General features: G+C 60.9%; 56 protein-coding genes and 2 pseudogenes (1 of these 58 only partly in view). 30 read left to right on the top strand and 28 right to left on the bottom strand.

Annotated elements, in window-relative coordinates:
- On the top strand, nt 1–808 hold the 3' portion of the coding sequence (locus L1K66_RS00290) for a HupE/UreJ family protein (protein WP_252258955.1). It extends 173 nt beyond the left edge of the window; only the last 808 of its 981 coding nucleotides appear in the window; its start codon lies beyond the left edge, outside the window; its stop codon occupies nt 806–808.
- Here L1K66_RS00290 and L1K66_RS00285 read toward each other — a convergent pair.
- Genes L1K66_RS00285 through L1K66_RS00270 form a run of 4 tightly spaced genes read right to left on the bottom strand, consistent with a single transcriptional unit; the run spans nt 805 to nt 5,136 of the window.
- Nucleotides 805–2,235 (bottom strand): efflux transporter outer membrane subunit, encoded by a 1,431-nt coding sequence (locus tag L1K66_RS00285; protein WP_252258954.1) that lies wholly within the window; start codon nt 2,233–2,235, stop codon nt 805–807. The two genes, L1K66_RS00290 and L1K66_RS00285, sit on opposite strands and share 4 nt — an antisense overlap.
- Before the next feature lie 5 nt (nt 2,236–2,240).
- Nucleotides 2,241–3,230, bottom strand: coding sequence for an efflux RND transporter periplasmic adaptor subunit (locus tag L1K66_RS00280; RefSeq protein WP_252258953.1), 990 nt, complete (start codon nt 3,228–3,230; stop codon nt 2,241–2,243).
- Nucleotides 3,231–3,256: 26 nt separating this feature from the next.
- Complete coding sequence (locus L1K66_RS00275; RefSeq protein WP_252258952.1) at nt 3,257–3,988, bottom strand: ABC transporter ATP-binding protein; 732 nt, start codon at nt 3,986–3,988, stop codon at nt 3,257–3,259.
- 11 nt (nt 3,989–3,999) lie between these two features.
- The gene (locus tag L1K66_RS00270) at nt 4,000–5,136 is read right to left on the bottom strand and encodes an ABC transporter permease (protein ID WP_252258951.1); all 1,137 of its coding nucleotides are present in this window, start codon (nt 5,134–5,136) and stop codon (nt 4,000–4,002) included.
- 130 nt (nt 5,137–5,266) lie between these two features.
- Between L1K66_RS00270 and L1K66_RS00265 the strand changes: the two genes are divergently transcribed.
- Entirely contained in the window at nt 5,267–5,902 is a 636-nt protein-coding gene (locus tag L1K66_RS00265) for a TetR/AcrR family transcriptional regulator (RefSeq protein ID WP_252258950.1), read from the top strand.
- A gap of 122 nt (nt 5,903–6,024) precedes the next feature.
- On the top strand, nt 6,025–7,986 hold the full coding sequence (ftsH, locus tag L1K66_RS00260; RefSeq protein WP_252258949.1) for an ATP-dependent zinc metalloprotease FtsH: 1,962 nt from the start codon (nt 6,025–6,027) through the stop codon (nt 7,984–7,986).
- Nucleotides 7,987–8,052: 66 nt separating this feature from the next.
- Here ftsH and L1K66_RS00255 read toward each other — a convergent pair whose 3' ends face one another.
- The 3 genes from L1K66_RS00255 to rpoZ form a co-directional block, all read right to left on the bottom strand.
- Complete coding sequence (locus L1K66_RS00255; protein WP_252258948.1) at nt 8,053–9,135, bottom strand: DUF3667 domain-containing protein; 1,083 nt, start codon at nt 9,133–9,135, stop codon at nt 8,053–8,055.
- Nucleotides 9,136–9,211: 76 nt separating this feature from the next.
- Entirely contained in the window at nt 9,212–9,946 is a 735-nt protein-coding gene (locus L1K66_RS00250) for a ParA family protein (protein ID WP_252258946.1), read from the bottom strand.
- A 245-nt stretch (nt 9,947–10,191) separates the two neighbouring features.
- On the bottom strand, nt 10,192–10,536 hold the full coding sequence (rpoZ, locus tag L1K66_RS00245) for a DNA-directed RNA polymerase subunit omega (RefSeq protein WP_252258945.1): 345 nt from the start codon (nt 10,534–10,536) through the stop codon (nt 10,192–10,194).
- A 110-nt stretch (nt 10,537–10,646) separates the two neighbouring features.
- Between rpoZ and L1K66_RS00240 the strand changes: the two genes are divergently transcribed.
- Both L1K66_RS00240 and L1K66_RS00235 read left to right on the top strand, forming a co-directional pair.
- Nucleotides 10,647–11,153 carry a phospholipase D-like domain-containing protein gene (locus L1K66_RS00240; protein ID WP_252258943.1) on the top strand — a complete coding sequence of 169 codons (507 nt, stop codon included), beginning with the start codon at nt 10,647–10,649 and terminating at the stop codon, nt 11,151–11,153.
- 150 nt (nt 11,154–11,303) lie between these two features.
- Entirely contained in the window at nt 11,304–11,873 is a 570-nt protein-coding gene (locus L1K66_RS00235; RefSeq protein ID WP_256471473.1) for a phospholipase D-like domain-containing protein, read from the top strand.
- Nucleotides 11,874–11,891: 18 nt separating this feature from the next.
- Here L1K66_RS00235 and L1K66_RS00230 read toward each other — a convergent pair whose 3' ends face one another.
- Nucleotides 11,892–13,406 (bottom strand): replicative DNA helicase, encoded by a 1,515-nt coding sequence (locus L1K66_RS00230; protein ID WP_252258941.1) that lies wholly within the window; start codon nt 13,404–13,406, stop codon nt 11,892–11,894.
- A 136-nt stretch (nt 13,407–13,542) separates the two neighbouring features.
- Here L1K66_RS00230 and L1K66_RS00225 point away from each other — a divergent pair, with 136 nt between their 5' ends.
- From L1K66_RS00225 to L1K66_RS00215, 3 genes are read left to right on the top strand one after another with little or no spacing between them, the layout of a single operon-like run.
- Nucleotides 13,543–14,061 (top strand): UPF0262 family protein, encoded by a 519-nt coding sequence (locus L1K66_RS00225; protein WP_252258939.1) that lies wholly within the window; start codon nt 13,543–13,545, stop codon nt 14,059–14,061.
- A gap of 43 nt (nt 14,062–14,104) precedes the next feature.
- On the top strand, nt 14,105–14,788 hold the full coding sequence (locus L1K66_RS00220; protein WP_252258938.1) for a glycoside hydrolase family 25 protein: 684 nt from the start codon (nt 14,105–14,107) through the stop codon (nt 14,786–14,788).
- Nucleotides 14,767–15,216: a cytidine deaminase gene (locus tag L1K66_RS00215; RefSeq protein WP_407931961.1), complete on the top strand. Its 450-nt coding sequence runs from the start codon at nt 14,767–14,769 to the stop codon at nt 15,214–15,216. The genes L1K66_RS00220 and L1K66_RS00215 overlap by 22 nt, the downstream gene beginning before the upstream one ends.
- Here L1K66_RS00215 and L1K66_RS00210 read toward each other — a convergent pair.
- The 3 genes from L1K66_RS00210 to L1K66_RS00200 form a co-directional block, all read right to left on the bottom strand.
- Nucleotides 15,213–15,908, bottom strand: coding sequence for a DUF4197 domain-containing protein (locus L1K66_RS00210; RefSeq protein WP_252258936.1), 696 nt, complete (start codon nt 15,906–15,908; stop codon nt 15,213–15,215). The genes L1K66_RS00215 and L1K66_RS00210 overlap by 4 nt on opposite strands.
- A 64-nt stretch (nt 15,909–15,972) precedes the next feature.
- Entirely contained in the window at nt 15,973–17,106 is a 1,134-nt protein-coding gene (locus tag L1K66_RS00205) for a M14 family metallopeptidase (RefSeq protein WP_252258935.1), read from the bottom strand.
- A 3-nt stretch (nt 17,107–17,109) separates the two neighbouring features.
- The gene (locus tag L1K66_RS00200) at nt 17,110–17,742 is read right to left on the bottom strand and encodes a hypothetical protein (protein WP_252258933.1); all 633 of its coding nucleotides are present in this window, start codon (nt 17,740–17,742) and stop codon (nt 17,110–17,112) included.
- Nucleotides 17,743–17,854: 112 nt separating this feature from the next.
- On the opposite strand from L1K66_RS00200, the gene galE reads away from it, so the two are divergent.
- From galE to L1K66_RS00185, 3 genes are all read left to right on the top strand, one after another.
- Nucleotides 17,855–18,868: a UDP-glucose 4-epimerase GalE gene (galE, locus tag L1K66_RS00195; protein ID WP_252258931.1), complete on the top strand. Its 1,014-nt coding sequence runs from the start codon at nt 17,855–17,857 to the stop codon at nt 18,866–18,868.
- Between the two features lie 88 nt (nt 18,869–18,956).
- Nucleotides 18,957–19,082, top strand: coding sequence for a type B 50S ribosomal protein L36 (gene ykgO / locus L1K66_RS00190; protein ID WP_007165381.1), 126 nt, complete (start codon nt 18,957–18,959; stop codon nt 19,080–19,082).
- Nucleotides 19,083–19,188: 106 nt separating this feature from the next.
- Nucleotides 19,189–19,797 carry an HAD family hydrolase gene (locus L1K66_RS00185; protein ID WP_252258929.1) on the top strand — a complete coding sequence of 203 codons (609 nt, stop codon included), beginning with the start codon at nt 19,189–19,191 and terminating at the stop codon, nt 19,795–19,797.
- Nucleotides 19,798–19,924: 127 nt separating this feature from the next.
- On the opposite strand, the gene L1K66_RS00180 is transcribed toward L1K66_RS00185, so the two are convergent.
- Nucleotides 19,925–20,266, bottom strand: a complete 342-nt coding sequence (locus L1K66_RS00180) for a CC_3452 family protein (protein WP_252258927.1) — start codon at nt 20,264–20,266, stop codon at nt 19,925–19,927.
- A 210-nt stretch (nt 20,267–20,476) separates the two neighbouring features.
- On the opposite strand from L1K66_RS00180, the gene L1K66_RS00175 reads away from it, so the two are divergent.
- Both L1K66_RS00175 and recQ read left to right on the top strand, forming a co-directional pair.
- Nucleotides 20,477–21,031, top strand: a complete 555-nt coding sequence (locus L1K66_RS00175; RefSeq protein ID WP_252258926.1) for a winged helix-turn-helix transcriptional regulator — start codon at nt 20,477–20,479, stop codon at nt 21,029–21,031.
- Between the two features lie 50 nt (nt 21,032–21,081).
- The gene (gene recQ / locus L1K66_RS00170) at nt 21,082–22,863 is read left to right on the top strand and encodes a DNA helicase RecQ (protein ID WP_252258924.1); all 1,782 of its coding nucleotides are present in this window, start codon (nt 21,082–21,084) and stop codon (nt 22,861–22,863) included.
- A 2-nt stretch (nt 22,864–22,865) separates the two neighbouring features.
- Here the strand turns inward: recQ and L1K66_RS00165 are convergent, their stop codons facing one another.
- Together L1K66_RS00165 and L1K66_RS00160 are read right to left on the bottom strand one after the other, a co-directional pair.
- On the bottom strand, nt 22,866–23,579 hold the full coding sequence (locus L1K66_RS00165) for a Crp/Fnr family transcriptional regulator (RefSeq protein WP_252258922.1): 714 nt from the start codon (nt 23,577–23,579) through the stop codon (nt 22,866–22,868).
- A gap of 46 nt (nt 23,580–23,625) precedes the next feature.
- Nucleotides 23,626–24,489 (bottom strand): annotated as a pseudogene (locus L1K66_RS00160) (YifB family Mg chelatase-like AAA ATPase); the annotation flags it as partial.
- A 66-nt stretch (nt 24,490–24,555) separates the two neighbouring features.
- Between L1K66_RS00160 and L1K66_RS00155 the strand changes: the two are divergent.
- The 6 genes from L1K66_RS00155 (at nt 24,556) to L1K66_RS00130 (ending at nt 32,149) form a co-directional block, all read left to right on the top strand.
- Nucleotides 24,556–26,172, top strand: coding sequence for a recombinase family protein (locus L1K66_RS00155; RefSeq protein ID WP_252258921.1), 1,617 nt, complete (start codon nt 24,556–24,558; stop codon nt 26,170–26,172).
- 290 nt (nt 26,173–26,462) lie between these two features.
- Nucleotides 26,463–27,254 (top strand): hypothetical protein, encoded by a 792-nt coding sequence (locus tag L1K66_RS00150; RefSeq protein WP_252258919.1) that lies wholly within the window; start codon nt 26,463–26,465, stop codon nt 27,252–27,254.
- A 1,873-nt stretch (nt 27,255–29,127) separates the two neighbouring features.
- Nucleotides 29,128–29,802, top strand: coding sequence for a recombinase family protein (locus tag L1K66_RS00145; protein ID WP_252258917.1), 675 nt, complete (start codon nt 29,128–29,130; stop codon nt 29,800–29,802).
- Nucleotides 29,803–29,874: 72 nt separating this feature from the next.
- Entirely contained in the window at nt 29,875–30,276 is a 402-nt protein-coding gene (locus tag L1K66_RS00140) for a hypothetical protein (protein ID WP_252258915.1), read from the top strand.
- Nucleotides 30,277–30,285: 9 nt separating this feature from the next.
- A complete protein-coding gene (locus tag L1K66_RS00135; RefSeq protein ID WP_252258914.1) occupies nt 30,286–30,822 on the top strand; it encodes a hypothetical protein in 537 nt (178 codons plus the stop codon).
- A gap of 176 nt (nt 30,823–30,998) precedes the next feature.
- A protein-coding gene (locus tag L1K66_RS00130; RefSeq protein WP_252258086.1) for an IS3 family transposase occupies nt 30,999–32,149 on the top strand; the annotation gives its coding sequence in 2 pieces (ribosomal slippage) (nt 30,999–31,251 and nt 31,251–32,149; 1,152 coding nt in all).
- Here the strand turns inward: L1K66_RS00130 and L1K66_RS00125 are convergent.
- Nucleotides 32,111–32,983 (bottom strand): HNH endonuclease, encoded by an 873-nt coding sequence (locus L1K66_RS00125; RefSeq protein ID WP_252258913.1) that lies wholly within the window; start codon nt 32,981–32,983, stop codon nt 32,111–32,113. The two genes, L1K66_RS00130 and L1K66_RS00125, sit on opposite strands and share 39 nt — an antisense overlap.
- A gap of 116 nt (nt 32,984–33,099) precedes the next feature.
- A pseudogene (locus L1K66_RS00120) lies at nt 33,100–33,747 on the bottom strand (magnesium chelatase domain-containing protein); the annotation flags it as partial.
- Between the two features lie 157 nt (nt 33,748–33,904).
- On the opposite strand from L1K66_RS00120, the gene L1K66_RS00115 reads away from it, so the two are divergent.
- The 6 genes from L1K66_RS00115 (at nt 33,905) to yihA (ending at nt 38,454) form a co-directional block, all read left to right on the top strand.
- Complete coding sequence (locus L1K66_RS00115) at nt 33,905–34,930, top strand: alpha/beta hydrolase (protein WP_252258912.1); 1,026 nt, start codon at nt 33,905–33,907, stop codon at nt 34,928–34,930.
- Between the two features lie 111 nt (nt 34,931–35,041).
- Complete coding sequence (gene rpmH / locus L1K66_RS00110; protein WP_034955521.1) at nt 35,042–35,176, top strand: 50S ribosomal protein L34; 135 nt, start codon at nt 35,042–35,044, stop codon at nt 35,174–35,176.
- A 125-nt stretch (nt 35,177–35,301) separates the two neighbouring features.
- A complete protein-coding gene (gene rnpA, locus L1K66_RS00105) occupies nt 35,302–35,691 on the top strand; it encodes a ribonuclease P protein component (protein ID WP_252258911.1) in 390 nt (129 codons plus the stop codon).
- On the top strand, nt 35,688–35,897 hold the full coding sequence (yidD, locus tag L1K66_RS00100; RefSeq protein WP_084155814.1) for a membrane protein insertion efficiency factor YidD: 210 nt from the start codon (nt 35,688–35,690) through the stop codon (nt 35,895–35,897). The genes rnpA and yidD overlap by 4 nt, the downstream gene beginning before the upstream one ends.
- Nucleotides 35,898–35,977: 80 nt before the next feature.
- Nucleotides 35,978–37,771: a membrane protein insertase YidC gene (yidC, locus tag L1K66_RS00095; RefSeq protein ID WP_252258910.1), complete on the top strand. Its 1,794-nt coding sequence runs from the start codon at nt 35,978–35,980 to the stop codon at nt 37,769–37,771.
- The gene (yihA, locus tag L1K66_RS00090; RefSeq protein WP_252258909.1) at nt 37,768–38,454 is read left to right on the top strand and encodes a ribosome biogenesis GTP-binding protein YihA/YsxC; all 687 of its coding nucleotides are present in this window, start codon (nt 37,768–37,770) and stop codon (nt 38,452–38,454) included. The genes yidC and yihA overlap by 4 nt, the downstream gene beginning before the upstream one ends.
- Nucleotides 38,455–38,461: 7 nt before the next feature.
- Here the strand turns inward: yihA and L1K66_RS00085 are convergent, their stop codons facing one another.
- The 3 genes from L1K66_RS00085 to L1K66_RS00075 are packed head-to-tail and all read right to left on the bottom strand — an operon-like array spanning nt 38,462 to nt 41,369.
- On the bottom strand, nt 38,462–39,463 hold the full coding sequence (locus L1K66_RS00085; protein ID WP_252258908.1) for a M14 family metallopeptidase: 1,002 nt from the start codon (nt 39,461–39,463) through the stop codon (nt 38,462–38,464).
- Nucleotides 39,464–39,477: 14 nt separating this feature from the next.
- Entirely contained in the window at nt 39,478–40,899 is a 1,422-nt protein-coding gene (locus tag L1K66_RS00080) for a hypothetical protein (protein WP_252258907.1), read from the bottom strand.
- A gap of 53 nt (nt 40,900–40,952) precedes the next feature.
- The gene (locus tag L1K66_RS00075; RefSeq protein WP_252258905.1) at nt 40,953–41,369 is read right to left on the bottom strand and encodes a VOC family protein; all 417 of its coding nucleotides are present in this window, start codon (nt 41,367–41,369) and stop codon (nt 40,953–40,955) included.
- Between the two features lie 123 nt (nt 41,370–41,492).
- Here L1K66_RS00075 and L1K66_RS00070 point away from each other — a divergent pair, with 123 nt between their 5' ends.
- The gene (locus L1K66_RS00070; protein WP_252258903.1) at nt 41,493–42,152 is read left to right on the top strand and encodes a glutathione S-transferase family protein; all 660 of its coding nucleotides are present in this window, start codon (nt 41,493–41,495) and stop codon (nt 42,150–42,152) included.
- Complete coding sequence (locus tag L1K66_RS00065) at nt 42,149–43,024, top strand: S1/P1 nuclease (RefSeq protein ID WP_252258902.1); 876 nt, start codon at nt 42,149–42,151, stop codon at nt 43,022–43,024. The genes L1K66_RS00070 and L1K66_RS00065 overlap by 4 nt, the downstream gene beginning before the upstream one ends.
- Here the strand turns inward: L1K66_RS00065 and L1K66_RS00060 are convergent.
- Both L1K66_RS00060 and L1K66_RS00055 read right to left on the bottom strand, forming a co-directional pair.
- Nucleotides 43,021–43,629 carry a LysE family translocator gene (locus L1K66_RS00060; RefSeq protein WP_252258901.1) on the bottom strand — a complete coding sequence of 203 codons (609 nt, stop codon included), beginning with the start codon at nt 43,627–43,629 and terminating at the stop codon, nt 43,021–43,023. The genes L1K66_RS00065 and L1K66_RS00060 overlap by 4 nt on opposite strands.
- Nucleotides 43,630–43,638: 9 nt before the next feature.
- Nucleotides 43,639–44,106: a cupin domain-containing protein gene (locus L1K66_RS00055; RefSeq protein WP_252258899.1), complete on the bottom strand. Its 468-nt coding sequence runs from the start codon at nt 44,104–44,106 to the stop codon at nt 43,639–43,641.
- A 29-nt stretch (nt 44,107–44,135) separates the two neighbouring features.
- Here L1K66_RS00055 and dapE point away from each other — a divergent pair, with 29 nt between their 5' ends.
- Entirely contained in the window at nt 44,136–45,293 is a 1,158-nt protein-coding gene (dapE, locus tag L1K66_RS00050; RefSeq protein ID WP_252258897.1) for a succinyl-diaminopimelate desuccinylase, read from the top strand.
- A gap of 5 nt (nt 45,294–45,298) precedes the next feature.
- Nucleotides 45,299–46,555 carry a dicarboxylate/amino acid:cation symporter gene (locus tag L1K66_RS00045; RefSeq protein ID WP_252258895.1) on the top strand — a complete coding sequence of 419 codons (1,257 nt, stop codon included), beginning with the start codon at nt 45,299–45,301 and terminating at the stop codon, nt 46,553–46,555.
- Nucleotides 46,556–46,655: 100 nt separating this feature from the next.
- On the opposite strand, the gene nth is transcribed toward L1K66_RS00045, so the two are convergent.
- From nth to L1K66_RS00025, 4 genes are read right to left on the bottom strand one after another with little or no spacing between them, the layout of a single operon-like run.
- Nucleotides 46,656–47,306 carry an endonuclease III gene (gene nth, locus L1K66_RS00040; protein ID WP_252258894.1) on the bottom strand — a complete coding sequence of 217 codons (651 nt, stop codon included), beginning with the start codon at nt 47,304–47,306 and terminating at the stop codon, nt 46,656–46,658.
- Nucleotides 47,307–47,316: 10 nt separating this feature from the next.
- Nucleotides 47,317–48,489, bottom strand: a complete 1,173-nt coding sequence (locus L1K66_RS00035; protein WP_252258893.1) for a M48 family metallopeptidase — start codon at nt 48,487–48,489, stop codon at nt 47,317–47,319.
- A 34-nt stretch (nt 48,490–48,523) separates the two neighbouring features.
- Nucleotides 48,524–49,252 (bottom strand): 4-hydroxy-tetrahydrodipicolinate reductase, encoded by a 729-nt coding sequence (dapB, locus tag L1K66_RS00030; protein WP_252258892.1) that lies wholly within the window; start codon nt 49,250–49,252, stop codon nt 48,524–48,526.
- The gene (locus tag L1K66_RS00025; protein ID WP_252258891.1) at nt 49,173–51,164 is read right to left on the bottom strand and encodes an acyltransferase family protein; all 1,992 of its coding nucleotides are present in this window, start codon (nt 51,162–51,164) and stop codon (nt 49,173–49,175) included. The genes dapB and L1K66_RS00025 overlap by 80 nt, the downstream gene beginning before the upstream one ends.
- Nucleotides 51,165–51,207: 43 nt before the next feature.
- Between L1K66_RS00025 and L1K66_RS00020 the strand changes: the two genes are divergently transcribed.
- Nucleotides 51,208–51,912, top strand: a complete 705-nt coding sequence (locus L1K66_RS00020; RefSeq protein WP_252258890.1) for an NAD-dependent deacylase — start codon at nt 51,208–51,210, stop codon at nt 51,910–51,912.
- Between the two features lie 203 nt (nt 51,913–52,115).
- Here the strand turns inward: L1K66_RS00020 and L1K66_RS00015 are convergent, their stop codons facing one another.
- The 3 genes from L1K66_RS00015 to dnaA form a co-directional block, all read right to left on the bottom strand.
- Nucleotides 52,116–52,898 (bottom strand): HesA/MoeB/ThiF family protein, encoded by a 783-nt coding sequence (locus L1K66_RS00015; RefSeq protein WP_252258889.1) that lies wholly within the window; start codon nt 52,896–52,898, stop codon nt 52,116–52,118.
- Nucleotides 52,895–53,344, bottom strand: a complete 450-nt coding sequence (locus tag L1K66_RS00010; RefSeq protein ID WP_252258888.1) for a DUF983 domain-containing protein — start codon at nt 53,342–53,344, stop codon at nt 52,895–52,897. Before L1K66_RS00010 ends, L1K66_RS00015 begins: the two co-directional genes overlap by 4 nt.
- A gap of 209 nt (nt 53,345–53,553) precedes the next feature.
- Nucleotides 53,554–55,014 carry a chromosomal replication initiator protein DnaA gene (gene dnaA / locus L1K66_RS00005; protein WP_252258887.1) on the bottom strand — a complete coding sequence of 487 codons (1,461 nt, stop codon included), beginning with the start codon at nt 55,012–55,014 and terminating at the stop codon, nt 53,554–53,556.

Raw genomic sequence — 55,014 nt, 5'->3', positions numbered from 1 at the left:
CGAAGCCTGCGAACCGATAGGCGATCCCGCCCAACGGGCCACTGCGCTCACAGTGCAAGGGCGGCAGGAACTCCGCTGCGAGGGCGATCTCGCTGGCGAGGCGTTCGGCCTGAGCGAGTTGCTCGGCAATTCTGACGCGATTGCGCGGCTGGTGCCCCTTGAAAGACCAGTGCAGAGTTTCCGCCTTACTTCCGATGCACCGACGGCGACCATCCTCGCGCAACCGGGCACATGGCAGGTGTTGCGGGACTATTTCGTCATCGGAGCCGAGCACATCCTTTTCGGCTGGGATCACCTGCTGTTTGTGATCGCTTTGGTGTTGCTGGTGCGCGCACCTTGGGAGGTGGTGAAGGCCGCCACCGCTTTTACCGTGGCCCATTCGATAACTCTGGTTGCGACAAGCCTCGGTTACACCGGTCTTCCAAGCCGACCGGTCGAGGCCATCATCGCATTGTCGATAGTGTTTCTCGCAGTCGAAGTTGCGCTTGTGCTGCGCGATCCTGAAAGGCGCACCTTCACCCGGCGCTTCCCATGGGTGGTCGCTTTCGCCTTCGGCCTGTTCCACGGCTTCGGCTTTGCCGGTGCGCTTGCCGATATTGGCTTGCCACAAGGGGAAGTGGTGCCCGCGCTGCTGGCGTTCAACCTCGGTGTCGAAGCGGGGCAGTTGCTGGTCGTCGCCGGAGTAATCGCGCTGCTGGCACTGATGCGCCGGACCGTGCCGGTTGCGGAAAATCCTGCATTGAAGATCGCCACTTATGCGATCGGCACCATCGGCAGCTTCTGGCTGATCGAGCGGGTGATCGGTTAACCTGCCTCTGGCTCTGTCGCTGGCGCATCGCCGCCAAGCGATTGCCACAACAACACCCGCGCCCGTTGCGCCCTTCCGATTGCGGCAGCCGCACGCTCTCCGCTGGCATCTGCGGCACGGCGCGCTTCGAGCACTTCGAGCAAGCTCGCAAGCCCTGCACGGAACCGGTCGTTCGCAAGGCTGGCTGCGCGCTGCAACTGATCACGCTCGGCAGTGGCAAGCGCGGCCTCACGGTCTGCTGCGGCGATCAGGCCATAGGCGGCCTCCGCATCACCAAGCGCCTGAAACACCGCTCCGCGATAGGCCTGAAACGCGATCTTCTTCTGCGCAGCCGCACCGTCGATTTCCGCTTCGATCCTGCCAAAGTTCAGCAAGGGGCCGGCAATCCCCGCAGTCAGCGTGCTGACGAAGGAATCATCGTCAAACAGATCCTCGGGATCGAATGCCAGCAATCCAAGCACGGCAGACAGGGTGAGACGGGGGAAGCGGGAGCGGGCAGTTGCGGCAAGCTCTGCATCGGCGGCGGCGAGTTGCGCGGCTGCGGCAACCACATCCGGACGGTTGGCCAACAGATCGGAAGGAAGCGCAGCAGGTGCCATCCCGGTTTCCATTGGTTCACCGGCTTGCGCGAGGACTGCGTTGACTTGTGATCCACTCAGCCCGGTGAGGGTAATGAGTCGCCCGATAATCCGCACTTTCTCGCTTTCAAGCGCGGCAAGGCGCGACTTTGAAGCGCTTGCGGCCGCTTCGGCGCGAACCCTGTCAAATCCGGGTGCGATCCCGGCATCTTCTCGGCTGCGCGCAAGATCGGCCAATTGCCGCGCGGCCAGCACATCGTCCTGAATTGCCGCCGCGCGGGCATTCAACACACGCCAGTCGATCACGCTGCCTGCCACTTCGGAAATCAATGCAATGCGAACAGCCGCCGCCGATGCATTGGCCGCATCTATCCGGGCAAGAGCTGCGCGTTCCTGCGCCTTGAGCCTGCCGAAAATGTCTGCATCCCAGCTGGCTACGATGTTGGCGCCATAGGATGTCTGCACCTCGGGAATGAAGCCCTGCTGGCCGGCCTGACCGAACTGCGCGGTGTTGATCCTGTTTTCAGTGACGGTACCCTGAGCCGATATGTTCGGGAGGCGTTCGGCTCCGGCGCGCGCCGCTCCGGCACGAGCAGCTTCGATCCGGGCTAGAGCTTCGGCAAGGCTCGGCGCACCCGAGATCGCAGCCTGCGAAAGGCTGGCAAAAGCGGGATCATTCCGAGGAAGCAGGGCATCAAGCGCCGCCCCTGTCGAACTGTCAGGCTGATAGTAGAACGCGTCCGGCAAGACTGGCGGCGGTGTCGCCACTTCAGGTGCAGGGCCTGCCACGCAAGCCGCTAGGGAAAGCGACAGGCAGAGGGTGACGAGGCGAGGGAGTGGGCGCTGCATGGGCATCACTCTTCGCCGGAAGCATCGGCAGCGACGAAAGCGTCGATCTGCTGGCCGACACGGAAGACTTCGGCTTCCTTGCTCTGCGGCAGAGCATAGATCACCTGAAGCACCCGAACATCGACCCTTTCGGCTGCGCTGTTGGTGAGCGAGCGTTTGGGCACGACCTGCGGTTCGACCCGGACGAAACTGGCTTCAACCCGTATTTCGGCAGCACCGCGTGGCGAGATTGTTGCGGGTGCGCCCAGCTTGACGCGAACGGCTTCGTTTTCGTCGATGTCGACACGCACATGCAGCGGATTGGTTTCGCCCATCTGGATAAAGGGCTGCCCGTTTCCGCCTTGGGTCGCGACGAATTCGCCCGGCCGGATGTTCACCGCCAGGATTTCTCCGGCAATTGGCGCTCGCACCGTAAGTCGGTTCAATTCCGTCTGTGCGCTTCCTGCGCGTGCCTGCGCCGCATTCAGGCGCGCCCGCGCCAGTTCAAGCCGGCTGGAGGCGGCCTGTGCCTCTCCTTCGGCCCGGATTACTTCGGAACGGCTGACGGCGGCCGGATCGCTAAGGCTTTCGTAGAGTGCGAGCTGCTGACGTGCAGTGTCGCGCGCGGTCTGCGCTTCGGCGATTGCGGCGCGGGCTTCGCGGATTGCGGCATTGGCTTCGGCAAGCGCGGCACGAGCTGCTCGATCATCTACCAGGAACAGCACTTGTCCCTTTTCCACCCGATCACCCGGAGCCACCCGGACATCGGTTACAAGCCCGGAGAGCGCCGAACCGATATCGATCACTTCGCTTGCCGGTTCGACAATGCCCGAGCCGGACACACGTGGTGCATCGGCCAGCGCACCAGCAGCCTTGGGCGGCTGGTTCTCCGGCTCGGTTATGCTGCGATCGGGCAGGCTGCCAATCGTGTAAAGTGTGGCCACGATCAAGCCGACAACCGCCAGGATTGGCAGGATATGGCGCGAAAAACTGATGTTGGAGGGCAGGAAAGACATGCGGGCCTCTGGCTATGGATGGGCGGCTAGTGGTCTTGGGGCATCTGCGTGCCGTCATGGATTATGCGACCGTCTTCGAGCACGAGAATGCGATCTGCGAGGTCGAAAATGCGATTGTCGTGGGTTACGATGATGCAGGCGCGGTCAGGCGCGACAGCGACTTCGTGCAGCAGATCCATCACGCGCCTTCCCGAGCTGGCATCAAGCGCGGCGGTTGGCTCGTCACACACCACCAATCGCGGTTCGTGGACCAGCGCGCGGGCTATCGCGACGCGTTGCTGCTGTCCGCCCGAAAGCTGATTAGGCAGTTTGTTCGCCTGATCGGCGATGTTCAGTTTCTCGAGCAGGACGATTGCGCGTTCGCGCGCTTCGTCAATGCCCATACCCTGCGCGATCAATGGCACGGCGGCGTTCGCGGCAGCGTCGATCGAAGGGATCAGGTTGTACTGCTGGAAGATGAATCCGATGTTCTCGAGCCGGAAATTGACGAGCTCGGTATCCGATAGCGCGTAGATGTCTGTCCCGAAGACTTTGACCTCTCCGGCGGTCGGCCAGAGAATGCCGCACATAATCGAGATCAGCGTGGTCTTGCCCGATCCGCTTTCGCCGACGACGTAGGTCATCTCGCCTGAGCGGATATCGGTGTCGATCCCGTGCAGTACGCGGATGGTCGATTGGCCGGCCTGAAAATCGCGCACGATGCCACGGGCGCAGATGGCGGCTTCGGTGTCACACGGCACGGAATCGCGCTTGGTCATGGCACCCTTGCTCACCGGAACACCGAAGCCGGTTCAGTGCTGAGCACGCTGCGAAGTGCCAACCAGCCGGTGATCGCAAGGATAATGATGACGGCGCCAAAGCTGACGAGCGGGATTTGCCAAGGGACATAGAAGCCCTTGAAGAACGGGTTTCCTGAAAAGCCCCACAGGAACAGGACGGTTCCGATTACGCCCAGCGCATAGCCGACAAAGCCGACCAAACCGGCTTGCGCGCCGACCATACCGATGATCTTGCTGTTAGTGACGCCGATAGCCTTCAACGCACCGAACTGCTTGATGTTGTCGCGGATGAAAAGGCTGAAGGTCAGGCCTACAATCGCAACGCCGACGACAAACCCCAGCACGACGGTGATGCCGAAATTGGTCGGAATACCGGTGTTCTGGATGATGAAGTTGACCCCCGCGCGTGCGAATTCCGCACGGGTTTCGGCCTTGAGCCCTGTCTGGTCCTCGATATTCTGCGCGACTTCGGCGGGGGTGAAACCTTCGCTGACGCCTACCAACACGAAAGTCAGGCGATTGCGTGTGCCGGGCACGTAATTCAGGGCTCTGCTGTATTTGGTGTAGAGCGTCACTTGGCTGGTAAAGGTCGGGATCGCATCGGCAACGCCGCGGATGACAGCGCGTTGATCGTTGAGTTCAAGCCGCTCGCCAATCGGATCATCGCCGTTTTCGAACAGATTGTTCACCCCGCCATCATCGATCACTACGGTGTCGGGAATCGATAGAACTTCTTTCGACCCTATCATCATCCTTTCGGGCAGCCCGATAAGGGTCGCATCATCGACCCCAATGATCGCCACGCCTTCCAGATCGCCCGATGCGGTGCGGACCGAAGCGCTTGCACGCATGTGGGGCACGGCCCATTCGACACCGCGCACCGCCCGCACTTCGTCAAGCGCGGTCGAAGGCATGGCGTAATTGACTTCGGTCGTTCGGCTGACGGGGTCCATGACCCAAACTTCCGCTTCGGGTGCGTTGTAAACGCCGCTTGCCCCGCGCTCGACCAGATTGATGAAGATCGTGAGCTGCTGCGTGATGAGCAGGGTCGAAAAGGCTATGCCGAACAGCAAGCCGTAGAATTTCTGACTGTCGCCCGTCAGCATCCGGATGGCGATCCAAAGCATGAATGGGAACCTTCGTGCGGAGAGAGGGGTTGCGGAGGGGAGGGTAATGCGACAATATTGAACGGTATCGTTTAATTGAACGGCGGCGTTCATTTTGTCAACCAAGCTTTTTGAAACAGGCCAAATTCCCTTGAATTCATGTCCGGAAAGAAAGCGGCCCGGTCGGCCATCCGACATCGCAAAGCGCGATGCGATCATCGAGTCGGCCTCGGCGCGGTTCTTTCAGGATGGTTTCGCGGCGACGTCGATTGAGCAGATCGCTTCCGAAGCCGGAGTGTCCAAGGTCACGATCTATAACCACTTCGGTGACAAGCGGGCCCTGTTCGCAGCGTCGGTGGAGCGCGAATGCGAAAAGATGCGTGGCTACTTCAGCCTCGATCAGGAGCCGAATGGAACGATCCGCGATCGGTTGACCGCCATCGCGCAGGCCATGTTCGATTTTCTCTCTCGCCCGGAAATGATCCAGTTCGAACGGCGCATTGCGGCGGAAACCGAACACGATCCTGCGATCGGCGAAGCGTTTCTCAAGGCAGGGCCGTGGCGTATGAAGCAAGCGTTCAGCGCTTGGCTCGCGCATGCCAGCGCCAAGGGCGAACTCCTGATCGCTGATCCCATGCTGGCGGCAGAGCAGTTTGTATCTATGGCAAAAGGCATGGGCGATCTGGAACGTCGCTTTGGCTCGCGGCCGTCAGAGCAAGAAAATCGGGCGCGTATCGAAGGGGCGGTCGGGGTGTTCCTCGCAGCCTATGCTCCCGTAGTGCGGTGACGGACGACAATCGATTATTCGCATCACGCTGTTCGAAAATTAGCACCTTGCGCGCAGGTGCGCATTATCTTGCCATTCAGCGGCGCAATCCTACATTGTTCGCTGAGAAAGGAATCCGACGCATGAGCGATCAGAACGACCCCAACCAGCAGCCTCCCGAAGGGCAAAACCCTTGGGTCAAGCAATTGATGATCTGGGGCGGGGTATTCCTCGCACTGCTTCTGGTGGTTTCGATGTTCGGCGGCGCGGGCCAGACACCCGGTACGCAGATCCAGTATTCCGATTTTCGCGATCAGGTTGCTGCTGGCAGTGTGAAGAGCGTGCAAATCGGTGACGATCTGATCACGGGCACCATGAACAATGGCGATTCCTTCAGCACAGTTCCGGTTCCGAACGATACCCAGCTTGCCAGCCTTTTGGAAGAAAACGGCGTGCAGTTCACGGGTAAGGAACGCGAACAGCAGAACATCTTCCTGATCCTGCTGGTGCAATCCCTGCCGTTCATCCTGATCCTCGGCATCGCATTCTTTGCGCTGCGTCAGGTGCAAAAAGGCGGTGGCGGCGGTGCAATGGGCTTTGGCAAGTCCAAGGCGAAATTGCTGACCGAGCGTCAGGGGCGCGTGACCTTTGACGATGTCGCCGGGATCGACGAAGCCCGTGAGGAGCTGGAGGAGATTGTCGAATTTCTGAAGGACCCGCAGCGGTTCTCCAAGCTTGGCGGCCAGATTCCCAAGGGAGCGCTGTTGGTGGGCTCGCCAGGTACCGGCAAGACCTTGCTTGCCCGCGCCATCGCGGGTGAGGCAGGCGTGCCTTTCTTCACGATTTCAGGCTCCGATTTCGTCGAAATGTTCGTGGGCGTCGGTGCCAGCCGCGTTCGCGACATGTTTGAGCAGGCCAAGAAGAACAGCCCGTGCATCGTCTTCATCGATGAAATCGATGCTGTTGGCCGTTCGCGCGGTCACGGCCTCGGCAATTCGAACGACGAGCGCGAGCAGACGCTGAACCAGCTGCTGGTTGAAATGGACGGTTTCGAGGCGAACGAAGGCATCATCATCATCGCCGCGACCAACCGGCCCGACGTGCTTGATCCCGCACTGCTGCGTCCGGGCCGTTTCGACCGTCAAGTCGTGGTTCCGATCCCCGATATCGACGGGCGCGAGAAGATCCTCGGCGTGCACATGAAGAAGGTGCCGCTGGCTCCTGACGTGAACCCGCGCACAATCGCCCGCGGCACGCCCGGTTTCTCGGGTGCCGATCTGGCGAACCTCGTCAACGAAGCTGCGCTTCTCGCCGCGCGCCGCAACAAGCGGCTGGTGGCGATGCAGGAGTTCGAGGACGCTAAAGACAAGGTCATGATGGGCGCGGAACGGCGCAGCATGGTCATGACCGAAGACGAGAAGAAGATGACCGCTTATCACGAGGCAGGTCACGCGCTCGTCAGCATCAACGAACCTGCGTCGGACCCGATCCACAAGGCGACGATCATCCCGCGCGGCCGTGCGCTGGGAATGGTGATGCGCCTGCCGGAACGGGACAGCTACTCCTATCACCGTGACAAGATGCATGCGAACCTTGCGGTGGCTATGGGTGGCCGCGTGGCAGAGGATATCATCTTCGGACACGACAAGGTGTCGAGTGGTGCTTCGGGTGATATCCAGTACGCGACCAGCCTTGCACGCAACATGGTGACCAAATGGGGCATGAGCGAAAAGCTCGGCCCGCTCCAGTACGAAGACAGTCAGGAAGGCTATCTCGGCATGGGTCAGACCATGCGCACCATGGCGGGGGCGGAAACAAACAAATTGATCGATGCCGAGATCAAGCGACTGGTTGAAGAGGGCCTCAAGCGCGCCACCGACATCCTGACTGCACAGGAGGACAAGCTCCATCTGCTTGCCCAGGCATTGCTTGAGTACGAGACGCTGACCGGTGACGAAATCAACCAGCTGATGGAAAACGGCAAGATTGATCGCCCGGATCAACCGCGCGGTAACGTGGCTGTGCAGCCGACCAAGGGCTCCGCTATTCCCAAGGCGGGCAAGCGCTTCGGCAATAAGGGTGGCGAAGCACCCCAAGGGGCCTGAACGCCTTCATAGGAAAATCGGACGGGCGCGCGGAGATGATCCGCGCGCCCGTTTCCGTTGCTAGGTCTAGAACGCCCCGATCAGCAGCAGCGCCTGCAGGAACAGGATCAGCACGATCCAGATGAAAAAGCTCAGGACCATCAGCCGCCAGAACGCGGAGAAGCGGCTGAGATCATAGGCTCCACGCAATTGCTTGTAGACGTGGATGGGCGGCACAAGCACAAGCAGCAAGGCAACAAGCCCTCCAACATCCGGTATCATCGCAAGGAGCGATGCCGTGATGAACAGCAGCGACATGAATGACAGGGAGTAGGTCACGAAAATGGCGTGGTCATACGCCTTGAACCGACGCTTCCATGCAAACACAAGCCAGACAAAGGGGATCGACAGCGGGATTAGCAACCAGCTGAATTTGTACCCATTCGCTTGCAGTTTGTAGAGCATCAGGCCGGGATTATCCCGCCATTTCTTCAGTATACCCTGATCCAGCGATTCAATTCCGGTCAGGTTGACCTTGAGATCGCGCAGGTCGAAGCCTGCCGTCGCATCTTCTTCCGCCGAAGTTCCAGCAGCAACCGTTTGCGATTGTGTCCGGGCAAGGATCGCATTGGCTGTCTCCAGGTCATTCTCAAGCCTGACACGCTGGGCATCACCCTCGGGCAGCTTGGCAATCTCCGCTTCCGACGCCTGCACCTGCGTCTCGGCTCGACCTCGCAAGTCAGCTGCCGCGTCGTCGAAGTTAAGATCGGTCGGCGTAGTGAGCCCGATCATCTGGAAGACGGCGAACATGGCGAACACGCTGAACAGGAACATCGCCATCGGGCTTACGAATTTGGCGCGTTCCCCCTCGATGTAACGGCGCGTCAGCTTGCCGGGTCTGAAGACAAGCAATGGGAGCGTCAGCCAGAACTTTCCATCCAGATGCAGCACGCCGTGGATCAGATCATGAAAGATTGCCGAAAGGGTGCGGTGTACGTGGGTCTTCTGTCCGCAATTCTGGCAGAAGGAGCCGAGCGGTTGGGCGCCGCAATTCCGGCAAGCATCTGCTTCGCCTCCATCAAGCCCGCTCTTGCCGTGGTTCGGTTCGATAGCGCGCCCGGTCAACGCCCCTTCGATTACTCCGCCAATGCCTTCGGCAACATCGCTCATGCGTGCAGGCCCCCGTCGCTGTGCCTCAAAAGCTGCAACGCACTATAGGCTCGGCTCGGCAAAAGCCAATGCGTGCCTATTTGCTCTTGGCCAGCTTCCGCTCGATCGCGGTCCACAATTGCGCAAAGGCGCGCGCTGCCGGGGACCGGGGGGCAAAGGCACCCACGGGTTGCCGCTCGACTGCGCATTGTTCGATGGCGCTGGCAAGGGGGACAATCGGCCACTTGGGGTTTGCCTCCCGCGCTTCGCGATGGAGATTGCGCCGCATGTCCACCATCGACATGACCGGCAAGATTGGAGGATGACCGGTGCCTGCACCGCGCACTTCCTCGACGACTTGATCAAGCGCGCGCGAGGAAAGCGGTGAAGGAGGAAGAGGCACGATCACCAGATCGGCAGCGCGCATCACCTGGCCGCTGATTTCGTTCAAGACCGGCGGGCAATCGAAGATGATGCGATCATATTCCTTCCCCAGCTGCTCCGTCAGCTTTGCCAGGCGTTTCTTCTTGCCTATTCTGTCGAACTGACGGTCGAGCGTCCGGATACTTTCGTCCGCGGGCAGCAAATGGAGATGGTCGAAAGCGGTCTTCTGGATGAGTCTGGCAGGATCATTGTGCCGGTCGAATACGCTTTCGGCCGCACGCTTCTTCTTGGGGTCTATCCCGAGCAGGAAACCCGAACCATTCGATGCGTCCAGATCCCACAGCAAAGTCTCACGCCGGGAAATGTTCGCGGCGCACCACGCAAGGTTAACCGCGAAGGTGGTTTTGCCGACGCCTCCCTTGACGCTATAGACTGCGATCGATGGCATGATTTTGTTAGATTACCTTTCGAACGGGCTCTGGCTTAAAACACAACCAGAATATTACGGTTCTGTTACGTCTGCGGTGTTGCGCGCCGGGCGTTGCAAGACAAGCATTTGCTCTTCAGCGTCAGAATAGTGTCATGCGACCAAGCGCAATCCTAGTGTCTACATGGTTCAAACGAAAAAGGCCGCCATTTCTGGCGGCCTTTTCAAAACGGGACGGTTTGCTTCCCGCAGTATGGAGACTGCAATCAGCCGTCGTAATCGGAACCGATCGAAGTCGATCGTGCCGGAGCGCTCGCAGTGATACGGAGCGCCTCGGCCGACTGGCTGAGCGAACCGATTTCATCCGCGTCGTCTTCGTCATCCGGCAGGATCTTCTGCAGGCCGGTTACCAGCGATTCGTGCAGGTCCTTGGGGCGGATCGTCTGTTCAGCGATCTCGCGCAGGGCCACAACCGGGTTCTTGTCGCGATCGCGATCAATCGTCAGTTCGCCACCGCCCGAGATTTCCCGCGCACGCTGGGCTGCGAGCAGCACCAGATCGAACCGGTTCGGAACCTTGTCGACGCAATCTTCAACGGTAACGCGTGCCATTCACGGCCTCTTTCACGAATAGGTTTTCTGAGAAGGCGCAGCACCTAGGGATGAGGGCGATGAGAGTCAAGAAATTGCGCAATGCGTTACCTTGGCGCTAATGCAATCCCATGCCCAAATCCGATCCAACCGGCGCAAAGCCCGACCATGGCCTTGAACGCTGGAAAGGCGGTTCCGATGCACCGGGTGGTTTCGAGGATGCGAAACCGTTTGAAGTCAGCGTGGCAGGCCACAGGATCGCCATTTTCCCAGCCGGAGCAGACCGGCTCGCGGCGTTGCTGGACGCGATCGATCATGCAGAGGTTTCGCTCTACGGCTTCTTCTACCTGTTTCAGGCAGATGAGGCCGGAGAGACTGTTCGTGCCGCGCTGATTGCCGCAGCGCGCAGGGGTGTTGCGGTTCACCTGATCGTTGATGCTTTCGGGAGCGATGCACCAGATACTTTCTTTGCGCCGCTGATCGAGGCCGGTGCCCGGTTCGACCGGTTTTCAGCCCGGTGGAACGTCCGTTTCCTGATCCGCAACCATCAGAAATTCCTGATTCTCGATGGCCAAAGCGTGATCACGGGCGGGTTCAACATCTCCGATCACTATTTCAAGCCGCCCGAGGAAAACTGATGGTGCGATCTGGGAGCGCAGATCGAAGGGCCGCTGGCCGGTCGTTTTTCAGAATGGTTCTCACAGCTCGAACGCTGGATTTCAAAACCCGATTCCCAGTTTCGGGCGATCCGGCAACTGGTCCGCGAATGGGAACCCGATGAAGGGCCAATGCAGTTGATCCTTGGCGGTCCGACCTTTGCCAACAGCCGCTGGGCGCGACGACTTAAGCGCGATTTGGCGAATGGCAGCAGACTGGACCTGGTTATGGCCTATTTCTCGCCCCCCAGAAGCTTTCGGCAGCTCATTCAAAGCTTGTCCCGGCGAGGTGAGGCACGCCTGATCATGGCGGGCAAGACCGATAACGGGGCAACGATCGGCGCCTCGCGCTCGCTGTATTCAGCCCTGATCGGATCGGGAGCCCGCATTGCCGAATTCCAACCCTGCAAGCTTCACATGAAGCTGCTGGTTGTTGACGACATCACCTATATCGGCAGCGCCAACATGGACATGCGTTCCGTCCGGCTGAATCTTGAATTGATGGTGCGGATCGAAGGCGCGGAACTGGCAAGCCAGATGCGCCAGTTGATCGATCATCTCGAAGCGCACAGCGAACCGGTAACCGCAGACTGGTTCAATCAAAAGGCTGGCTGGTTCAATCGGCTGCGCTGGAATGCGAGCTTTTGGCTCGTTTATGCGCTCGACTACACAGTTACGCGGCGACTTAACCTAGGGCAGTGATGCTCGCCGGGCAGTCTCCTATTCCACACCCCAGCTCGAATAATCGCGGGTGTTGGGTGACGAGAATTTGGTGATCTCGCTCTGGAAGTGCAGCGGCACATTGCCGGTCGAACCGTGGCGCTGCTTGGCAACGATCAGCGTCGCCTTGTTCTTTACCTCAAGGTATTCGGCTTCCCATTGGCTATACTTCTCCTGCACTTCGACCGAGCTTGAACCGTCGGGATTGGGCATGTCGGGTCGCGACGCTTCTTTGTAATAGTCGGCGCGGTAGATGAACCAGACCATGTCGGCATCCTGCTCAATCGAGCCCGATTCCCTGAGGTCGGAAAGCATCGGGCGTTTGTCGTCCCGCTGCTCCACCGCGCGGCTCAGCTGCGACAGCGCGATAACTGGTACGCTCAGTTCTTTGGCCAAGGTCTTGAGACCCCGGCTGATTTCCGAAATCTCGTTCACCCGGTTGTCGTTCGCACGCCCCGAGCCCTGCAACAGTTGCAGATAGTCGATTACGATAAGGCCGATGTCATGCCGACGCTTTAACCGCCGCGCCCGCGTCCGCAGTGCGCCGATCGTAAGGGCGGGCGTGTCATCGATATAGAGCGGGAGTTCGGCAAGGCGCTGACTGGCAAAGCTGAGTTTCTGGAAATCGTCGCGGCTCAATGAACCGCTGCGCAGTGCTTCGGACGAAACCTCGGATTGCTCTGCCAGAATACGGGTCGCCAACTGGTCCGCGCTCATTTCGAGGCTGAAGAAGGCTGTCGGCGCTCCGTAATTGTGTTCGCCCCCGTCACGCTGCCACTTCAGATGCTCCTCGGCACAGTTGAACGCGATATTGGTGGCAAGTGATGTCTTGCCCATCCCGGGGCGCCCGGCGAGGATGATGAGGTCGGAATCGTGGAGGCCTGCGGTTTTCTGGTCGATGGTTTCAAGACCAGTGGTCTTGCCCGACAATCCGCCGCCTGAATTCATCGCGGCTTCGACCATCCTGATCGCCTTGAGCGATGCATCGCGGAAGGTGGATGCTTCGCCCCCCGTCGCTGCGCCTTCGGCCACGCGGTAGAGATCCGCCTCGGCCTGGCTGATGCGGTCCATCGGATTGGTTTCTTCCGATGTGTCGAGCGCGCCTTCGACCAGTCCCCGTCCTACGCTCACCAACTCGCGCAACAGGGCGAGGTCATAAATCTGCTGTGCCAGCTCACGTGGCGCGAGCAGCCCAGCGCCGTTTGCCGTCAATTGTGCAAGATACTTTGTTCCACCAAGTTCCTTGAGCGCCTCGTCCGCTTCGAAATGCGGGCGCAATGTAACCGGCGAAGCCGTCGCATTGCGCTCGATCATCTTGAGGATGCGATCGAAGATGCGTTCATGCAGTGGCTCAAAGAAGTGTTCGGGTCGAATCGGCGTCTGCAATTCTTCCAGCACCCGGTTATCGATCAGCACCGCTCCCAGAAATGCCGCCTCTGCTTCCAGATTGGAGGGTAGTTTACGGGCGGTGTCGGATTCCGATTCGATGCGGTGCAGGGGGGTGGGTTCGGCCATGCCGACCTGATGCGCCCGAGGCTCTGATCGGGCAAGCGCTACATGCGACTATTTTGAAACGCCCGCTTGTGGATAGCGGGGATTGCGACTCGTAATGCTTGAAGTCTGACCCTCGCATCTGCGAAGGCTGGCAGTGATGGAAAACTGGCCACCCGATTCAGCAAACGTGCCTGCCGGCGCGCATCGCATTGCGCACATATCGCTCGACGAAGAGACGATTCTGTGGCGCAACGCCGATGTTGAGCAGGAACGCCGCGTGGCGATCTACGATCTGATCGAGGAAAACACCTTCAAGCCGGTCCGTAGTGCCGAGCGCGGAGCCAAGGGGCCGTATCGGCTGCGATTGTCTGTTCAGGACGGCCGGCTGGCAATGGAAATCTCCGACAAGGATGAACAGCCGCTCGAAACCTTGCTGATCGGCCTTGCCCGCTTTCGTCGCCCGATCCGTGAATATTTCGCGATTTGCGACAGCTATTATCAAGCCATCCGAAAGGCGACACCGGCAGAGATTGAGACAATCGACATGGCCCGGCGCGGCATCCACAACAATGCAGCCGAACTGCTTGTCGAACGGCTCGAAGGGAAGGTTGAAACCGATTTCGCTACGGCCCGGCGACTGTTCACGCTGATCTGCGTGCTCCACATCAAGGGATAGGCGGGCGATGATGGCGCGGGCGCGCAAGACAAGGGGCGGCGGAATGTCCCGCTGGCTTTTTCGCGGGGGCGCACTGATCGCTCTTATCGCGATAGGCTTTGCGGCCTGGCTCTGGTGGGACATGCGAAGCTGGCGGCCCGATGAGGGGCTTTATCCCGAACAGGGCGCCATGATCGTCAGCGGAGCGGCGCCCGTCCGGTTCGAGACGTTGCGTGCGATCGGAGCTGAATTTGTCTATCTCGAACTGGCCAGCGCAAGCGCTTCGCCCGACCCGGGATTTGCGCCGAGACTGGCCAAGGCACGAGAAGCCGGATTGAAAGTCGGCGTCGTCCAGCCATTCGATCCTTGCATCAAGGCGGATGAACAATCGTCGCGCTTCACCCGAATGGTGCCGCGCGATGATGATCTGTTGCCTCCAGCGGTTGCCTTGCTGCGCACCGCGGTCGATTGCCAGCCGGCTGTTAGTGATGCCGCTGTCGAGAGTGAGCTTATGATCGCGGTCAACCAGATCGAATTGCATGCGGGGAAACCCGTGATCCTCAAACTGGGCCCGGCATTCGAAGAGCAATACCATACGGCGCGCTCGACTGCTCGTGATCTCTGGCTGGTTCGCGATCGCGCACGGCCTGATTACGCCGGTCGTCCCTGGCTGCTATGGAGTGCCAACAGCCAATTGGTGAGCGAAGCGTCGGAGGAGCCGATCGAATGGGTGGTGGTGCAAAGATGAGCGTTTCGCATGAATCTCGCCAGCAATTGATCGCCGAGGCCCGGCATGCGGCAGCAGCGGCCTATGCCCCCTATTCCGATTATCAGGTGGGGGCGGCACTGCTGTTTGAGGATGGTGCTATCGTCACGGGCGCCAATGTCGAGAACGCAAGCTACGGGCTCGCGCTGTGCGCTGAAACCAACGCTGTTTCCAAGGCGATGAACCAAGGGCGGCGTGGCGGTCTGATTGCGGTCGCCGTGGTGGGTCCTCGGGACAAGGGCGACGGATCACCCATCACGCCCTGCGGTCGCTGTCGTCAGGTCTTGAACGAGCTTGCCCAGCTTGGTGGGACCGATCCTGAAATCCTCTGTGTCGGCAATGATGAGGTGCGAAGCGTCACATTGTCAGCCCTTCTACCTTATGCTTTCGGGCCCGCACACCTCGATTAGTTTCGGAGCAAGTTGCCCAGCCCACGCAACGGGTTCTTGCGGAAATTTCGCTCCTCTGCACCGATGTAGGAGAATATCCCGTCGAGCCCCTGTTCTGTTACCGAGGCATTGATGTTCTCGCGGTTCAACCCTGCATCGCGCAATAGCGAGTTCTTGTTCGCAATCCCCTCAATCCGCTCGTGAAGGCCCGCTTTGGTTAGCGCGGCGTCGACCAGCGGATTGAATTCCGCCGAAAGACGATCATTCGAGGAACGGCGCAAATATTGCGTTCCGCCATCGGCTTCGCGGATTATGCCGGGGGCATCGCCAAAAGAAAGGCCGTTGATCGCATCGCGGAAGATCGGCTTTGCCAGACCCGCTGCTTCGCCAGCCGCATCATTGATTCCGCGAATGATGTCATCGATTCCCGGCAGGCCGCCCAACCGCGAAGCCGCGCCAAGTGCGCGCCCGAGGAATCCTCCTGAGCTGCCGCCTGACCCGAGGTTGCCCAGCATCGGCAGGCCGATGCGCACGTCTTCGTCATTGTAGAAGGCACCCGGCTGCGCCAGTCGATCAAGTGCACTGTCCGTAGCCCGGCCAAGGATTGATCCCAGGTTCAGTCCTTGCGCAAAGGCAGGTGCAGGTGAAACGGCAACAAGGCCGGCTGCCCCCAGTCCGGCAAGCGCCGTGCGGCGATCAAACGAGTGTGACATTGGCAACCTCCCTCTGCTTTCAGGCGGTTGTAGCACGAAAACAGCGCGATTGCCCGTTCCGATCCTATTCTGTGTCGAGCCACTCGAGCAGGGCAGCCAGACAATCGCGGGCAAGCAGCTTGCAGCGTTCCGGCGACCAGCCCTGTTCCGGCTCGGGCGCGTCAGCCAGATCCTTATAGGGCATTTCGAGGGTCATGGCGCAGGCGCCGAAGCGTTCGGCGACCTGATTGGTACTCATGCCCAGATTAGCCTTGCCCGCCGGTGTCTTGGGATAGCCCAGCTTCGTCTGGAAATCGGGTGTGCGCCGATCCAGGATGCGTTGGTAGCTATAGAACTGCTCGCCGAGATCGTCGGTCCAACTCGGGATGCCCTCATATCCGGCAAGAAACACCGCCGGGATCGCTTCGTCCGCGTGAACATCCATGGCGAAGTCGACTCCGGTTTCGTCCATGCTATTGCGGATGGCGAGGACTTCGGGTGATTTTTCGGGATTCGGGTTGGCCCATTCGCGGTTGAGATTGGTGCCCACGGCATTGGTGCGCAAATGGCCGCGACGTGAACCGTCCGGATTGCAATTGGGGACGATGTGAAGTCGGCAACGCTGGCGCAGAGCGCGGGCCACGGGATCTGCCGGATCAGTCAGGCACTCGAGTGCGCCCTCCATCCACCATTCTGCCTGCGTCTCGCCCGGATGCTGCCGCGCATAAAGCCAGACCTGAGTTTCACCTTCGCCCATTTCCAGCATGTCGAGCGGTTGACCGTCGAGCGTTGTGCCAAGGCGGACAAGCTCTACCCCCTCGCTTGCAGCGGCTTCGGATACGAGATCGTGATGCCGCTCCATCGAATAGGGCGCGAAATAGGCGAACCATGCGACATTGCCCGCAGGCGTGTAGCGGATCGTCAATGTTCCATTTTCTTCGCCAGCGTCGAAGCTGCTGGCGGCGCGCGTCCAGTATTCGCGATCTTCGGTGACGCAGGCATCGTAATCGGGCCAGCCGCCCGGATAGGCACTCGCGTTCAGCCCGGTGATCTTGAGTTCGACCGCTTCGCCCTGGGCGCCTGTGACGCGGAAATGGAACCATTGCGCAAACTCGCTCATGTGGTCGCGCGTTATGGCCAGGCGGGCGGTGTTGCCGTCAATGGACAAGACTTCGATGTTGCCGCTGTCGAAGGCGGCATCGATGGCGATTTGGGTCATGATTTATTCCTGAAGTTCGTCCACGTCGATGATGACGGTTTCGCCATTGCCACCCGGAAAGTCCTTGAACAAGGCAGCGGCGAGGGTTTGAGCACTCGCCTCCACATCGGAATAGGGTGACTTTACGGAGGTGGCCTGCTGAGCGCGGCCTTCCCAGAGGCTGTTTCCGTCCGGCCCGCTTATACGCACAGACAGTTCAGTTGTTACATTGGGTCCGTTCTGCCCCCCGCCAAGATTGATCCCGATACCCAGTCCCGCGCCAGTTCCGAAAGTGCCGGTGCTGCCTCCGACACCGACGCTGACCGGGCCACGGCTGCTGGCAGCGGCCAGTGCATTTCTGCTTGTCCGAATGCTTGCGACCTGATCGGCTTGTGCCGAACCATCCAGCACGACCCGATAGCCAAGCTCGCTCAGTTCATCGGCAACCGCCGCTGCGATCGCATTGCGAGCGCGCTGGTTCTGTATGGCATCGGGAAATTCGATCGTGATCGTCCCTTGTCCTAACGCACTGCGCTGCTCGCTGACGAACCGTGTTACTTCGACCGGGCCAGTAAAGGCACCGACACAGCCGGACAAAATGGCGGCAGACGCGGCGATCAGGGCATTTCTGGCCAGGTGGCGAGTGTTGAGCATCATGGTCATCCTCTTTGATTGTCCTGTACCTGAAACCATTGCCGCTGTGCAAAAAACTCGGCGAAAGCTGTCTGATTTTCACGCTTTTGCAGGTGAATGCTGGTAAGCGCGCTGCATGTCTCAAACAGTCAAACCTTCCGTTCTGGTTACCGGCGGTGCCGGATATATCGGCAGCCACGCCGTTCTGGCCCTGCGTGATGCGGGATGGCCGGTCGCGGTGATCGACAATCTGACCACAGGATTTCGCTTCGCCGTTCCCGAGAGCGTGCCGCTTTATGAGGGCGACATCGAAGACGCCGGATTGCTGGAGCGGATATTCTCCGAACAGGGTACGCGCGCAATCATGCATTTTGCCGGTTCGATAGTGGTGCCCGAAAGCGTCGAGAACCCGCTCAAATATTATCATAACAACACGGCAAAGAGCCGTGCTTTGATTGAAGCAGCGGTCTCATCTGGAGTGCCGCATTTCATTTTCTCATCGACTGCAGCGACCTACGGCATTCCTACCGTGGCAGCGGTAACCGAGGACACGCCCACAGTTCCGATCAACCCATATGGCTGGTCGAAACTGATGACCGAGCGGATGCTGGCCGATACTTCTTTTGCGCACTCGCTCAATTATTGCGTGCTGCGGTATTTCAACGTTGCCGGTGCTGATCCGCAGAAGAGAACCGGACAATCGACTGCAGGGGCGACCCACTTGATCAAGGTCGCGCTGGAGGCGGCACTGGGTAAACGCGATTCGGTGAGCGTGTTCGGTACGGATTACGATACGCCTGATGGCACCGGGGTGCGCGATTACATCCATGTCAGTGATCTGGCGGCCGCCCATGTGCTGGCGCTCGAGGCGCTTATTGACCAACCGCAGCGGTCATTGACGATGAACTGTGGCTATGGTCGTGGCTTTTCGGTGCTTGAGGTGCTTGATGCCGTCGATCGGGTGACGAATCGCACGATCGAGCGGCGGATGGAGCCGCGCCGCCCGGGGGATCCGGCTTCGCTGATATCTGACCCGTCTTGCATCCGCGCCACCGTGCCGTGGCGGCCGCAGCATGATGATTTAGACACAATTATCGCCCATGCGCTGGCATGGGAACGCAAACTCTCCGAAATCCGAGGAGATGGTTGACGAAAACGGCAATCGCCCATATGTGGCGGTTCGAAATTCCGCGCGCCGGACCGAATCCGGCGCGCTTTGTTTTTGAAAGAGCAGTCCGATGAAAATCCGCAACAGCCTTAAGTCGCTGAAGAACCGCCACCGCGATTGCCGCGTGATTCGTCGCCGCGGGCGCACCTATGTCATCAACAAGACCAATCGTCGCTTCAAGGCTCGCCAGGGCTAATTGAACCGGTTGGCCGATCACCTTCGAGGTGACGGACGAAATGCAAGCGGCCCGCCTCCAGCCCGGAGCGCGGGCCGCAGCCATTTAGGACCAGGGGTTGATGGAAATGCGCAAGGCGGTGGTGTTCGATGTGGGGCGGGTGCTGTTTGAATGGCAACTGCGAGCGTTGTTCGAGAAGCTTATCGACGATGCGGTCGAGCTGGATTGGTTTCTCGCCAATGTCGTGACCGAGGAATGGCATTTCGAACATGATAGGGGGCGTGCGCTCGCAGATATGGTGCCGGAACGCATCACGCTTTATCCGCAATATGAAGCGCATATTCGCGCTTATGCAACGCGTTTCAATGAAACCGTGCCGGGGCCGGTTGAAGGGACGCACGATCTCGTCCGGCGGCTTCATGCGCAAGGCGTACCACTGTTCTGCCTGACCAATTTCGGTGACGAGTTTTGGGCGAGTTTCCGGCCGACGCAGCCGATCTTCGACCTGTTCGACGACGTGATTGTTTCAGGTACGGAGAAGGTCGCGAAACCCGATCCGGAGATATACCGCATCACCGAAGGACGCGCGGCGCGTAAAGGCGCGGAGCTCTTCTTCACCGATGATAATCCTGCAAACATCGAGGCTGCGCGCAGCCGGGGGTGGGATGCGCATCTGTTTACCGATGCGGAAACACTCGAAGCTCAGCTGGTCGATGCGGGGTTGCTGAACGGTTGACGGAAAAACCCCCGGTGCGCTTCGTTGGGGATGCGCCGCACCGGGGGTCTGATTTTCGCCTTTGTGGAGAGTTCAGGCGATCGGGGTCGGGCCTAGAGGGGAACGGTCGGCCCGAAGGAGAGCGTTCTTACTTGCCGTTGCAGCGAGCGAGCTGGTCGTCAGCGATCTCTTCGCCTTCGACCTTGAAGGCGGTGATTTCGCCCATTTCGCGAGCAAGGCCGCGGCAAATGCGCGAGGGACGCGACGGGCCCTTGTTCGCGACGCAAGTCGTGCCTTCACAGGCCCATGCCACGCCACCTGCAACCGCACGGTTTTCGTCAGTCGGTTGGGCAAGCGTTGCAACATAATAGGGGCCTTCGGCAGCCGAAAGCGGAGTGGTCGAAGTGGCAACTCCAAAGCTGAGGCCGGTGTAAAGCAGCGCGGTGGCGAATACGGCAAAGCGTCCGGTCCGGGGGAGGGAGAGGGTCATCACAATGAATCCTTCTGAACGGGGTTGAGTGGGCTTTTCTGGTTCTTTTTGTGCAACGCACAGTTTCGATTCGAAACCAGTTGCGAATCACTACCTATGTGATTAGGTTTCAGGTTGCAACTAGAAACTGAAATTTTTTCACGCCCATTCTCAACATGGTTTTGCGATTGGCGTCGAACCCGCTAGAAAGGTTGCGGGGAAAGGACTGATATGGGCGAATTGAGAGAACCTCTGCGCGAGCTGATCGATTGCGGTCTGCCTCAAGCGCTTGAAGTGATGGGCGAACGTTGGTCGTTCATGATCTTGCGAGCCAGCTTCAACGGATTGAAGCATTTCGAGGAATTCCTCACCGAACTCGGCATCGCCCGCAACATTCTCTCGAACAGACTGGCCAAGTTGGTCGAACACGGCATCCTCAAGCGCGAACCCTGCGCCGATGATCGACGCAAGATCGAATACCGCCTGACGGACAAGGGATTCGACCTGCTGCCCGCGATGATCGCACTGCGGCAATGGGGGCAAAAGCACGGTTCGGAGTTCGTAGTCGAGGATCCGGTCTTGGTGGATGGACTTGATCGTCTGCCGATCGGGCCTGTGTCGATCCTCTCGCATGATGGCCGAATCCTCAATCACACCGATCTCAACATGATCCGTCGGGACGATGTCGGGAAACGGCTGGACGGGACTGTGGCAACTCTCGGCCCTGCGCTTGATCGCGGCAGCGTGGTCGATATGGAGACCGCAAGGAAGGCGGCTGCCAGCTGATGCTGTCGCCGCGGATGTGATATCCGCGCTCACCCGAAACGAGTCCGGCGATGCGGCCTGCACATGGCGGCGATCTGCATGATATTCTGCGCGCGACCTTCGGCTTCAGCGGCTTTCGCGGCACGCAGGAGGCGGTTGTCTCCCGCGTCATGGCGGGTGAACACACGCTCGCCTTGATGCCGACCGGGGCAGGCAAGTCGTTGTGCTATCAGCTTCCCGCTCTTGCCCGCGATGGCACCGCTATCGTCATTTCTCCGTTGATCGCGCTGATGCATGATCAGATCCGCGCGGCCCAGGCGGTCGGGATCAAGGCCGCGTCGATGACATCGGCAGACAGCGATCTGGCGCAGACCGCTCAAAGCCTTCGGCGAGGCGAGCTCGATCTGCTCTATGTAGCGCCTGAACGGGCAACGACTTCCAGTTTCCAAAGCCTGCTGGCTGATGCCCGCATCGCCCTTTTTGCGATAGACGAGGCGCATTGCGTCTCCGAATGGGGCCACGATTTCCGCCCCGATTATCGCGGGCTCCGCCCGATGCTCGATCGCTATCCTGCGATTCCTCGATTGGCGCTGACTGCGACAGCTGACGAGGTCACTCGCGGTGATATCCTCAAGCAATTGGGCATCCCGAGCGAAGGGCTGATCAGAGCCGGTTTCGACCGCCCGAATATCCGCTATTCGATTTCGCCGCGCAACAATGGCCCCAGCCAGATCGCCGAGATTATTCGGCAGACGCCGGGCGCTGGCATCGTTTATGCACCAAGCCGCAAGGCGACAGAAGATCTCGCTCAGAAGCTGGAGGCTACGGGTCGTCCCGTTGCTGCCTATCATGCCGGCCTTCCGCCTGAGCGCCGCGCCGCGACACAGGCGGAATTCGTGGCTTCGGAAGACATGGTGATGGTTGCGACGATCGCCTTCGGCATGGGGATCGACAAGCCTGATGTGCGTTTCGTCATCCATGCTGGCCTGCCGAAGTCGATCGAGGCCTATTATCAGGAAACCGGACGCGCGGGCCGCGATGGCGATCCGGCTCAGGCGCACCTGTTCTGGAGTGCGTCCGATTTCGCGCGCGCGCGGCAGTGGCTGGCAGATGTCGACACGGCGCGATTGCCGAGCGAGCAGGCAAGGTTGAATGCGCTCGCCAATCTTGTGGAGTGCGCGGGTTGCAGGCGTGCGATCCTTCTGCGTCATTTTGGCGAAGACCCGGCAGCAACATGCGACAATTGCGACAACTGCCTCAATCCGCCCAAAGTGCTGGATGCGACCGAGGTGGCCCAAAAGCTGCTGTCGGCGGTCTATCGGACGGGTCAGAGCTTCGGCGTCGGCCACATAGAGAAAGTACTGCTGGGGCGCGACGATGATCGCGTGCGCCAGCGGGGTCATGACCAGCTGTCTGTCTTCGGCATCGTAGGCGACGAAGACGCCGCACTGCTAAGGCCGGTAACCCGGCACCTAACCGCACACGAAATGTTGGTGACCACCGAGCATGGTGGGCTGGCGCTTGGGCCACAGGCGCGGTCGGTGCTCAAAGGCGAACGCAGCGTGCTGGTGGCTGAACCGCCCAAGAAAACCCGCAAGCGCCGGGGCGGTTCGGTAGCCAATCCGGTTGGCGATCCCTTGTTCGAGGCGCTCCGTGAACGCCGGGCAAGCCTCGCAAAGGAAAACGGCATTCCCGCCTACATCATCTTCCATGACAGCGTTCTTCGCGCCATGGCCAGCGACCGGCCACATACAATTGCGCAATTGGGCCAATTGCAGGGAGTGGGGGAGAAGAAGCTGGACACCTGGGGCGATGCCTTCCTTCAGGTGATCCGCGACTTTGAACAGGCTTGAGCCTATTCTGCGGCCTCTAGCAATTCGACAGTTTCGCGGTCGGGAGGAAGGGCGTCGTCCGGGCGATAGCTGGCGGTGAGTTTCTTCGCGAGATCGCGGGTAAGCAGGGCATTGAGCGCATTTCCCAGCGCAGGACGTTGCCTCCCCAATTTGCGCAAGGCATCGGCATCCCATTCGACATAGGTGACACCCTCGGGCGCAACCGAAGTCGTGGTGGTCTTGCGGTTGAGAACAAAGCCGACCTCACCCACGAAATTGCCTTCGGGCAGGCGGAAACGATGGCCGCGCTTTTCGACCGAGATGATCCCATCGAAGACATAGAAGAGCGCGCCAGAGGGCTCATCCTCGCGGGTCAGTACTGTCCCGTTAGGGTCATCGGCGCGGCGCCAGTGCGCTAGCTTCAGGATGCGCCGGAACTGGCCAGGCGTCAGCGTTTCGAACGCATCGAAGAGCCGTTTTTCATCATCGGATAGACGCAGCGTGGTGCGTTCGAGCGCGATCTGACCCAGCACCCAGAAATTCACGGCCACCATCAGCAGGCTGGTCACAATGGCCTCCCACAGAGGTCCGCCGTCGACTGCGTAGTAGTAGGCGATGTATACGAAGGTTGAGACGATGATCAGCGTGCGCAACCGCAATTCGTCGCGGATGGCATAGGCCAGCAGCATCAGGCCGGCACCAAGATAAATCAGCCATGCGGGATCCAGGAAAGGCATCCTCACACCTTATCCGCCGCAATGCCGAGCTGTCACGCCCTGCGCCTTAGCGTGTCCCGATCATCTGGCGGTAACTCAGCGCTTCGGCGATATGGGCGCGGCCTACTTGTGCAGTTCCGGCGAGGTCGGCGATGGTGCGCGCCACACGCAGCATTCGAGTGTAGCCGCGAGCAGACAGACGCAGCTTTTCTGCCGCCTGCATCAAAAGATGCCGCCCCGCGTCATCAGGTGCAGCATGCGCTTCCAGCCTCTCGCCTTCGAGCTCCGCATTTGAGCGGACGCCTCTTTCAAGCGCGAGCTTGCGGGCGGCGGCGACCCGTGCGGCGACTTCGGCGCTGCCTTCGGCGGGTGGAGGCAGGGCGAGATCGATCGCGCTCACCGCAGCGACCTGAACATGAAGGTCAATCCGGTCGAGCAGCGGACCGGAAAGCCGAGCCTGATATTCCGAAGCGCAGCGTGGACCGCGTGCGCAGACGTGTCCCGGTTCACCTGCATGGCCGCAGCGACACGGGTTCATTGCCGCGATAAGCTGAACGCGCGCGGGGAATGTCACGTGGGCATTGGCGCGGGCGACATCGACCTGTCCGGTTTCAAGCGGTTGGCGCAGCGAATCGAGCACCGGGCGCTGGAATTCAGGCAATTCGTCGAGGAAAAGTACTCCCAGATGCGCAAGGCTGACTTCGCCGGGTCGCACCTTCAGCCCGCCGCCCGTCAGCGCCGCCATGCTGGCCGAATGATGCGGTGCGCGGAATGGGCGCGCGCGGCTGATCTTGCCCGAATCGAGCAGTCCGGCGACGGATTGCACCATCGAAACCTCCAGCGCTTCTGCCGGAGTCAGCTCCGGAAGGATGCCGGGAAGGCATGATGCGAGCAGGCTCTTCCCCGATCCCGGTGGCCCCATCATCAGCACGTAGGGAGCCTGTGGACCCGATTAGCCCTGACCATCGGTCTAGCAACACGTTCACAGGAGAGGCCCATGTACACCGATACACCCGCAAACGGCGAGCAATCCGCAACCGAACTGACCACCCCGCGCGTTTACAGCTACACGCGGTTCTCAACCCCCGAACAGCAGGAGGGTGACAGTCTGCGGCGACAAACTGAGGGCGCGGCGCGTTGGATGCGCCGCAAGAACGAGGAACGGGCGAAAGAGGGCCTCGCTCCGCTGGTATTGGATGAGCGTCTCAGGCTTCAGGACTTGGGCGTATCCGCGTTTCGCGGGAGCAATACCAGCACCGACCGCGGCCTTGGTGGGTTCCTCATGGCATGCCGCGCAGGCCTAATTGCCGAGGGGTCTTACCTTGTCGTTGAGAGCCTAGATCGCGTTAGCCGCATGACACCGAGGAAGGTCTCCCGGCTGCTTGACGACATTGTGGATGCGGGGGTTGTGATCGCGACTCTTGGCGACGGGCAAGAATACGATGCGGAACGGCTCGACAGTGACCCTACAGCGCTCCTTATTGCCCTTATGGTCTCATGGCGCGCCCACGAGGAAAGCAAGGTGAAGGGCGAGAGGCTCAGCGAAGTTTGGGCCGACAAGCGTCGCCGGGTTCGCAACGGAACAGACAAGCTGCTTACTCGCAAAGGGCCGTCTTGGCTTGACCCTGTGGACGACGGCTGGGTGGAGAAAGCGCCCCACGCGGACACCGTACGCCGCATCTATGCGATGACGCTGGAGGGCATTGGAGAGCACAAGATTGCGCACCGCTTCAACGAGGAGGGGGTTCCGATGATGGGGCGCGGCAAGATGTGGCATCGCTCTACGGTCTCGAAAGTGCTCAGGAACCCCGCCGTCATTGGAACCCTCGTACCGGGGCGTGTGGTGTACCGGGACGGAAAGAGAGCGCGCGTCTTCGAAGACCCCATCCCTGAAGTCTTTCCAGCCGTGATTGAAAGGGCGCAATGGGAAGCAGTCAGAGCGCTGAAGGACGGAAAGGCCCCCGCCGTTCGCGGACGGGGGGCGAAAGGTAAGCTCGCGAACATCTTCGCGGGGCTTGCACGTTGCCCGGAATGCGGAGCGAGCATGACACGCGTAATGAAGGGCAACCCGTCCAAGGGCGGCAAGCCAAAGCTTGTATGCACTCAAGCGAAGGCAGGCGCAGCTTCCCACGGGTATCGTTCGGTTACTCTGTCCGACTTGCAGGAGACACTCGAGCACAAATGGGAGAGGCTCCTAATCGACATTCCCGCTGGCCCCGGCGGCGGCGAAGTCGATGCCGAACTAGAGAACCTGCAGGCCGTGATATCTGTCGCCGTTGAACAGCTCTCGGAGATTGAGGAGAAAGCGAAGCGGAATCCCTCGCTAGGCCTTTCTTCGCAGAGGCGGGCGCTTGAAGCCGCACTCGCGTCATACAAGGTGGACGCGGCGGCGCTCGAGCTTGAGCGGGCGTCGGTCGATCACGGCTTGATCGCGGCAAGGGCAGAGGCCTTCAGCGACGCGATGAGCGCGGAAGGGCAGCTAGATCTTGCGAAGTCTAATGCGTGTCTGCGATCCCTGTTTCAGGGGGTAGTGATCGATTACCGAACCGGGCGCTTGCTGTTTCAATGGAGGCAGGGGGGCGAGACCGCACTTACCTATGCTTGGGTCGAATGACGGGTCTTCTCGAAAATCCCAGAAATCCGCCGTTATCGAATTAACCCTTACCCTCGGAGAAATGAGCAAGGGTGCAAGGGAGGATCAGGAATCTCCTGTAAGAGAACCTAAGGATCACTTCCGGTTATCCGGAAGAGCCCCAAGGGATCCTCTTTCCCTCCTTCCCCCTGTCCAACCTCCACACCACCCCTCTGACCCCGAAAGGGCCACCGAGGGACGCCTGCGTTTGGCTAAGGCGCACCCCATAAACCCCAAGCGACCGGGACTGTCCCGGCAGAAAGCTTTGCTCAATGAGCGATAACCAACCCGCCGACAACGGCGCTGAAGACCTACGCGTTGTAATCACGAACTACGGCCACCTGTCCCCTCCTTCTGAAGTCCCTGAAGACCTCCAGCCGTTCCTAGAGCAGGTACGCGCCATGGACCCTATCCGGGATGCTCGCGGGAACGTTCAGGACAACAGCGGCGCACCCGCTCGGGCGTCATTGACGGCCTCGGCGCTTCCGCCAGATTTGGCTAGCGAGGTCCAAGCCCAACTCGCTCGCCAGTCTCACTTGAGTGCGTCTGATCGCGCCGCCGAGGAAGACCGGCTTGTCCGCGAGATAGCGACGGCTCGGCTCGGCTCTATTCGGGGCCTAACAGGTGTGCACCCGAGTTCGCTGCCCATCCACAAGGCACAGGCCCAAATCGCGATGGATGTGCAAGAACTCTACGCCAAGCGAGCTCAGTATCAGCAGGGCGTCGACAAGATTATTGACCTGCGAAAGCAGGAAGACCCAGAAACGGGCGAACTCGTTGCCGCCCCGGTCTATTGGCTGTCGGCGCACACTCGCCAGATGTGGCAGGAACAGATCCAAGGGATTGATCGAGACATTCGGCTCTTGGTTGAAAAGAACGGCCTGCCCGGTCTTATCGCCCGAAATCGACTGAGAGCGGCTGAGCTTGAGTCCGCCCAGATCTTGCAGCGTAGGGCGGCGAAGTTGAGCGAGGAGAAAGAGGCCAAGGCGTTAGCTTCCCAGATGCGCCGCGAAGAGCGGATCAAGCGTAGAGCAGAACAGCTTGCCACCTTGGATCGCGATTGATGCGCCGTTGCTCACACCTTGGGACCGCTAAGCCCAAGCAGCCCCGGCGACCGCACCGAGCCCCGTCAGCGCAACCGATAGAGCCCCCTCCGAGCGAGGAGGCGCGGTCTTCGATTGTCGGGCTTCCCGGCATGACCCGCGTCGACATGGTTGCGACGGGTAGCGCAAGTGCCCCCGTGGAACAGGAAGAGCCAGAGCAGGCCCCTGCCGTGCTCTCGAGCCCCCCGCCAGTTCCCGGCACCAAGCCCGCCGAGCCTGCTTTCGGAAATCGCCTAGGGCGTCCGAAGTAAGCCGCACCCCTATTCCATCAATCAGGAGATCGACGCTTGCCGAGCATGATCGAACTACCCCAGTCGTCTCCCGCAGCACCGCTGTGGGAAGATATCCAAGCCTTACAAGCGTTGGTCTCCCAATCGGGAGATGCCCAGTGCAAACCCACACCAATGCCGCCCCTGCCGCGCCCGTAAGGGGCCAGAGGGGCGATGAATGAGCGCCGCCCCCGCAACTCGCAAGCTAGCGATAGACGCCTACTGCAAGCAGTGCGTCTACGACGAACTAGAGCCGGGTGGCTGGCGGCAGCAGGTCGAAGCCTGCACCGTCACACGCTGTCCGCTCTATGCCTTCCGGCCCACGCCCCGACAGCGCTCTTAATCGTCGCTCTAGGGTAGAAAATGACACTGTTTGGCTGGCCTTTCGGGACACCCCAAGCCGCCAAGCAGTGTCACCGCCCGAACCCATACCAACAAGACAGAAAACCACGAATACCGTGGCTAGGAGGAAGTAATGTCCGAACGGACGAATGCCGCTTTGCGGCACCTCAAGAGCTGCAAGGGGTGCCTGCGAGTGCAGCCCTTGGCAGCGTTCTACCTGCGGAGCGCTGAGGCCCCTGAAGGTCCCCGCCGTGCGCGCTGCAAAAGCTGTGAGGCAAGCGCCGCCTCTCACCGCCGCCACAATGGCCCTTCGGTGATCTCGGAGCTTATCCGGCGTGGCACTGGGGATCCGGATGCGCTCAGCGAAAGGGCGCTAGAAATGGTCTACACAGACGAGCCAATGCCCCCCGCATTGATTGACGAGTACCGCCGTCGGATCAAAGCAGCCGAAGCAAAGCGTAAGCGGCAAGAGCGCCTGTGTGCTGAGCGAGTTCGCCCGATGCGCTTTGCGTGTGCCGGGGTGCGCGCATGAGGATCTATCGAGAGTTCCGGGGGCTAGACGGTGAACTCATACGAGTCCCGGAAGATAGCTTCGTCACCGCTCCACGCTGCCACGCCCGAGAGCCGTTTTCATTCGTCGCCATAGCCAAGAGGTTGGGGGCACAGCGCCATGAGTTTGCCGCGGCTACGCGCCACGCGCCGTGGATCGAAGATGCGCTAAAGCTGTCTCATGTGCGCCGCCTGCTTTCGGGCTAGCCATTACTTTCACCACAAAAATCCGAAGGGGCATATACGCACCAGACGATAGCGCACGCCCCCCATGGGGGTGACTCCCGTAACGCTATTTGCCGCGCCCCTTTCTCTCCCCGCCGGTTGTCCGGAGGGCGGTGTAGGGGCGCGGCAGACCCGGCGGTCTTACCGGGGCGGGGTACGTTCCGGGCCGCTCAGGAGCTTGTCGAGGCGAGCAAGGATAGCTTCCCCTTTGCTTGTCTGGGGCTCAGCAGATTGAGAGTTCTTCGGGTCTTCCATTAAATCCTCCTGTTGCTTGGGAGGTCTGAAATGGAGCGAAGCCAAAGCCGCCGCTACCCATGCCTCCACATGGTCGAAAGTTCCCGAGTCCAGCCGAGTCTTTCTTGCGGTGAAGCGAGTCAGCGCCCTCTTTCGAAGGTGTTCCAAAGCGCCTAACGTCCGTTACGCAGATTGGAACAACGAGGGAGTGACCTATGAAAGCCGTTGCCTACTATCGCGTATCTACCGCCTCGCAGGCGCGCTCTGGCCTTGGCCTTGAGGCGCAGCGCCGCGCGGTTGGCGATATGTGTGCCTCGCGCGGCTTGGAGATAATCGACCAGTTCACTGAGGTGGAAAGCGGCAAGCGGGATGACCGCCCCGAACTCAATGAGGCGCTGCGCCGCGCGAAGCTGACTGGAGCAACGCTTGTTGTCGCCAAGCTTGACCGACTGTCGCGGTCGGTTGCGTTTCTCTCTGCCCTACAGGACAGCGGCGCTAAGTTCGTTGCGGCGGACATGCCAGAGGCAAACGAGCTTACCGTTCACCTTCTCGCCGCCGTTGCTCAGGCTGAGCGCAAGGCAATCTCCACACGTACGAAAGAAGCGCTGAGGGCTGCGAAGGAGCGGGGAGTGAAGCTCGGCAATCCGAACGGGGCGGCTGCGCTTCAGCGTGCCGGGAAGGGCAACATCGCAGCGATTGCAGCATGCAAGGCAGCTGCAGAAGAACGGGCGCTGGAACTTGCTGAAGAGGTGAAAGCAGTTCGGGCGTCCGGAGCGAAGAGCTTGCGCGAGATTGCCGCCGGATTGAACGCCCGACACATCGAAAGCCCCCGAGGCGGAGCGTGGCATCCATCCGGTGTGAGACGGTTGATTGAAAGGATTCGGGCTTAAGCCCCTCATGCCCTGCTTTTTTGTCGGCTCAATGAGTGCTAAGCTTTCTATCCGATATAGAAGGATAGATGCATGGAGGATGAGCTAACCTGCGAAGAAATGCGCCTCTTGGATCGCGCCGACAGGCAAGAGAAGTGGGGTATGGCTTGGTTCTATCTCATGTTTATCTTGTTAGTATGCGCGGCGGGGGTATTTTTTTGGCAGTGCTATGTTTGGCTTCGGTCTGCAGAATGGCCAACAATCACCCTCGCAACAATTGAGGTGCAGCCTTTGGGCAGCGAATGGCAAGGGCTGAATGAAATCTATCAGTATGTTTTGGACATGCCATTGGCGCTTACTCTCCTCTTGAGCGCCGTAGTCGCAGGTTGGGTTGGCACATGGAATGATGGTGAGACATCAACCCAACTGTACTCAGCGAGGAAGAAGCGAGACAACCTTCTGCGAAAGAACAATCAGGCTTCAACCGACCGCTAAGGCCCCTCCATGGCTTCTCTCAGCAATCTACAAATCCGGCTGATCCATTCGCTTGGAGACTTTCAACAGACCCTGAGCGCTCTAGCGTGGATCAGTGAGCTTGAGCCTGATCAGAAGATGACGCGGATAGAATTAAGGCGCTACCGCTGTCTGGAGGATGCTGCCGTAGTCGCATATTGGAGGCCATTCTCGGACTCCAAAGGGCTGCCAAAGCTCAGCTTAAAGAAAGTGGGCCTTGTGCCAAATACGGCTGAGCGGAGTCTTCATGAGGAGTTGGGGGTTCAGCGAAACAAGGTTGTTGCCCATACAGACACTGATCGGATGCGGTTTGGTTTTCGAGTTTGGAAGCCATTCGATGAAAGCGATCTTGTGATGTCCAGCTTCAGGAGGGACGATAGCCTCGCCCTCTATTCTAAACTTCGAGAGTGGCAGGATTGGACACTTAAAGTCCATGCGGCGGTGGCGCGAAAAGTCTTCGATGAAACTCAGGATACCGGAGAGATCGATTTCATCTCAGACTACATACGCAACAATGCAAAGGTCTAATCCACACTCTGGAAAACGCGACTATGACCTAAATACGGCATCCCGATGATACTCCAATGCAAGCCCGGAAGGTTGCCATGCCGGGTTGTTAGGCACATGGATCCGTTTTCCCGCTGACGTGCTCCCCTGAAATGTGACCGCTTTTTGGTAGAGTCTGACGCAAGGAGTCGGACGATATGAAGCGAAGCAGGTTCAACGAAGAGCAGATCATTGCGATCTTGAAGGAGCAGGAAGCGGGCATGGCGACGACTGAGGTCTGCCGCCGCCACGGGATCAGCTCGGCGACGTTCTACAAGTGGAAGTCTAAGTTCGGCGGGCTCGAGGTGTCCGAGGCCCGGCGGCTGCGATCGCTCGAGGAGGAGAACTCGCGGCTGAAGAAGCTGCTGGCCGAGGCGATGTTGGACAACGCGGTGCTGAAGGATCTGGCATCAAAAAAATGGTAACGCCCGGCGCCAAGCGGGAAGCCGTCGCCTATGCCCGGGAGCATCACGGGGTGAGCGAGCGTCGGGCGTGTGCACTGGTTGGTGTGAGCCGCAGGGTAATCCGTTACGAGCCTACAAGGCCAGATGACGGGGCGCTGCGGCAACGGCTGCGCGAGCTGGCGGCGGAACGCCGCCGGTTCGGCTATCGCCGCCTGGGCTACCTTCTGGCGCGGGAAGGCATCAGGCCCAACCACAAGAAGCTGCTGCGCATCTACCGGGAGGAGGGGCTGCGCGTGCGTCGCCGTGGCGGCCGGAAAAGGGCCTTGGGCACGCGCAGGCCGATGGTGCTGCCGGACGGCCCGAACCAGCGTTGGTCGCTCGACTTCGTCTCCGACAGCCTGATCTGCGGTCGGCGCTTCCGTATCCTGTGCGTGGTCGATGACTACACGCGCGAGTGCCTGGCGCTGGTGGCCGATACGTCGCTGTCGGGTGCTCGGGTAGCGCGGGAACTGACCAGCCTTATCGGCATCCGGGGAAAGCCGCATACGGTGGTCAGCGACAATGGCACCGAACTGACCTCGTCGGCCATCCTGCGCTGGTCGCAGGAGCGCAGGGTCGAGTGGCACTACATCGCACCGGGAAAGCCAATGCAGAACGGCTTCGTGGAGAGCTTCAATGGCCGCCTGCGCGACGAATGCCTCAACGAGACGCTGTTCACCTCGCTGGCCCATGCCCGGTTCGTGCTGGCCGCCTGGCGACACGATTACAACACGGTCAGGCCACACTCGAAACTGGGCGGGAAGACCCCCGCCGAGATCGCCGGCCAACGTGTCTGGGGGCATGCCCCCAGACACGTTGCCATCCCATCAAACAACCATCATGAAGGAGCCAGACTCTACCTCTGACTGGTAACAATCAGGGGAGCACGTCACCGCCCAGCTTCTTATTTTCGCTGAGAGAACCGAAGAACTTACTAGGACCTCAAGCTGCCTGCCGATTGAAATTAACCCAGCGTCGAAGAGCCGATGAATGTCTACACGCAGGCAAAGGCCGTTCTGGATATGGTTCGAACGCTCGGAATAAAAAGGCTGAATGTGGGAGGCTTCTAGGACAGTCGGACAAGTCTCGGCACTGAGCGCGCATCTTCTCCCATAGGCTCTTAGAACAGCCTCACGAAACACACCTTGGGACTTTCGACGCTTTGCCCGTGTAGTAGACCAAGCGGCCTCGTCAGGCTCCACAAGCTCAAAGTCGCAGCTTTCTTCAACGACGCCGAAGCGCTTTGTTAGGTCGGGCTCTTCGAAGAAGCGCTTATATTTCACAATCTCCTTGGGAAAATCGAGATCGATATCCTCCGGTTGAACCATTTGGTCTTCGGGAAAAAACACACAATCATCCAACAGGATGCACCCTATATGAGGGTTTGTAGTGTTGTATGGCGCTATACTCCGACGGGAGGCGAACTCAATTATTCGAGAGCGAAACTCGCTTTCACTAGGCACTCCATTAGCCAGCCGGAAACGTGCCCACGCCTCGTTGACGTCCATTTCCTCGTATGTGCGGAACGTCCCGAAGCCGCCAACCTTTCGGTACGGAGACTTCACCATAAACCCGAAGGACATGCCCGGCGTGAACTTCGGCTTCCAAGGTGTGGGTGTCCAGAAATTAAGGGGGCCGCTTTGGGGGTGTTCCAAGAGGAAGCGGTGCCAACGGGGATCAGTGACGCCTAGCGTGAACATCCAACTCAACTCCCTTTGTAAGGATACCGGCGGGTCGGACCTTTCGGATAACGCCGCCATAGCTCTTTAATCAACTCCGCCTCAAACTCCGCCAGTTCTTGCAAGGGTCTTGAAGTTCCTAATGTGAACAGGTTGTGCCCGCCTGCCGCTGCGATTTCGAGCGCTCGCTTGGCGGTTTCCTGCCCTTTCACCTGCTTGAGATCAGTGACCGGAGCGGATTCCTCGATAGTACCACGCACCGGATCAGACAGGACCTGAGAGCCTTTGAGATGGGCCAGAAGGGATGCAAGATCGCGCGGAGCAAGCACCGGAACCCCGCTGGCCCACTTCGCCTCCGATCCTTGCTGGGCGGGGCAGATGAGTCCCGCTTCAACCGTGCTGGCGTGCAGCGCCGCGATGAGCACTCCGGGCGAGGCGACCACGCGCCCGTCCAGCGACAATTCGCCCACGGCGATCCAGTCTCCCAGTTGTTCGGCATCGGTCACGCCCATTGCCGCCAGCAGCGCAAGCGCAATCGGCAAATCGTAGTGCGATCCATCCTTGGGCAGGTCGGCAGGGGAGAGGTTGATCGTGATCCGCTTTGGCGGAAGCGACAGCCCCATGGCTGACAATGCCGCCTGCACCCGTTCGCGGCTTTCGCTCACGGCCTTGTCCGGCAGGCCGACAATCGAGAAGCGCGGCAGGCCCGGCGCAACCTGGCATTGCACTTCGACCTGACGAGCCTCGAGGCCCAGATAAGCTACCGTTCGAACCAGCGCGACCACAGTTCTGCTCCCCCGAAACCGGATCGGTTTCGTCCCTGAAGCCATGTTTGTGCAGTCAGATGAGGGACTTGTCGAGTTGAAACCGGAACATCGCTAACGAAGCTGTAAGCATAGAACTTCGGATTTCCTGAACCCGGCGCGGCGTAGTCCATGCAGGATGAAGCGCATCGCCGCCCTCTTTGCGATCCTGCAACTAGCCCTGCTGGGCGGGCCCGTGTTTGCGCAGGGCCTGTCGTTCGGCAATCAAGGCAGCGTCCGCACCGTGGTAACGGAGAGCTGGATCGAGGAATGGGATCCTGCCACCGGCCAATGGGTGCGTGTCGCCGATGATGCTTCTGAATCGGCGCAGAACCTTGCGACCGTCAAGACCACCTACCGCAACGGAACGCTGATCGAGGAGACCCGCGAAGCCGCTCGCTATGCCCAGCCGGTTGCCCGCCCGGCGCGCATGGGCATCCTTGCACAATACGGCCCCTTTGCCGTCACCAGCCCGACGAGAGCGATGATGATCGGCCCGACCGACAGTGCTTCGCCTGAACAGTTTGACGCCATGCTGCGCGACTTCCCGGCGCTGCGTCAGCTCGACATGCTGGAGGCACCGGGAACCAGCAACGATATCGCCAACCTCGCGGTTGGCCGCCGTATCCGGGCCGCCGGTATCGCCACCCATGTCCCGCATGGCGGATCGGTTCGTTCGGGCGCGGTCGAGTTGTTTCTGGCCGGTGCCAACCGCACAATGGCCGACAGCGCGCAGTTCGCGGTGCATTCCTGGCTCGACAACCATGGCCGCGAGGCTGACGACTTCGCCGCCGATCATCCCGCACATCGTCTTTATCTCGACTATTACGTCGAAATGGGCATGACCGAGACGCAGGCCCGCAATTTCTACGCGATGACCAATTCGGTGCCGCATGACAGCGCGCTTTGGCTCGGAGCTTCCGACATGCGCCCTTGGCTGGCGGATGATCGCGCGCCCGCTTTCGATCCTTTCGTGATTGACCGGATTGCTCAAAGCACGGCCATTATCGCGCTGGCGCGGCCGGGCGCGCCGCAGATCGAGCTCGACTGGCAGCCGATGGTGGCGCATGCGCTGGTTCCGGTCCTTGATTATGGAGATCTCGAGACAATCAATCTGGCGCAGCTTGACGCGTCTGTTGTTGACTCGCGCGCCGCTTTCCCATAACTGCTCGCGCCTGTCATGGCTGCTCGTACAAGAGCGCCAAGGTTTTCGGCGAGGTCTGTCGGGTGGCCCAATCACCCACAATGCCGCGCCACTTAGGAATTTGAGGATATCATGAAGCGGACTTTCCAGCCCAGCAATCTCGTGCGTGCCCGTCGGCACGGTTTCTTCGCTCGCAAGGCGACCCCGGGTGGCCGCAAGGTTCTGCGCGCCCGTCGCAAGCGCGGCCGCAAGAAGCTCTGCGCCTAATTCTCTGGCGCTCTCAGGCGCCGGGCGCGGGCCATCCGGCCCGCTTGGCTACGCCGCACTAGCGGCGACGGGCAGTCGCCCTTGCGGGCTCCCTTCGGGAGCCCGTTTGCGTTACAGGCACCGCAATGGTCTCCGTTCTTACCAAGCGCGCTGATTTCCTCGCAGCGAACAAGGGTTTGCGCAATGCGCGAACCGGGTTCGTGCTGTTGACGCGGCCCAACGGCGGACAGGGCATCCGCTATGGCATCACAGTCACCAAGAAAATCGGCAATGCAGTCGCGCGCAACCGGATGAAACGGCGCTTTCGCGAACTCCTGCGCGCAGCCTTGCCCGAACATGGCCTGCCTGATCACGATCATGTGCTGATCGGGCGCGCGGGCGGCGTGGAGCGTGATTTCCAGATGATGGCTGCCGAGCTGGAGAAAGTCCTCGCACGAGCCGCCGACGGCAAAGGTGACGATGCCCGCGGACGTCGCCCCAATCGCGGAAATCGCCAGCGGCAGCCGAGCAGGTGAAGCACGTCCTCATCTTTGTTGCCCGGTTGTGGCAATGGGGTCCGTCGCGGATTCTGCCGCCCACCTGCCGTTATTCCCCTTCATGCAGCCAGTATGCGATCGAGGCGCTCGGAAAATATGGCGTTCTCAAGGGTGGATGGCTCGCAATAAAGCGTATAGGGCGCTGTCATCCGTGGGGAGGGCACGGCCACGATCCTGTTCCCTAGTGCGCAAGCCAAAGGGACTAGGAACGGGTTGCTGTCGCACCTATGTAATACACTTCGAAGTCAGACTTTAGGGCACTATCTTGGACAACCAGCGTAATCTCCTGCTCGCCGTACTGCTTTCCGGCCTGCTTATCCTCGGCTGGACCGAAGGGATGCGGTATTTCTACCCTGAGGCCGATGTCGCCGCATCTGGCGCAGAACTGGACACTGCCGGTCTGACGGATGCGAGCAGCGCCCCAGGGACAGTTGCCGCCGCTGATGCCGCAGGTGAGGTTCAGGCACTGCCACAAGGCCCGATCGATCTGTCAGCGGCGCTGGCCGATGAAAACCGTATTGTGATCGATGCCCCGCGCGTCGCGGGATCGATCAACCTGATTGGCGCGCGGATCGACGACATCGTGCTCAAGGATTACCGCGAAACGGTGGAGGAAGACTCCGGCCCCGTTCGCATTTTCGCGCCTGAGCGGACAGATGGCCAGTACTTCGCGGCATTCGGGTTCAAGACCGGCGGCCAGATCATGCCGGATGGTGCCGTGTGGCAGGCCGATGGCGCCCGCCTGACGCCGCAAACACCCGTCACGTTGACCCGCAGCGACGCCAATGGCGTGACCTACAAGGTTCGCCTGTCAATCGACGATCAATTCATGATCACGGCGGAGCAATCGGTGAGCAACGGCAGCGAAAACGCTGCAATCGTCGAGCCTTTTGCCTTCATCAAACGCACCAGCACCACCGCAACGCCCGATCAGTTCATTGCCCATGCCGGCCCCATCGGCGTGTTCGACGGGACGCTGTGGGACCCGCATTCCTATGCCGAACTGGCCGAACTGGGCAGCGAAGTGCCGGCCGGAACGCCAAGCTGGCTTGGCTTTACCGACAATTACTGGGCGTCGGCGCTGGTCAAGGGTGACGGACAGTCCAGCACGGTCGGGTTCGAATCGCTGGGCGACGACCTGTTCCGCGCGGTGCTACGCTATCAGGCGGAAACCGTACCCGCTGGCGGAACGCTTACCGAAACCACACGGCTGTTTGTCGGTGCCAAGGAAAGCACCGTGCTCGACAGCTATGAAGACACCGGGATCACCTATTTCGGCAAGCTGATCAGCTGGGGCTGGTTCGAGTGGTTCGAAAAGCCGTTCCTGTGGCTGCTGCGGCACCTCAATTCGTGGGCTGGCAATTTCGGTGTGGCTATCATCCTGCTGACCCTGATCATTCGCGGGGCGATGTTCCCGATCGCGCAAAAGCAGTTTGCGTCGATGGCGCAGATGAAGGCTGTCCAGCCCAAGATGAAGGCGATCCAGGAGCGCTACAAGGACGACAAGCAGCAACAGCAGCAAGAAATCATGAAGCTGTACAAGGAGGAAAACGTCAATCCGCTGGCCGGATGCCTCCCCTTGCTGATCCAGATTCCGATCTTCTTTGCGCTCTACAAGGTGCTGGTTCTTGCGATCGAGATGCGCCACGAACCTTTCATTCTGTGGATCCGTGACCTGTCGGCGCCTGATCCCGCGCATGTGCTGAACCTGTTCGGACTTCTGCCGTTCGAAGTCGTTGGCTTCCTCGCTATCGGGCCGCTGGCGATTTTGCTGGGCGTCACCATGTGGCTTACTTTCAAGCTGAACCCTTCGGCGATGGACCCGATGCAGCAGCAGATTTTCAATCTGATGCCGTGGATCCTGATGTTCGTCATGGCTCCGTTTGCCGCCGGTCTGCTGTTGTACTGGGTCACCTCCAACATCCTGACGCTCGCGCAGCAGAAATACCTCTATTCAAAGCACCCGCAATTGCGTGCGGCGGCGGAGAAAGAGAAAGCCGAAATGGCCCGCAAGGCGGAGCGCGAAAAGGCTGAGAAGGCGGAAAAGAGCAAAGCGTGACGCCAGAGGAAGAGCGCGCACAGCAGCATAGGGAAGACGCCGCCTCGCGCCTGTTTTCGGGCCGGGTCGACTTCCTGTTGTCCGCGCCGCAGCTGAAGTTCCTGCCTGATCCGATCGTCCCCGAAATCGCGTTTTGTGGTCGATCGAACGTGGGCAAGTCTTCGCTGCTTAACGCGCTTACCGGGCGCAAGGCGATTGCCCGAGCATCGGTGACGCCGGGACGCACGCAGGAACTCAACTTCTTCGACGTTGGCGGTGAACCGGGTGGCGAGCCGCTGTTCCGCCTGGTCGACATGCCCGGCTACGGCTTTGCCAAGGCGCCGGTGAAGGTGGTCGAGCGGTGGAAAGGCCTTGTGAAGAGCTACCTTCGCGGGCGGCAGGTGCTGGCGCGCAATCTCGTGCTGGTGGACAGCCGCCACGGCCTCAAGGATGTCGATCGCGAGATGATGAAGATGCTCGACGAGGCAGCCGTCGGCTATCGCATCGTCCTGACCAAGACTGACAAGATCAAGGCGAGCGAGCTTGAGCGCGTGGCGAACAAGGTCGCCGACGAAGCAAAGAAGCATGTCGCCGCCTTTCCGCAATTGCACCTGACCAGCAGCGAAAAGGGCATGGGTATCGCCGCGCTGCGCGCTGCCGTGATCAGCGACGCGCTGGGTGAAAGTTTCCTCGACGCGCTCTAGGCGTGCCTCACGGCAATTCCTCCATGATGTAGCACAGGCAATCCTGCCGGATGATTCGTTCATCCACGGTCAGCATCGCCGGGATGACATCCTGCCGTACCCGCAATTCGCCATCCTCTACTACGAAGTAGTTGTGGGCCACGTCCTGCCCCTGTTCGTCCACCACCTCGACGGGCATCGGGCCGTCTGTCGCCCCGAACCGGAAACCGGGCTCGACATGGCTGAAATTGTGGCGGTCAAGCTCCGGATCGAGTGCCAGCCAAGGGCCATCAACGCGACGTGCCAAGGCAATTCCCGGCTTCACTCGCACTCGTGCCAGCGTATGAAACAGCGCCAAATGCGCGTCGCCCGGCATTGCCGCCAGATCGTCCAGCACCAGCACATTATGCACCAGATCGGCTGCTGCGGCCGCATTGGCCTCGCAACCCGGCTGACCGCATTCGATTGTGATCGCCGGGATCAATCCGCTGAACGAGGAAGTTTGCGTGCCCGGCAACCCGCGAAACAGCACTGCGCGCGGAGCGAACCGCGCGGCCAGCGCCATCACCTCTGGCTCGCGCACGCAGACCACGGCGTAGTGCGGATTGCGCCCGGTGTTGTTGTGGATGTCGATCGCGGCAAAGGCGTGGCGCGCGATCACCCTGCGGTGCACCTCGGCCATGATCCGTGCTTCGTCGCTGTCTTCGTCTTCCTCGCAGCCGGGCCAGACCCGGTTGAAATCAGGCTGCCCGTCAAGCCGCCGCAGCCCCTTGCTCGCCGCCGCGACATTGCCGATCAGGATCATCAGGGGGCGCGGCAATGGCTTGTCCGCATAGGTCCGCAAGACCCGCTGGACCGCGCCCAGACCTGAATCCTCATTGCCGTGGAGCAGCACCGACACGAACAGCGGCGCGCGGTCGCCTGCGCCAAGCTCGATCAGGGTCGGGCCGTCCAAGACCTCGCCCAGATCGTGTGCTGCGGCATCCAGCAGCCCTTCGGGCACGCGGTCAAGGATCGTCAGGCTCGTCACCGGTCAAACGCCTCTCAGATCGCCCATTCGTGAACGGGCAGGCCCGATTTCTGATGCGCAAGGTATTCTGCCGTCAGCCGGTGGACATCCCCATGCCGGTCGAGATGCGCCAGTTGCCACGCCGCGCCGTTCTGTTTCGAGGCGAGCCGCATCGCGATCGTCGACAGGTATTTGTCGATCAGATGTTCGGCCATCCCCAGCTTGAGCAGGCCGCGTTCGGCCATGATCAGGAGATCGTCGAGCACGCTCACGACGCTGCGCTGCCGGTTCCTGCCGAACCATTCGATTTCGGCCCCGAGCCCGTGGCGTGCGGCGGCGTAGAAATTGGCGCGCGCGGCCTCGAACGGAACCTCTGCTGTTGCCGCGTCAATATACTCGGCCAGTTCCTCGACCGCGCCGAAATAGAAGGCGGCATTGGCCATCATGTCGAGCACACTCGGCCCGGCGGGCATGACGCGCTGTTCGATGCGGATGTGCGGTTTCCCGTCGCTGCTCTTGCCGACCAGCGGCCTAACCCAGCGCCACAGCGTGCCATTGTGCAGCTTGAGGCATTTGAAGTCGCTGTCAGGCGCATCCGCGCAGACCGGCAGCATGACAGGGTAAAGTTCGAGATTTTCCTCGAATACCTCCGCAAGATCGCGGGCCGCATAGCCCGAGCCGAAAGTGACGCGCTGATGCGGACCGGGTTGTGCCAGCGCCTGTTCGAACACCGGGATGCGCGTTTCGTGCCACAGCGGTTTTCCGAACAGCAGCGGTGAATTGGCCGAAATCGCCACCAAGGGCGCGCTGAGCAACAAGGAAGCGTTATAGGCCGCACGCATCCGGTCTGCGGCGAGTTGCAGGTGCAGTTGCAGCGAGGTTGTGGCGGCTTCCGCCATCACGTCCTGATACGAGGTGGTAAAGTCCTCACCCGCGCCCGAACAACAATCGATATCGAACACGATGGGTGCGCCGCCCCGGCACCGCATCGCTTCGCGATTGAGAGCGGCATAGCGATTGGACGGGGTCATCATTTCCAGCGACATGTCGGTTTCGCGCAAGGTCGGCAGCGTGCCGATGGCGATCACCGTGTCGACATCGTCATGCGCGTTGGCTGCGCATTGTCGCATGGTTTCCGAGATGCTTGCATGCATCCGCGCCAGCCCTTCGCCCGCGATCTCCTCAACCGGCGTGTTGATCTCGATATTGAAGCGCGACAGCTCGGCCACCACCATCTCGCTGCCCAGCCGGGCAAGGAATGACTGGTTGTGCGGCGCTGGGAAGAAATTGTGGTCGATCAGCCATGCTTCGAGTTCCAGTCCGATCACCGGCCCAACATCGGAAAGACCGCCTTCGTCCTGCAACTTGCGGATTAGGGTCGTCTCACGCGCCAGCCGTTTGCCGAATTCCCTGAAGTCGTCTTGCGTGAAGTGATCGCTGCCGATTTCTTCGCCCATGTTCCGCCCAATTGTCCCCCTTGTGGCGCGTGATTCCCTGATTGCAGCTTGTGCTATTTCGCAAACAGCTGGCCGATGTCTGCGAAGGCCTTGAATTCGAGCGCATTGCCCGAAGGATCGCGCAGGAACATGGTTGCCTGTTGGCCCGGCTTGCCTTTGAAGCGGATGGTCGGCTCGATCACGAATTCGGTTCCGGCGGCTTTCAGCCTTTCGGCCAGCGCCTCCCAGGCATCCATGTCGAGCACCAGCCCGAAATGCGGCACGGGCACGTCGTGTCCGTCGACCGGATTGCTCGCCCGATCGCCCGCTTCGCCCGACAGGTGGGCGACGATTTGGTGTCCGTGAAAATCGAAGTCGATCCATTCGTCTGAAGAACGGCCTTCGGGGCAGCCCATCACGCCGCCATAGAATGCGCGCGCTGCGGCGAGATCATGGACGGGGAAGGCGAGATGGAATGGCGGCAGGCTCATGGAATAACTTCTAGGCCCTGACACGAAAACGACAAACCAATTTCGCCGTTCAGGCTCGACAGTGAAAGACTGAATATCTAGGGCCGATCCCATTCGCAGTCCCGCAAGGTGGAGCAGGCACGCATGAAGCTGATCATCGGAAACAAGAACTATTCGAGCTGGTCCCTGCGGGGCTGGCTCGCAGTCAAGCAGTCCGGACTGCACTTTGAAGAGATCACCGTCCCGATGCTGGGCGAACAATGGGACCAGCGCAAACAGAACGACGAATTCCAGCCGTCCAGCGGCAAGGTGCCGATCTTGTGGGATGGCGATGTGGTGGTGTGGGACAGCCTCGCCATCATGGAATACCTCGGTGACAAGGTCGGTCGGGATCGTTTCTGGCCCAAGGAAGAGGCCGCACGCGGCATGGCGCGGGCGATGGTGGCGGAAATGCACAGCTCCTACGCCAGCTTGCGCAGCGAAATGCCGATGAATGTGCGCCGCCGCATCCAGCTTCAGAATCTGTCCGAGCAGACCAAGGGCGAAGTCGTCCGCATCCTGCAGCTCTGGGCTGAGGCACGCGCTCGTCACGGCAGTTCAGGGCCGTTTCTGTTCGGCACTTTCGGGGCGGCGGATATTTTCTACGCTCCGGTCGTTTCCCGTTTCATGACCTACGGCATCGGCGTCCCGGGCTTCGCGCAGAGCTACATGCAGGCGATCTGGGAGCATACGTGGATGGAACAGTGGATCGGCGCTTCGGAGGAAGAGCAGTGGGTGATCGAGCAATACGAGAGCGTGGGATGAAGCACTTCCTTGCCGCCCTGTGCGCGCTTGCGCTGATGCTGCCCGCTCCGGCGCAGGCGTGGGGATTCTATGCCCACCGCAAGACCGCCGAGATTGCCGAGGCCAATGTCTCGCCCGAGGTCCGGGCGAAGATCGAGCGGCTGATGCGTGCAGAAAAGCTGATCGGCACGCCCGAATGCCCGCTCGCGACGATCGAGGATGCGAGCGTTTGGCCCGATTGCATCCGTCGCAGTTTCTGGCGCTGGGGCTACACCGCAGCATGGCATTACCGCACCGCGCCGATCTGCGAGGCATTCAATCCGCGTGCGAATTGTTCGGGCGGCAATTGCGTGACCGCGCAGATCGAACGCGCGCACCGGGTGCTTGCGGATGAAAGCCTGCCCGACAATGTGCGGCTTGAGGCGCTTGCCTTCATGGTCCATTTCGCGGGCGATGTGCACATGCCGCTGCATTCGGGCGACAAGGATGATCGCGGCGGCAACGACCGCGAAACCGATTACGGGATCGTGCCGAGCCTCAACCTTCACTGGATCTGGGACGGCCCCTTGGCCGAGCGCGCGATCAGCGATCCGGCGGACCCGGTGGTGCGCCGCTATTCGCCTGCCGAGCGTGGTGAACTGGCAGGTGGCTCTCCGGCGGATTGGGGCCGCGAAAGCTGGGAAATCAGCCGCAGCTTTGTCTATCCCACCGCTTTCGACACCGAAGATGTCTGCGACGGCGACCTGCCGATGAAGACTGCCCTGACTCAGGAAGACATCGTGCGCGGTGTTCCTATCGCCAAACAGCGGGTGCAGCAGGCAGGACTGCGGATCGCGGAGCTGCTCGAAAGCGCCTTTGCACCCGGGCCACTGCCTGAGCCGGAGCGGCGTTAAAGAAAGGCTTTGGCGAGGAACCACAAGCCCACGCCGAGCATCATCAACGCCAGCGTTCGCCGAACGATACGCGAGCGATTGCCGCTCATCAGGATCGGGCGAAACTGTTGCGCGCCCAGCACCAGCGCCAGATGAATGGCCGTGGCAATGACAACGCTAATGATGGCGAGGATCAGCGCTTGATCATAGCCCGGCCTGCCGCCCTCGACGAATTGCGGCATGACTGTAACGAAGAACAGCGTGGCCTTCGGATTGAGAAGGTTGATGACGAACCCGGCCACGAAGTTGCGGTGATCCGAGTGCCGAGGAGTTGCTGCAGGAGAACTTTCCCCGGCATCACGCCACGCCTGCCAAGCGAGGAAACCCATCATGCTTGCGCCAAGGACCGATATCGCCTGCGCGATCACCTCGCTTTGTTGCAGGATGAAGCTGGCGGCAAGCGCGCTTATCGCGGCGTTGGCGGACAGACCCAGTGCGATTCCGCCAATCGCGGCCAATCCTGACCTGCGCCCTTCGGCAATGGTGAGCATGACCAGCCAGCCCATGTTCGGGCCGGGCGTGAGTTCGATCAGCAGAACCGCAAAGGCAAAACCGAGAATGTCCATGCGAGCAGATCAGGGCAACCGCTGGGTCGGGTAGGGCGTGCCATCCTTGCGGAAATAGCCATCCGCATTGAAGACCATGTCGATATCCGAATAGACGCCGCTATCCGCCTCGCGCGATCCGGCGCTTATGGCGATGAAGACGCAATCGGTATCGGTGCGGTTGTGCAGCCGGTGCCCGTTTTCGACACCGGCTGCCCATGCCAGGACTTCGCCCGCTTTGACGATGGTTTCCCCTTCGTCCTCGATCAAAACAGCCTCACCCGCCAACATCACCACCAGTTCGTCCTGCCCGTGGTGCCAATGCCGCTGCGAGGAATATGCGCCCGGCTTCAAAACGACGTGGCTCGCCCCCATCATCGTCAGCCCGCCTGCGGGTGCAAGCCTGCGCCACCATCGCCCCTCAACCTCTGCATCGAAGGGCGCGGGATAGCCCGTCGCGTTCGATTGAGGGATTGCATCAAGATCGAGCTTGGGCATGGGGCACTTCTCCTGCTAGCAGTGCCATCATGAGCGACGCACTCGATTACGCCAAGCGCCTGATTGCCGCGCCCAGCGTTACCCCCGCAACCGGAACGGTTTTTGACGAGCTGGAGGCCATGCTCGCCCCGCTGGGTTTTGACATCCACCGGTTTTGCCGTGGCGAAGGCGAGGAAGGCAGCGACGAGGCTCCGGTTGAAAACCTGTTCGCCATTCGCCGTGGCCCCGAAGGATCGAAGCATTTTGCCTTTGCCGGGCATCTTGATGTGGTTCCTCCGGGTGAAGGCTGGCACACCGATCCGTTCGAGCCGACGATCGAGGGAGAGCTGCTCTACGGTCGCGGCGCGGTGGACATGAAGAGCGCGATCGCCTGCATGGTCGCCGCCGTTGCCGATGTGCCGCAGGATGCGGGCACAATCAGCTTCATCATCACCGGGGATGAAGAAGGCCCGGCGCTGCATGGTACGCGCGCGCTGATCGACTACATGAACGCACAAGGGATCCGGCCCGATCTGTGCCTTGTGGGCGAACCCACCAGCGTCAACCGTCTGGGCGACATGATGAAGATCGGGCGGCGCGGTTCGGTCAACATCTGGCTGACGGTGGATGGCACGCAGGGCCATGTCGCCTATCCGCACCTCGCGGACAACCCGATTCCCAAGCTGGTGGCGATGCTGGCGGAACTCGATTCGCTGGTGCTCGACACCGGAACCGACTGGTTCCAGCCGTCGAACCTCGAGATCACCGACATGGAAGTAGGCAACAAGGCGCACAATGTCATCCCGGCGCAGGCCAAGGCGCGCATTTCGATCCGCTTCAACGATCTGCATTCGGGCGCGAGCCTGTCCGAACGCGTGGTGGCGATTGCCGAGAAGCACGGCGGCACCGCGCTGCCGATCATTTCGGGCGAACCGTTCCTGACAGAACCGGGCGCGTTTTCGCATATGCTCGCTAATGCGATCGAAGCCGAAACGGGTTTGAAGCCCGAACAATCGACCACCGGCGGCACGTCCGATGCGCGTTTCCTGCGCGCCGTTTGCCCGGTGATCGAGTTCGGCCTGTGCAACGCGACCATGCATAAGCGCGACGAGGCAGTAGCCATACCCGACCTTGATGTGCTTACTCGCATCTACACACGCGCGGCGCTGGGGGCGCTGGCGCTGAAAACAGAACACGAAGGGGCGTAGTCCACATGAAAGCCTGGTTTGCAATTCCGCTGTGGCAGCGGGTTATCGCGGCGCTGATCCTCGGCATCATCGTCGGCTATGTCTGGGGACCGGGTGCGGAAAGCATCAAGATCGTTGGCGACATCTTCATCGCCTTTATCAAGATGCTGGTTGTTCCGCTGATCTTCTTCAGCCTCGTCGCGGGCGTCGCCAGTATCGGCGATCTTTCAAAACTGGGCAGCGTCGGCTGGCGCGCAATGCTGTTGTTCGTGGTGACCGGGCAGATGGCTGTGTGGCTGGGCCTTGCAATCGGCACATTCTTTACTCCGGGATCGGGGCTGGACACCTCAAGCATGCAGCTCGACGCCGCCGCGCTTGAACGCGCGCAGGCCCGGCAGCAGGACGGGGTGACGATATCGCAGATGATCCTTGAAATGGTGCCGTCCAGCCCGGTGCAGGTGATGGCCGACGTCAACGTCCTGCCGCTCATCATCTTTTCGCTGCTGATCGGGATCGGCATCCTGATGGCCAAGGAAGAGGGCGAGCCGGTGCTCAAGATCTTCGATAGCGGCAGTGTGGTGATGCAGAAGGTCACGATGATCGTGATGGAGCTGACCCCCTTCGGCGTGTTCGCGCTTATGGCATGGGTGGCCGGCACGCTGGGGCTGGAGGCGTTGCAGGCGCTCGGCATCCTCGTGTTCCTGAATTACCTCGGCTGCTTCCTGATCATCGGGCTGATCTATGCCGGGATGATCAAGTTCTTGGCAAAGCTGCCGGTGATCGATTTCTTCCGCGGCATCGTCGATGCGATGGCGGTTAGCTATTCGACTGCCAGTTCCAATGCGACGCTCCCCGTCACGCTGCGCTGCGCTAGGCGCAACCTCGGCGTGTCGAACTCGGTCGCGAGCTTTGTCATTTCGCTGGGCGCGACGATCAACATGAATGGCACGGCGATGTATCTGGGCCTTGCAACGCTGTTCGGTGCGCAGGTGTTCGGCGTGGACCTGTCATGGGGCGATTACGTGATGATCTCGGTGCTGGGAACGCTGGGCGCCATCGGCGCGGCGGGCATTCCGGGTGCGGGCCTGATCATGATGGTGCTGGTGTTCGGCGCGGTCGGCGTGCCGCTTGAGACGATTGCGCTGGTAGCGGGCATCGACCGGATCATGGACATGATGCGTACGACGACGAACGTCAGCGGTGACGCAGCAGTGGCTACCACGGTAGCGAGCATGACGGGCGAGATTGACCGGGCAGAGATGATCTCGGCGGACGATGTTTGAGCACCCATGGTCATTCCCGCGAAAGCGGGAACCCAGAGCGGGACTTGTGCAAGGTTCGGCTGGGGCTCCGCTTTCGCGGGGATGACAGATGGGGAGAACCCTATCGCCCCCTCGGCTTCTCCAGCACCTTCTTTCTGAAGCTGCACAAATCCACTTGCCCGCACCGCCAGCACTCCGGCGTCCGCGCCTTGCAGACATAGCGCCCGTGCAGGATCAGCCAGTGATGCGCGTGCAGCCGAAACGGCTGCGGGACGCGCTTTTCCAGTTTTGCCTCGACCTGCTCGGGCGTCTTGCCCTTGGCGAGGCCGGTGCGGTTGCCGACGCGCAGGATGTGGGTGTCGACCGCAAAGGTTTCCTGCTTGAACCAGCAATTGAGTACCACGTTCGCCGTCTTGCGACCGACGCCGGGTAGCCGCACGAGGTCTTCGCGCGTGTCGGGCACTTCGCCGCCATATTCGTCGATCAGCAATTGCGAGAGCGCGATCACGTTCTTCGCCTTGGAATTGAACAGGCCGATCGTCTTGATGTGATCGATCAACCCATCGAGCCCCAGGTCGAGCATTTGCTGCGGCGTTTGCACCTTGGCAAACAGCGCCCGCGTCGCCTTGTTTACGCCCACGTCGGTCGCCTGCGCGGACAGGGCGACAGCCACCACCAGCTGATAGGCGTTGCCATATTCCAACTCGGTCTCAGGCTCGGGATTGTCCTCCGCCAGACGGCGGAAGAATTCGAAGATCTGGTCCTTGGTCATCTGGTTCGGTTCATTCGCCGCCGTTCGCGGGCGGGTTTGCGGCTTTCCACTCCATCGCGGCGCGCACCCGGTTTTCGACCGTGGGATGGGTGTAGAAGATCGCCTCTTCCACCGGCCCGGCCTGCGGATACCGGTATTCGGCGGTCTTTATCAGCGCGCCCGACAGCGCATCGGGCAGGTTTACCGTCTCCAGCGAATACTGATCCGCCTCGCGTTCCCCGACGCGGGTAAGCGTGTTGGTGATCGGCTGGGCGAGGGTGAAGAACAGCCCCACAACAAACAGGAAGACGGGCAGGCCGCGCACATCGTCAATCGGTGCGGAAATGCCGAACAGGCGGGCGAAGAAGGGGTATGTCCGCGCCGTCAGGAAAAACACCGCCACCGCCAGCACCGACAGCACGCCGATGGAACGCCACACATGGCCCAGCACGTAATGGCCGATTTCATGCCCCGTCACCGCGCGCACTTCGTCCAGCGAAGCCTCTGTCAGCGCGACATCGGATATCGCGATGCGGGCTGATCCGCCGATGCCGGAAACATTGGCGGTGAAATTGTTCGACTGGCGCGATCCGTCATAGATGAAGATGCGGTCTTCGGGGATGTCCGCCTCTTTTGCCATAACGAGGATAGCGTCGCGCACTTCGCCTTCGGGCACGGGCTGGTAATCGTTGAACAGCGGCTCGATCACCACCGGCGACAGCAGCAGGGCGGCGGAGATGGTGACGGCAACCAGACCGCCCGCCCATGCCCACCATGCACGGCCCGCACGGCGCAGCAGGAAATAGAGGCCGATGAAGAACAGCCCGCCGATCACGCTCGACAACACCAGACCTATCGCACCCTGCGACAGGAAATCGCCAAGCGGCTGGCTGGTGCGGCCGTATTCGGTTTCCCTCCACCAATCGGTGTAGAGCGCATAGGGCAGGGTCAGCAGCGTGCTGACAATGGTGAAGGCAATCGCGACGAGGAACACGCGGGCATTCGTCCAGCGGTCGCTCAGCATGGCATGGACCTTGTCCAGCACTCCGCTTTTCACGACCACCCAGGTGACGAGCGCGGAGACGATCAGCCCCCACAGGATCAGCCAGTGATTGCCCAGAGTATAGGCCCGCGCGAGTTCCAGCGCCTCCGGCCCGAGCGAATTGATATAGGCCTGCGTCGCCGCCTGCGGACTGTCTGCCACGTTACCCTCCATCCCTTATTGTCGTTATCGTTGGTCAGAGGCCAAGCACATCCGCCATCGAATAGCGCCCCGGATTTCGGCCAATCAGCCATTGCGCTCCACGAACGGCGCCGCGTGCGAAGATCATCCGGTCTTCGGCTGAATGCGACAGGGTGATGCGTTCCTGCTCCCCGGCGAAGATCACGCTGTGCTCGCCCGCAACCGTGCCGCCGCGCAATGTGGCAAAGCCGATGTGGCCTTCGCCGCGTGGCCCGGTGTAGCCATGGCGGCCGCTCTCCATATTGTCGGTCAGATCGATCCCGCGCGCGTCAGCGGCGGCCTGACCCAGCAGCTTGGCCGTGCCCGAGGGCGAGTCGACCTTTGCGCGGTGGTGCATTTCCAGCACTTCGATATCCCAATCGCTTCCCAGCCGCGCGGCTGCTTCGCGCACCAGATGGGCGAGCAGTGTTACACCCAGCGAAGTGTTTCCCGTCTGCAGGACAGGCACCGCCTTTGCCGCGTCGTCGAGCATTACGAAATGCTCCGGCTCCAGTCCCGTGGTGCCGACCAGTATCGGGATGCCCGCGACCTTCGCCGCGCCGAGGTTGGTCTGCAGCGCGTCAGGGGCGGAGAAATCGACGATCACGTCGCAGCGGCCAACCAGCGGCCCCGGATTGCCGCCGACATCCACGCCGACGCACAGGTTATGGCCGGCTTCCTCGATAGCCTGCGATAGCGCTTGGCCCATCCGGCCCTTGTGACCGATCACTGCAAATTGTGCCATTCCGACGATCTCCAGCCTCCGCGCGGGCATTGCAGGGCAGTTCGCCTGCCAGCTGTCCCGCCGCATGATGACCCAGCAGGAACCGCGCGCCTGCCAGGCTCAGATGATGGCTGTCGTAATAGAGCGGCGTGTCGCCCGCAACGATGATCGTCCGGCCATCGCGGCTGAGGTGATCGAGCGGTTCGATGATCTGGGCGCCTTTCGCTTTCCAGGCCGGGTAGTTCTGCGTGAACCAGGCGGTCGCTTCGGCAAAGCCGCTGGCGGAACGCGTAGGCACCCCCGCGCCTTCAAGCGCGAGCAGACGTGGAACCGATTGTCGCTGCGACGGGATCGGGCCGATCAGCACCACTTCCTTGCCCAAGGCGAGCAGTTCGTCGAGCGTGCGTCCGATATGATTGTCGATGCGCGCCTCGCGGTAATTGTCGCTGACCCAGTACCCCGCGAGATAGACCTTCTCGATTGAAGGTGCCGCCGCGATCTCGGCCATCACATTGCGATTGAAAACTGCGCAATCCGGGTCCTTCGCAGGATCATAGCCTAGCGCGGGCGGGCATGATCCGCGGGTGCGCTGGCCGACCGACTGCCCGCGCTGTGCGTATTGCTCGCCCAGCACCCATGCGATTTCTACTCCGTGGCTGTCGCCCCAGACGATGGCGCTTGGGCTTGCATCCGCCCCCAGCGTACATTCGTCCGAGAACTCGGAGACCCGCGTGACCGTACAAAGGGCGCGCGCCGGGCTGAAATCGCCGGCAGCGCGTGCGAATTTGAGTGTGCGCTCGTCAAAGCGGCTGTCCCATCCCCCTTGCATCACCAATGCCAGCGCGGCCGCCGTGGCAATCCCCATGCCGCCTGCACCCCAGCGCCAGACGCGCTGTGTGGGGAAGCGAGCCTTGCTGCGGAACGGTTGTTCAATCCAACGCCAGCTGGCCCATGCAATCGCTATCGACGCCGCTATCAACCCGGTGGAATGGCTGGCGGTCTGTTCCCCGTCAAAGCCGTATTGCCAGAACACGATCAGCGGCCAGTGCGACAGATACAGCGAGTAGCTGATCAACCCGATCCAGACCGGGCCTTTGAGCGAAAGCAGCCTGCCGGTCCATGTCCCCGGTGCGCAATGGATCAGTGCCGCGGCGGCAAGCACGGGGGCGAGGGCAGCCGTGCCGGGAAACACGGTGTTGTAATCATAGCTGGCAGTTGCCCAGACGATCGCGGCCAGGGCGACGGCACAGATCGCTTCCGCCAGCCAGCGGTTGCGGATCGCAGGCACCGCGCCCAGCGCCAGCAGCGATCCGGCGAACAGTTCCCATGCGCGGGTGGGCAACAGGTAGAAGGCAAAGCCGTCGGTATCAGCCTGTTTCAGGACCGCCCAGCCAAAGCTGATGACGGTGAGCGCGATCACACTCTTCAGCCGCCAACCCGGCGCCAAGCGGGCGACAAGGATCAGCAGCACAGGCACGCCGATATAAAACTGCTCCTCCACCCCCAGCGACCATGTGTGGAGCAGCGGGGTCGTTTCGGCCGTTGCCTGAAAATATCCGGTTTCGGTGAACAGCCAGACGTTGGCGAGGAAGAAGATCGCGGCCAGCGCCGACGGGCCAACCTTTTCGAAATCGCTGGGCAGGAACAGCCAGCTTGCGCCCACCAGCACGAAAGCGATCATGGCGAGCAGCGCGGGCAGGATGCGGCGCGCGCGGCGTTCGTAGAAGGTGAGGATCGAAAACCCGCCCGCGTCAATCTCGCGCGCGATGATCCCGGTGATCAGGAAGCCGGAGATGACGAAGAAGATATCGACACCGATAAATCCGCCTGAAAATCCCGGCACGCCTGCATGATAAAGCAGCACGGGCAACACCGCGAGCGCGCGCAGCCCGTCGATATCGAGGCGGTAATCGGAATTGGCATTCGCGCTCATGGTGGCTTGCGCGTTAACGCAGAATCGTAAACATTCCGGCCACATGGCAGACCGACCAAGCAGCATCGTGATCCTGACCGGCGCAGGCATTTCCGCCGAGAGCGGGATCGACACTTTCCGGTCTGCCGGAAGGCTGTGGGAACAGCACCGGGTGGAGGACGTCGCCACGCCTGAAGGGTTCGCACGCAATCCCGATCTCGTGCTGGGCTTTTACGACGCGCGTCGCGAAGCTCTGGGCCGGGCGGAGCCGAACCCGGCTCACGTCGCGCTGGCACGGCTTGAACGCGAGTTTTCAGGCGAACTGCTGCTGGTGACACAGAATGTCGATGATCTGCACGAACGCGGCGGTTCGGCGCGGGTGCTGCACATGCATGGCGAATTGAAGAGCGCGCTTTGCACCTCTTGTGAAATGCGCAGCCGCTGGGACGCACCGATGATTGACCGTCCGCCATGTCCTGTCTGTGCCGCGCCGACGCTGCGCCCCGACGTGGTGTGGTTCGGAGAGATGCCGTACCAGATGGGACGCATCTACCGCGCGCTGGAAAGCTGCGACCTGTTCGTCAGCATCGGCACCAGCGGCGCGGTCTATCCCGCGGCGGGTTTTGTGCAGGAAGCACGGGCGAATGGCGCGGCGACGCTGGAGCTGAACCTTGAGCCGAGCGAGGGCAGCCACTTCTTCAGCGAGAGCCGACACGGCCCGGCAGGCGAACTGGTGCCGCAATGGGTGGCGGAGGTGCTGGGTGCCTGAAGGCCAATGCTGCACCTGCGAAGGAAGTTGACAAAGGCGACACGGTGAAATGCCGTCTTCTGCGTGATTTGATAATAATTTACAGCCACTTGCTCGGAAAAAGCGAAATTGACACTTCTCCGATTTTTAAAAAATTCCGGGCGATCCACAGTATGAAAGAGCATCACCGGCAATGACAGCAATCGGGTGAGTAGGAAAGCGTTTCAGCTTGCCCCGCACCCCTTGCAGCCCGGGTCTTTCGCGATGGTCAGCGTGCGCATTCCCGGTTGCATGCCGTCGAGGATGTGCAGCTTGCCCCACATCGGCTGGCCGAAGCGGCTGACGCCCGTCAACAGCACGCGAACCGCCTGCATCGCGGCAAAGCTGCCGGTCCACCCGGCCATTGCGCCCAGCATGCCGTCTTCGGCGCAGGTGTCGCAATCTTCGGCATCGAAGGCATCGCCGACAAAGCAGCGATAGCAGGGGGAAGCGGGCAAATGTCCGGCAAAGGCTCCGACCTGCCCCTGAAACCGTCCCACAGCCGCCGAAAGCAGCGGAATGCCCGCCTGCACACAGGCATCCGACACCGCCAGCCGCGTCGCGAAATTGTCGGTGCCGTCGAGCACCAGATCGGCGCCCGCGATCAGGCTGGCGGCGTTATCGGGGGTGATGCGGCTGTCGCTCAGCGTGACTTCGAGCGCATCGTCGAAATTGGCGAGCCAGCGGCGCGAACTGGTTGCCTTGCCGTGGCCGACATCGCGGGTGGTGAAGATCGTCTGGCGTTGCAGATTGCTGGCATCAACCACATCGTCATCGACGAGGGTGAAGCGCCCGATCCCGGCGGCGGCGAGATATTGCAGCGCGGGGCTGCCGATCCCGCCGAGGCCGATCACCGCGACATGCTTTCCCGCCAGCGCAACCTGCCCCGCGCCGCCCACTTCGGGCAGCACGATATGGCGCGCAAACCGGTCAAGCCGAGCCGGGGAAAGGGAAGGGGGCGGGCTCACGCGTCCCCCGTGGTTTCTGGCCCCGTGGTTTCAGGCGCGGCGGCGGGCCGCTCCTGCACGAAAGCGCCCACGCCATACCACCACAGGAAAGCGATCACCGCTCCCTTGGTCGGTTGCAACATCGCGATCAGCATCACCACCGCCACCGGCAGCATCACCGCAAGCGTGACCCAGGCCGAAAGGCCGAGCGTCGCGATCATGAAAATGATGACGGGGGCAAGCAGATGCCCGACCACGAAGATGCCGATATAGGCAGGGAAATCATCGGCCTGCTGCACCGACCAGTCCTGACGGCAATGCGCGCAGGTATCGACCGGCTTCAGCCATTGGCGGAACAGCGGCGCCTCCCCGCAGCGCGGGCAGCGGCAGCGCGCGCCCCGCACCAATGCTGCGCCCCATCCGGCGGGCAGGGCGATTTCGGCGGCGGGGCGCAGTGCGGTATCCATGGCGCAACCTGTTGGCACCGTTTGATTGGCGCCTCAAGTGCCGGCGTTCGCTTCCGCTCACTTGGCTTTCCTCGCACATGCGGTTTGCGGTCGACGGCCGTTGATCGGGCCGTGCAAATCGGGTGCATGACATGTGCATAGCCTGTCGACAGGGCTGTTGATGGCCCTGTCGATCAAGCTGTGCGGATCATGTGCAGATTGTGTGCGAATTAACTTTCGAGTTGCCGTAAAAGGCTGCGCACATCGCCGTCCATGTCGGCATCGCGTTGGCGCAGGTCTTCGATCAGGCGCACCGCGTGGATAACCGTCGAATGGTCACGCCCGCCGAACTTGCGCCCGATTTCCGGGTAGCTGCGCGGGGTCAGCACCTTGGACAGGTACATCGCCACCTGACGCGGGCGCACCACGGCGCGGGCGCGGCGCTTCGACGACATTTCGCTGCGGTCGATGCGATAGAACTGGCAAACGGTACGCTGGATCTCATCGATGGTGATCCGGCGGCGGTTGGCCGAAAGGATGTCGGTAAGCTGTTCTTCTGCCAGTTGCAGCGAAACCTCCTGACCGGTCAGCTGGGCATAGGCGATCAGCTTGTTCAGGCCGCCGACCAGTTCACGCACGTTGCGCGTGATGGTGCGGGCGAGGAATTCGATCACGTCTTCGGGCACCGACAGCGGAGCAAAGCGCGACAGCTTGGATTCGAGGATCTTCTTGCGCAGCTCGATATCGGCGGCCTGAATATCGGCGACGAGGCCCATCGACAGGCGTGAAAGCAGACGCGGTTCGACGCCATCTAGCGCCTGCGGCGCACGGTCGGCAGCGAACACCAGACGCTTACCTTCGGCCAGCAGCGCGTCGATCGTGTAAAGCAGCTCTTCTTGGGCCGAAGCCTTGCCGATGATGAACTGGATATCGTCCACCAGCAGCAGATCGAAACTGCGTAGGCGCGCCTTGAACTCGATCATCTGGTTGGCTTTGAGCGCCTGCACGAATTCGACCATGAAGCGTTCGGCGCTGCAGTAGAAAATGCGCGCGCGGGGGTGGGCTTGCAGGAAGCCGTGGCCGATGGCATGCAGCAGGTGCGTCTTGCCCTGACCGGTCGCCGCCTTGAGATACAGCGGCGAGAATTGCGGCTGTTCGGTCGCCGCCATGCGTTGCGCCGCGTTGCAGGCGAGCACGTTCGCTTCGCCGGTGACGAAAGCCTGAAAGGTCAGCGATGGGTCAAGCCCGACCGAGCTGGTGAACCCAGCATCGCCGATCGTGCCTGCAGCAACCGCAATCGCGCTCGCGCCGTCATTGGCGGAGCGGCGGCCATCGTCGAGCCGGAGTTCGGGCAATTGGCGGCGTCCGGGATGAACCTGAATGTTCACGTTGCGCACGTCGCTGCGCATGATCTTCCATGCGAGTTGCAGGCGATCGTGGAATCGGTCCTTGACCCAATTGGCCGAAAACTCCGTCGGCAGGAACAGGTCGAGCGTTCCGTTTTCCTTGTTGATGCCGCCAACCTGGATCGGCTTGATCCACTGGCTGTGAAGCTGGTGACCAAGATCCTTGCGCAGGCCCTGGCTGATGTCGGCCCAATCGGCGGCCAGGTTCACTGCTTCGGCATCTTCCATCAAATCTTCGTCCGAGCTGCGGCGCGTGGACCGCGCCTTGTCAATTTTCTGCACCAT

The sequence above is a fragment of the Erythrobacter aurantius genome (genome assembly GCF_023823125.1).
Classification (GTDB): Bacteria; Pseudomonadota; Alphaproteobacteria; order Sphingomonadales; family Sphingomonadaceae; genus Erythrobacter; species Erythrobacter aurantius.
Note: the sequence above shows the minus strand (reverse complement) of the source record. Positions and strands in the feature narration are given on the sequence as shown.

What these genes read in the sequence shown, in the direction of transcription:
- L1K66_RS00240 (WP_252258943.1), top strand. Translation starts at nt 10,647, where the DNA reads ATGCCCAAATCCGATCCAACCGGCGCAAAGCCCGACCATGGCCTTGAA.
- L1K66_RS00185 (WP_252258929.1), top strand. Translation starts at nt 19,189, where the DNA reads ATGCGCAAGGCGGTGGTGTTCGATGTGGGGCGGGTGCTGTTTGAATGG.
- galE (WP_252258931.1), top strand. Translation starts at nt 17,855, where the DNA reads ATGTCTCAAACAGTCAAACCTTCCGTTCTGGTTACCGGCGGTGCCGGA.
- L1K66_RS00280 (WP_252258953.1), bottom strand. Translation starts at nt 3,230, where the DNA reads ATGTCTTTCCTGCCCTCCAACATCAGTTTTTCGCGCCATATCCTGCCA.
- nth (WP_252258894.1), bottom strand. Translation starts at nt 47,306, where the DNA reads ATGACCAAGGACCAGATCTTCGAATTCTTCCGCCGTCTGGCGGAGGAC.
- L1K66_RS00175 (WP_252258926.1), top strand. Translation starts at nt 20,477, where the DNA reads ATGGGCGAATTGAGAGAACCTCTGCGCGAGCTGATCGATTGCGGTCTG.
- L1K66_RS00255 (WP_252258948.1), bottom strand. Translation starts at nt 9,135, where the DNA reads ATGAGCGATGTTGCCGAAGGCATTGGCGGAGTAATCGAAGGGGCGTTG.
- L1K66_RS00075 (WP_252258905.1), bottom strand. Translation starts at nt 41,369, where the DNA reads ATGAGCCTGCCGCCATTCCATCTCGCCTTCCCCGTCCATGATCTCGCC.
- rpoZ (WP_252258945.1), bottom strand. Translation starts at nt 10,536, where the DNA reads ATGGCACGCGTTACCGTTGAAGATTGCGTCGACAAGGTTCCGAACCGG.
- ftsH (WP_252258949.1), top strand. Translation starts at nt 6,025, where the DNA reads ATGAGCGATCAGAACGACCCCAACCAGCAGCCTCCCGAAGGGCAAAAC.
- L1K66_RS00150 (WP_252258919.1), top strand. Translation starts at nt 26,463, where the DNA reads ATGAGCGATAACCAACCCGCCGACAACGGCGCTGAAGACCTACGCGTT.
- rnpA (WP_252258911.1), top strand. Translation starts at nt 35,302, where the DNA reads ATGGTCTCCGTTCTTACCAAGCGCGCTGATTTCCTCGCAGCGAACAAG.
- L1K66_RS00220 (WP_252258938.1), top strand. Translation starts at nt 14,105, where the DNA reads ATGTCCCGCTGGCTTTTTCGCGGGGGCGCACTGATCGCTCTTATCGCG.
- L1K66_RS00045 (WP_252258895.1), top strand. Translation starts at nt 45,299, where the DNA reads ATGAAAGCCTGGTTTGCAATTCCGCTGTGGCAGCGGGTTATCGCGGCG.
- L1K66_RS00250 (WP_252258946.1), bottom strand. Translation starts at nt 9,946, where the DNA reads ATGCCATCGATCGCAGTCTATAGCGTCAAGGGAGGCGTCGGCAAAACC.
- L1K66_RS00145 (WP_252258917.1), top strand. Translation starts at nt 29,128, where the DNA reads ATGAAAGCCGTTGCCTACTATCGCGTATCTACCGCCTCGCAGGCGCGC.
- L1K66_RS00285 (WP_252258954.1), bottom strand. Translation starts at nt 2,235, where the DNA reads ATGCAGCGCCCACTCCCTCGCCTCGTCACCCTCTGCCTGTCGCTTTCC.
- L1K66_RS00205 (WP_252258935.1), bottom strand. Translation starts at nt 17,106, where the DNA reads ATGACCCAAATCGCCATCGATGCCGCCTTCGACAGCGGCAACATCGAA.
- L1K66_RS00070 (WP_252258903.1), top strand. Translation starts at nt 41,493, where the DNA reads ATGAAGCTGATCATCGGAAACAAGAACTATTCGAGCTGGTCCCTGCGG.
- ykgO (WP_007165381.1), top strand. Translation starts at nt 18,957, where the DNA reads ATGAAAATCCGCAACAGCCTTAAGTCGCTGAAGAACCGCCACCGCGAT.
- L1K66_RS00215 (WP_407931961.1), top strand. Translation starts at nt 14,767, where the DNA reads ATGGGTGGTGGTGCAAAGATGAGCGTTTCGCATGAATCTCGCCAGCAA.
- L1K66_RS00060 (WP_252258901.1), bottom strand. Translation starts at nt 43,629, where the DNA reads ATGGACATTCTCGGTTTTGCCTTTGCGGTTCTGCTGATCGAACTCACG.
- L1K66_RS00210 (WP_252258936.1), bottom strand. Translation starts at nt 15,908, where the DNA reads ATGTCACACTCGTTTGATCGCCGCACGGCGCTTGCCGGACTGGGGGCA.
- dnaA (WP_252258887.1), bottom strand. Translation starts at nt 55,014, where the DNA reads ATGGTGCAGAAAATTGACAAGGCGCGGTCCACGCGCCGCAGCTCGGAC.
- L1K66_RS00140 (WP_252258915.1), top strand. Translation starts at nt 29,875, where the DNA reads ATGGAGGATGAGCTAACCTGCGAAGAAATGCGCCTCTTGGATCGCGCC.
- L1K66_RS00020 (WP_252258890.1), top strand. Translation starts at nt 51,208, where the DNA reads ATGGCAGACCGACCAAGCAGCATCGTGATCCTGACCGGCGCAGGCATT.
- L1K66_RS00155 (WP_252258921.1), top strand. Translation starts at nt 24,556, where the DNA reads ATGTACACCGATACACCCGCAAACGGCGAGCAATCCGCAACCGAACTG.
- L1K66_RS00165 (WP_252258922.1), bottom strand. Translation starts at nt 23,579, where the DNA reads ATGCCTTTCCTGGATCCCGCATGGCTGATTTATCTTGGTGCCGGCCTG.
- L1K66_RS00180 (WP_252258927.1), bottom strand. Translation starts at nt 20,266, where the DNA reads ATGACCCTCTCCCTCCCCCGGACCGGACGCTTTGCCGTATTCGCCACC.
- L1K66_RS00115 (WP_252258912.1), top strand. Translation starts at nt 33,905, where the DNA reads ATGAAGCGCATCGCCGCCCTCTTTGCGATCCTGCAACTAGCCCTGCTG.
- L1K66_RS00065 (WP_252258902.1), top strand. Translation starts at nt 42,149, where the DNA reads ATGAAGCACTTCCTTGCCGCCCTGTGCGCGCTTGCGCTGATGCTGCCC.
- L1K66_RS00135 (WP_252258914.1), top strand. Translation starts at nt 30,286, where the DNA reads ATGGCTTCTCTCAGCAATCTACAAATCCGGCTGATCCATTCGCTTGGA.
- rpmH (WP_034955521.1), top strand. Translation starts at nt 35,042, where the DNA reads ATGAAGCGGACTTTCCAGCCCAGCAATCTCGTGCGTGCCCGTCGGCAC.
- L1K66_RS00055 (WP_252258899.1), bottom strand. Translation starts at nt 44,106, where the DNA reads ATGCCCAAGCTCGATCTTGATGCAATCCCTCAATCGAACGCGACGGGC.
- L1K66_RS00125 (WP_252258913.1), bottom strand. Translation starts at nt 32,983, where the DNA reads ATGTTCACGCTAGGCGTCACTGATCCCCGTTGGCACCGCTTCCTCTTG.
- dapB (WP_252258892.1), bottom strand. Translation starts at nt 49,252, where the DNA reads ATGGCACAATTTGCAGTGATCGGTCACAAGGGCCGGATGGGCCAAGCG.
- L1K66_RS00235 (WP_256471473.1), top strand. Translation starts at nt 11,304, where the DNA reads ATGCAGTTGATCCTTGGCGGTCCGACCTTTGCCAACAGCCGCTGGGCG.
- L1K66_RS00080 (WP_252258907.1), bottom strand. Translation starts at nt 40,899, where the DNA reads ATGGGCGAAGAAATCGGCAGCGATCACTTCACGCAAGACGACTTCAGG.
- L1K66_RS00270 (WP_252258951.1), bottom strand. Translation starts at nt 5,136, where the DNA reads ATGCTTTGGATCGCCATCCGGATGCTGACGGGCGACAGTCAGAAATTC.
- recQ (WP_252258924.1), top strand. Translation starts at nt 21,082, where the DNA reads ATGCGGCCTGCACATGGCGGCGATCTGCATGATATTCTGCGCGCGACC.
- L1K66_RS00230 (WP_252258941.1), bottom strand. Translation starts at nt 13,406, where the DNA reads ATGGCCGAACCCACCCCCCTGCACCGCATCGAATCGGAATCCGACACC.
- L1K66_RS00200 (WP_252258933.1), bottom strand. Translation starts at nt 17,742, where the DNA reads ATGATGCTCAACACTCGCCACCTGGCCAGAAATGCCCTGATCGCCGCG.
- dapE (WP_252258897.1), top strand. Translation starts at nt 44,136, where the DNA reads ATGAGCGACGCACTCGATTACGCCAAGCGCCTGATTGCCGCGCCCAGC.
- L1K66_RS00010 (WP_252258888.1), bottom strand. Translation starts at nt 53,344, where the DNA reads ATGGATACCGCACTGCGCCCCGCCGCCGAAATCGCCCTGCCCGCCGGA.
- L1K66_RS00025 (WP_252258891.1), bottom strand. Translation starts at nt 51,164, where the DNA reads ATGAGCGCGAATGCCAATTCCGATTACCGCCTCGATATCGACGGGCTG.
- L1K66_RS00275 (WP_252258952.1), bottom strand. Translation starts at nt 3,988, where the DNA reads ATGACCAAGCGCGATTCCGTGCCGTGTGACACCGAAGCCGCCATCTGC.
- L1K66_RS00225 (WP_252258939.1), top strand. Translation starts at nt 13,543, where the DNA reads ATGGAAAACTGGCCACCCGATTCAGCAAACGTGCCTGCCGGCGCGCAT.